47 protein-coding genes (1 of these 47 cut by a window edge) are annotated in these 57,671 nt (G+C 71.6%); 29 read left to right on the forward strand and 18 right to left on the reverse strand.

Features of this window, described 5'->3' with window-relative positions:
- Window positions 1-126: 126 nt before the first annotated feature.
- From ACFWVV_RS18320 to ACFWVV_RS18330, 3 genes are read right to left on the reverse strand one after another with little or no spacing between them, the layout of a single operon-like run.
- On the reverse strand, window positions 127-741 hold the full coding sequence (locus ACFWVV_RS18320; protein ID WP_384346838.1) for a TetR/AcrR family transcriptional regulator: 615 nt from the start codon (window positions 739-741) through the stop codon (window positions 127-129).
- 11 nt (window positions 742-752) lie between these two features.
- A complete protein-coding gene (locus tag ACFWVV_RS18325; RefSeq protein ID WP_384346841.1) occupies window positions 753-2,897 on the reverse strand; it encodes a YhgE/Pip family protein in 2,145 nt (714 codons plus the stop codon).
- On the reverse strand, window positions 2,869-3,771 hold the full coding sequence (locus tag ACFWVV_RS18330; RefSeq protein ID WP_384346844.1) for an ATP-binding cassette domain-containing protein: 903 nt from the start codon (window positions 3,769-3,771) through the stop codon (window positions 2,869-2,871). Before ACFWVV_RS18330 ends, ACFWVV_RS18325 begins: the two co-directional genes overlap by 29 nt.
- A gap of 154 nt (window positions 3,772-3,925) precedes the next feature.
- Between ACFWVV_RS18330 and ACFWVV_RS18335 the strand changes: the two genes are divergently transcribed.
- The 3 genes from ACFWVV_RS18335 to ACFWVV_RS18345 all read left to right on the forward strand — a co-directional run bounded on the left by ACFWVV_RS18335 (window position 3,926) and on the right by ACFWVV_RS18345 (window position 6,167).
- Entirely contained in the window at window positions 3,926-4,459 is a 534-nt protein-coding gene (locus ACFWVV_RS18335) for an SAV_6107 family HEPN domain-containing protein (protein WP_384346847.1), read from the forward strand.
- An 85-nt stretch (window positions 4,460-4,544) separates the two neighbouring features.
- Entirely contained in the window at window positions 4,545-5,318 is a 774-nt protein-coding gene (locus ACFWVV_RS18340) for a class I SAM-dependent methyltransferase (protein ID WP_384346850.1), read from the forward strand.
- Between the two features lie 453 nt (window positions 5,319-5,771).
- Window positions 5,772-6,167: a DUF3040 domain-containing protein gene (locus ACFWVV_RS18345; RefSeq protein ID WP_384346853.1), complete on the forward strand. Its 396-nt coding sequence runs from the start codon at window positions 5,772-5,774 to the stop codon at window positions 6,165-6,167.
- A gap of 286 nt (window positions 6,168-6,453) precedes the next feature.
- Here ACFWVV_RS18345 and ACFWVV_RS18350 read toward each other — a convergent pair whose 3' ends face one another.
- The 4 genes from ACFWVV_RS18350 to ACFWVV_RS18365 form a co-directional block, all read right to left on the reverse strand.
- Entirely contained in the window at window positions 6,454-8,865 is a 2,412-nt protein-coding gene (locus tag ACFWVV_RS18350) for a DUF3488 and DUF4129 domain-containing transglutaminase family protein (RefSeq protein ID WP_384346856.1), read from the reverse strand.
- Window positions 8,862-10,253, reverse strand: coding sequence for a DUF58 domain-containing protein (locus tag ACFWVV_RS18355; RefSeq protein WP_384346860.1), 1,392 nt, complete (start codon window positions 10,251-10,253; stop codon window positions 8,862-8,864). The genes ACFWVV_RS18350 and ACFWVV_RS18355 overlap by 4 nt, the downstream gene beginning before the upstream one ends.
- Complete coding sequence (locus tag ACFWVV_RS18360) at window positions 10,253-11,266, reverse strand: AAA family ATPase (protein ID WP_384346862.1); 1,014 nt, start codon at window positions 11,264-11,266, stop codon at window positions 10,253-10,255. The genes ACFWVV_RS18355 and ACFWVV_RS18360 overlap by 1 nt, the downstream gene beginning before the upstream one ends.
- 217 nt (window positions 11,267-11,483) lie before the next feature.
- Window positions 11,484-12,035 (reverse strand): beta-class carbonic anhydrase, encoded by a 552-nt coding sequence (locus ACFWVV_RS18365; RefSeq protein ID WP_384346865.1) that lies wholly within the window; start codon window positions 12,033-12,035, stop codon window positions 11,484-11,486.
- A 373-nt stretch (window positions 12,036-12,408) separates the two neighbouring features.
- Between ACFWVV_RS18365 and rsmH the strand changes: the two genes are divergently transcribed.
- The 16 genes from rsmH (at window position 12,409) to ACFWVV_RS18445 (ending at window position 30,290) form a co-directional block, all read left to right on the forward strand.
- Entirely contained in the window at window positions 12,409-13,368 is a 960-nt protein-coding gene (gene rsmH, locus ACFWVV_RS18370) for a 16S rRNA (cytosine(1402)-N(4))-methyltransferase RsmH (protein WP_384346868.1), read from the forward strand.
- The gene (locus tag ACFWVV_RS18375) at window positions 13,365-13,934 is read left to right on the forward strand and encodes a septum formation initiator family protein (protein WP_384346871.1); all 570 of its coding nucleotides are present in this window, start codon (window positions 13,365-13,367) and stop codon (window positions 13,932-13,934) included. The genes rsmH and ACFWVV_RS18375 overlap by 4 nt, the downstream gene beginning before the upstream one ends.
- A gap of 4 nt (window positions 13,935-13,938) precedes the next feature.
- Window positions 13,939-15,900: a peptidoglycan D,D-transpeptidase FtsI family protein gene (locus ACFWVV_RS18380; protein WP_384346874.1), complete on the forward strand. Its 1,962-nt coding sequence runs from the start codon at window positions 13,939-13,941 to the stop codon at window positions 15,898-15,900.
- Window positions 15,901-16,085: 185 nt separating this feature from the next.
- Window positions 16,086-17,660: a UDP-N-acetylmuramoyl-L-alanyl-D-glutamate--2,6-diaminopimelate ligase gene (locus tag ACFWVV_RS18385; protein WP_384346877.1), complete on the forward strand. Its 1,575-nt coding sequence runs from the start codon at window positions 16,086-16,088 to the stop codon at window positions 17,658-17,660.
- Between the two features lie 4 nt (window positions 17,661-17,664).
- On the forward strand, window positions 17,665-19,071 hold the full coding sequence (murF, locus tag ACFWVV_RS18390) for a UDP-N-acetylmuramoyl-tripeptide--D-alanyl-D-alanine ligase (protein ID WP_384346880.1): 1,407 nt from the start codon (window positions 17,665-17,667) through the stop codon (window positions 19,069-19,071).
- Window positions 19,068-20,138 (forward strand): phospho-N-acetylmuramoyl-pentapeptide-transferase, encoded by a 1,071-nt coding sequence (gene mraY, locus ACFWVV_RS18395; protein WP_384346883.1) that lies wholly within the window; start codon window positions 19,068-19,070, stop codon window positions 20,136-20,138. Before murF ends, mraY begins: the two co-directional genes overlap by 4 nt.
- Window positions 20,120-21,592, forward strand: a complete 1,473-nt coding sequence (gene murD, locus ACFWVV_RS18400; RefSeq protein WP_384346886.1) for a UDP-N-acetylmuramoyl-L-alanine--D-glutamate ligase — start codon at window positions 20,120-20,122, stop codon at window positions 21,590-21,592. The genes mraY and murD overlap by 19 nt, the downstream gene beginning before the upstream one ends.
- A gap of 70 nt (window positions 21,593-21,662) precedes the next feature.
- Window positions 21,663-22,979: a putative lipid II flippase FtsW gene (gene ftsW, locus ACFWVV_RS18405; RefSeq protein ID WP_384346889.1), complete on the forward strand. Its 1,317-nt coding sequence runs from the start codon at window positions 21,663-21,665 to the stop codon at window positions 22,977-22,979.
- 6 nt (window positions 22,980-22,985) lie between these two features.
- Window positions 22,986-24,080: an undecaprenyldiphospho-muramoylpentapeptide beta-N-acetylglucosaminyltransferase gene (murG, locus tag ACFWVV_RS18410; RefSeq protein WP_384346892.1), complete on the forward strand. Its 1,095-nt coding sequence runs from the start codon at window positions 22,986-22,988 to the stop codon at window positions 24,078-24,080.
- Between the two features lie 30 nt (window positions 24,081-24,110).
- A complete protein-coding gene (locus ACFWVV_RS18415; RefSeq protein ID WP_384346895.1) occupies window positions 24,111-24,914 on the forward strand; it encodes a cell division protein FtsQ/DivIB in 804 nt (267 codons plus the stop codon).
- 276 nt (window positions 24,915-25,190) lie between these two features.
- A complete protein-coding gene (ftsZ, locus tag ACFWVV_RS18420; RefSeq protein ID WP_384346897.1) occupies window positions 25,191-26,408 on the forward strand; it encodes a cell division protein FtsZ in 1,218 nt (405 codons plus the stop codon).
- Between the two features lie 13 nt (window positions 26,409-26,421).
- The gene (gene pgeF / locus ACFWVV_RS18425; RefSeq protein WP_384346900.1) at window positions 26,422-27,156 is read left to right on the forward strand and encodes a peptidoglycan editing factor PgeF; all 735 of its coding nucleotides are present in this window, start codon (window positions 26,422-26,424) and stop codon (window positions 27,154-27,156) included.
- Window positions 27,157-27,159: 3 nt separating this feature from the next.
- Entirely contained in the window at window positions 27,160-27,915 is a 756-nt protein-coding gene (locus ACFWVV_RS18430) for a YggS family pyridoxal phosphate-dependent enzyme (RefSeq protein ID WP_384346903.1), read from the forward strand.
- Between the two features lie 124 nt (window positions 27,916-28,039).
- Complete coding sequence (locus tag ACFWVV_RS18435) at window positions 28,040-28,657, forward strand: cell division protein SepF (RefSeq protein ID WP_384346906.1); 618 nt, start codon at window positions 28,040-28,042, stop codon at window positions 28,655-28,657.
- 81 nt (window positions 28,658-28,738) lie between these two features.
- Entirely contained in the window at window positions 28,739-29,035 is a 297-nt protein-coding gene (locus tag ACFWVV_RS18440; RefSeq protein WP_384346908.1) for a YggT family protein, read from the forward strand.
- A gap of 49 nt (window positions 29,036-29,084) precedes the next feature.
- Window positions 29,085-30,290: a DivIVA domain-containing protein gene (locus ACFWVV_RS18445; RefSeq protein ID WP_384346911.1), complete on the forward strand. Its 1,206-nt coding sequence runs from the start codon at window positions 29,085-29,087 to the stop codon at window positions 30,288-30,290.
- Window positions 30,291-30,577: 287 nt separating this feature from the next.
- On the opposite strand, the gene ileS is transcribed toward ACFWVV_RS18445, so the two are convergent.
- On the reverse strand, window positions 30,578-33,727 hold the full coding sequence (ileS, locus tag ACFWVV_RS18450; protein WP_384346914.1) for an isoleucine--tRNA ligase: 3,150 nt from the start codon (window positions 33,725-33,727) through the stop codon (window positions 30,578-30,580).
- 586 nt (window positions 33,728-34,313) lie between these two features.
- Here ileS and ACFWVV_RS18455 point away from each other — a divergent pair.
- From ACFWVV_RS18455 to ACFWVV_RS18470, 4 genes are all read left to right on the forward strand, one after another.
- Complete coding sequence (locus ACFWVV_RS18455) at window positions 34,314-35,234, forward strand: TraR/DksA family transcriptional regulator (RefSeq protein WP_384346917.1); 921 nt, start codon at window positions 34,314-34,316, stop codon at window positions 35,232-35,234.
- Between the two features lie 245 nt (window positions 35,235-35,479).
- On the forward strand, window positions 35,480-36,169 hold the full coding sequence (gene lspA, locus ACFWVV_RS18460) for a signal peptidase II (RefSeq protein ID WP_384346920.1): 690 nt from the start codon (window positions 35,480-35,482) through the stop codon (window positions 36,167-36,169).
- An 84-nt stretch (window positions 36,170-36,253) separates the two neighbouring features.
- Window positions 36,254-37,195 carry an RluA family pseudouridine synthase gene (locus ACFWVV_RS18465; RefSeq protein WP_384346923.1) on the forward strand — a complete coding sequence of 314 codons (942 nt, stop codon included), beginning with the start codon at window positions 36,254-36,256 and terminating at the stop codon, window positions 37,193-37,195.
- Window positions 37,195-37,662 carry a GNAT family N-acetyltransferase gene (locus ACFWVV_RS18470; RefSeq protein WP_384347187.1) on the forward strand — a complete coding sequence of 156 codons (468 nt, stop codon included), beginning with the start codon at window positions 37,195-37,197 and terminating at the stop codon, window positions 37,660-37,662. Before ACFWVV_RS18465 ends, ACFWVV_RS18470 begins: the two co-directional genes overlap by 1 nt.
- 118 nt (window positions 37,663-37,780) lie before the next feature.
- Here ACFWVV_RS18470 and ACFWVV_RS18475 read toward each other — a convergent pair whose 3' ends face one another.
- Together ACFWVV_RS18475 and ACFWVV_RS18480 are read right to left on the reverse strand one after the other, a co-directional pair.
- Window positions 37,781-39,367: a Na+/H+ antiporter gene (locus ACFWVV_RS18475; protein WP_384346926.1), complete on the reverse strand. Its 1,587-nt coding sequence runs from the start codon at window positions 39,365-39,367 to the stop codon at window positions 37,781-37,783.
- Between the two features lie 121 nt (window positions 39,368-39,488).
- Window positions 39,489-40,691, reverse strand: a complete 1,203-nt coding sequence (locus ACFWVV_RS18480; RefSeq protein WP_384346929.1) for a mechanosensitive ion channel family protein — start codon at window positions 40,689-40,691, stop codon at window positions 39,489-39,491.
- Window positions 40,692-40,713: 22 nt separating this feature from the next.
- Between ACFWVV_RS18480 and ACFWVV_RS18485 the strand changes: the two genes are divergently transcribed.
- Complete coding sequence (locus ACFWVV_RS18485) at window positions 40,714-41,292, forward strand: dienelactone hydrolase family protein (protein ID WP_384346932.1); 579 nt, start codon at window positions 40,714-40,716, stop codon at window positions 41,290-41,292.
- Between the two features lie 55 nt (window positions 41,293-41,347).
- On the opposite strand, the gene ACFWVV_RS18490 is transcribed toward ACFWVV_RS18485, so the two are convergent.
- The 5 genes from ACFWVV_RS18490 to ACFWVV_RS18510 all read right to left on the reverse strand — a co-directional run bounded on the left by ACFWVV_RS18490 (window position 41,348) and on the right by ACFWVV_RS18510 (window position 48,216).
- Window positions 41,348-43,303 (reverse strand): serine/threonine-protein kinase, encoded by a 1,956-nt coding sequence (locus tag ACFWVV_RS18490; protein WP_384346935.1) that lies wholly within the window; start codon window positions 43,301-43,303, stop codon window positions 41,348-41,350.
- A 5-nt stretch (window positions 43,304-43,308) separates the two neighbouring features.
- Complete coding sequence (locus tag ACFWVV_RS18495) at window positions 43,309-44,997, reverse strand: alkaline phosphatase D family protein (protein ID WP_384346937.1); 1,689 nt, start codon at window positions 44,995-44,997, stop codon at window positions 43,309-43,311.
- A gap of 98 nt (window positions 44,998-45,095) precedes the next feature.
- Window positions 45,096-45,908, reverse strand: a complete 813-nt coding sequence (locus ACFWVV_RS18500; protein WP_384346940.1) for a thioredoxin domain-containing protein — start codon at window positions 45,906-45,908, stop codon at window positions 45,096-45,098.
- Between the two features lie 72 nt (window positions 45,909-45,980).
- Window positions 45,981-46,673: a hypothetical protein gene (locus tag ACFWVV_RS18505; RefSeq protein ID WP_384346943.1), complete on the reverse strand. Its 693-nt coding sequence runs from the start codon at window positions 46,671-46,673 to the stop codon at window positions 45,981-45,983.
- A gap of 217 nt (window positions 46,674-46,890) precedes the next feature.
- Window positions 46,891-48,216, reverse strand: a complete 1,326-nt coding sequence (locus ACFWVV_RS18510) for a DUF2252 domain-containing protein (protein ID WP_384347189.1) — start codon at window positions 48,214-48,216, stop codon at window positions 46,891-46,893.
- Between the two features lie 279 nt (window positions 48,217-48,495).
- On the opposite strand from ACFWVV_RS18510, the gene dnaE reads away from it, so the two are divergent.
- On the forward strand, window positions 48,496-52,032 hold the full coding sequence (gene dnaE, locus ACFWVV_RS18515) for a DNA polymerase III subunit alpha (protein ID WP_384346946.1): 3,537 nt from the start codon (window positions 48,496-48,498) through the stop codon (window positions 52,030-52,032).
- A gap of 154 nt (window positions 52,033-52,186) precedes the next feature.
- Here the strand turns inward: dnaE and ACFWVV_RS18520 are convergent, their stop codons facing one another.
- On the reverse strand, window positions 52,187-52,360 hold the full coding sequence (locus ACFWVV_RS18520; protein ID WP_384346948.1) for a hypothetical protein: 174 nt from the start codon (window positions 52,358-52,360) through the stop codon (window positions 52,187-52,189).
- Window positions 52,361-52,658: 298 nt separating this feature from the next.
- Here ACFWVV_RS18520 and ACFWVV_RS18525 point away from each other — a divergent pair, with 298 nt between their 5' ends.
- From ACFWVV_RS18525 to ACFWVV_RS18540, 4 genes are all read left to right on the forward strand, one after another.
- Window positions 52,659-53,972: an NYN domain-containing protein gene (locus ACFWVV_RS18525; RefSeq protein WP_384346951.1), complete on the forward strand. Its 1,314-nt coding sequence runs from the start codon at window positions 52,659-52,661 to the stop codon at window positions 53,970-53,972.
- Window positions 53,973-54,169: 197 nt separating this feature from the next.
- Complete coding sequence (locus ACFWVV_RS18530) at window positions 54,170-55,156, forward strand: ABC transporter ATP-binding protein (RefSeq protein WP_384347191.1); 987 nt, start codon at window positions 54,170-54,172, stop codon at window positions 55,154-55,156.
- A 125-nt stretch (window positions 55,157-55,281) separates the two neighbouring features.
- Window positions 55,282-56,028 carry an ABC transporter permease gene (locus ACFWVV_RS18535; RefSeq protein ID WP_384347194.1) on the forward strand — a complete coding sequence of 249 codons (747 nt, stop codon included), beginning with the start codon at window positions 55,282-55,284 and terminating at the stop codon, window positions 56,026-56,028.
- Between the two features lie 116 nt (window positions 56,029-56,144).
- Complete coding sequence (locus ACFWVV_RS18540; RefSeq protein WP_384346953.1) at window positions 56,145-56,957, forward strand: ABC transporter permease; 813 nt, start codon at window positions 56,145-56,147, stop codon at window positions 56,955-56,957.
- 48 nt (window positions 56,958-57,005) lie between these two features.
- On the opposite strand, the gene ybaK is transcribed toward ACFWVV_RS18540, so the two are convergent.
- Window positions 57,006-57,506 (reverse strand): Cys-tRNA(Pro) deacylase, encoded by a 501-nt coding sequence (ybaK, locus tag ACFWVV_RS18545; RefSeq protein WP_384346956.1) that lies wholly within the window; start codon window positions 57,504-57,506, stop codon window positions 57,006-57,008.
- A 17-nt stretch (window positions 57,507-57,523) separates the two neighbouring features.
- On the reverse strand, window positions 57,524-57,671 hold the end of the coding sequence (locus ACFWVV_RS18550; protein ID WP_384346960.1) for an LON peptidase substrate-binding domain-containing protein. It continues 704 nt past the right edge of the window; only the last 148 of its 852 coding nucleotides appear in the window; the start codon falls outside the window, past its right edge — the gene reads right to left on this strand; it ends in the stop codon at window positions 57,524-57,526.

Below are 57,671 nucleotides of genomic sequence, written 5' to 3' on the forward strand. Positions count from 1 at the left end.
AGAGGGGCACACCCCCGGAACCGTCCCGAGGGGCACACCCCCGGAACCGTCCCGAGGGGCACACCCCCGGAACCGTCCCGAGGGGCACACCCCCGGAACCGTCCCGAGGGGCACACCCCCGGGCGCTCAGCGCGAGTCGCCGCCCACCCGTCCGTGCAGCAGCCGCGACAGCGCCGAATGGACGTCGTCCAGCGAGCGCTCGCTCTGGAACGCCTGCCAGTCCAGCGCCGCCACCAGCACCATCCCGACCAGCGCGGCCGCGGTCAGCGGGATGTCGATCTCCTCGCTCAGCTCGCCGTCGGCGACGCCCTCCGCGAGGACCGTCTCGACGACGGCGACCGCCTGCTGACGCACGACCAGCAGCGTCGACTGCCAGGCCCTGTTGGTGCGCCACAGCTCGGCGACGTACAGCTGGGTGAAGGCCGGATAGCGGTGGATGAACTCCAGGCCCGCCCTGATCATCGCGTCGAGCGACTCGACCTTGGTGCCGCCCCGGACCCGGGTGGCGTCGGCAGCCTCCTGGAGGGAGGCGGTGAGCAGGCCGACGCCGTAGCGCAGCAGCTCTTCGAAGAGCTCGCTCTTGCTCTTGAAGTTGTAGTACACGGTGCCCTTGGCGACGCCGGCCCGCTCGGCGATCTCCTCCACGGTGGTGGAGGAGAAACCCTGCTCCGCGATGAGGGTTACGGCCGCCTCGTAGAGCTTCTGCCGGGTGTTGCGGCGACGCGTGCTGCTGCTGTCCATGGCGTTGATTCTCACAGGCTGAGTTCGGGGTGCAGTCTGTCCAGCGTCCAGACCTGCTTGCGGTGTGCGGACAGTGCGGTGAGCGCGAGCGCCCCCGCGGTGAAGGCGGCCAGCACGACACTGCCCGTCCAGACCGGTTCGAGGCCGCCGCCCGAGATCAGCCGGCGCAGCCCCTCGACGACGTACGTCATGGGCAGGAAGGGATGGATCGCGTTGAAGAACGCCGGCGAGGTCTGCACCGGGTACGTGCCGCCCGCGGACGTCAGCTGGAGCATCAGCACCGCCAGCACCAGGATCCGGCCCGCCGCGCCGAAGCGGGCGTTGAGCCACTGCACGATGGCCGAGAAGCAACCGGTCACCAGAGCCAGGAAGCCCAGCGTCCCGGCGGTGCGGGACATCTCCAGGCCGAGCCCCCAGTGCAGCACCGACATCAGCGCTGCGACCTGGGCGCAGCCGAGGGCCGCCACCGGCAGCCAGCCCGCGAACGCGATCCGCCAGGCGGACGCCCCGGCGGCCAGGGCCCGCCGGTTGAGCGGCTGGATCAGCATGTACGCCACCATCGCGCCGACCCACAGGGACAGCGGGATGAAGTACGGCGCGAAACCGGTGCCGTAGTTGGGTGCCTTGTGCATCGACTGCGAGGCCAGCTTGACCGGGTCGGACATCACGTCGGTGCGCTTGTCGCGGGAGTCCTTGTCGTAGTCCGGGATCTTCCCCACGCCGTCGTGCAGCCCGCCGGCCAGCTTGCCGCTGCCGTCGGCGAGCTTGAACAGGCCGCCGTCCAGGTCGTGGGCACCGGTCTTCAGCTTGCCGACGCCCTGGTCGAGATCGGTGGCGCCGGTACGGGCGGAGCCAAGACCGGAGTGCAGCTTGGCCGCGCCCTGGGAGACCTTCTGGGCACCCGCGTTGAGCGCGTTGACCTTGGCGACGGCCGACTTGAGGTCGCTGTCCAGGTGCGGGGCGCTGCGGACCAGGTCCTGCGACTTCGTCTGGATGTCCTTGAGTCGCGTGTCCAGGACGGCCAGGTCGCTGTTGCTGTCCTGGACCATCGCGTTGACGTCCGCGGAGATCTTCGCGGCGTTCCCGGCGGCCGTCACGCCCTTCTTCAGGGTGGGGCAGACGCGGGCCCTGGCCGCGGCGTCCGCGGCGGCGGTGTCGGCGGTGGCGCCGGCATCGGGCTTGTTCTGACCCTGGCCCTGGCCCTGGCAGAACTCCTGGTTCAGGGCGGTCAGTTCGTCGGCGGCCTTGCGGGAGCCCGCCGCGGCCCCCGGGGCGTGCTTCACCAGGGTGGTCAGATGATCACGGGCCGCCTTCGAGCCGTCCGCGACCAACTGCGCGGACCGGGCGATCGACTTGCCGTCGTTCTGGAGGTACGGACCCATCCGGCCCGCGATGGCGTTGACCTTCTGCGACAGCTCCTTGGTGCCGTCGGCGACCTTCTTGGAACCGGACGCGAGGTCCGCCGCTCCCGTGTCGAGCTTCTTGATCCCGCCCGACAGGTCCCCGCTGCCCTTCTTGGCGTCCTTCAGCCCGTCGGCGAGGTCCTTGGAGCCCTGCTTCGCCTTCCCGATGCCGCCCTTGAGGTCCTGGGCGCCCTTGGCGGCCTTCTCGGTCGCGTCGTGGATGTCGGAGAACGAGATGAAGATCTTGTCGAGGAAGCCGCGCGAGGCGTTCGTGGACGCCGCCCTGCGCACCTCGGAGAACACCGACCGGGAGATCTGTCCGACGATGTAGTTGTTCGAGTCGTTGGTGGCGACCTGGAGGGCGCCGGTCTCCGGGGAATCCCCGGAACTGGAGGCGATCCGCTTGCTGAAGTCGGAGGGCATGGTCAGCGACAGGTAGTACGAGCCGTTCTCAACGCCGTCCTTGGCGTCCTTCGCGCTCACCTCCTGCCAGTCGAAGACCTTGCTGTCGAGCAGCTTGCCGGTGATCTCGTCACCCGCGGTGATCTTCTTGCCCGCGGCGGTCGCGCCCCGGTCCTCGTTGACGAGTGCCACCGGGATCTTGTCGAGCCGCCCGTACGGGTCCCAGAAGGACCACAGGTACAGGGCGCCGTACAGCAACGGCAGCAGCAACAGCGCCACCAGTGCGGCACGCGGCAGCTTGCCCCTGCCGAACCGCTTGAGTTCAAGAGCGGCCAGTTTCGGCGAGCGCATCGGCCGCCCCCTCCTCGGTCGTGTCCTTCTTCAGGTCGTGCTTCGTGTCCTGTGCGGGCTTCGCTTCGTGCTTCGTGTCCTGTGCGGGCTTCACGTCGTGCTCCACGTCCTGTGCGGGCCGCACGTCGTGCTCCACCTCCTGGGCGGGCTCCTCGCGTACGTCGCCCACGCGGACCCGCAGCGCGTCCTCGGGCGGCTCGCTGCACACCGCGAGAACGGTCGTGCCGGAGTCCGCCACCGACCGCAGCAACTCCCACGCCTGCTCGCGCTCGGCATCGGACAGCTTGAGGTCCGCGTCGTCCACGGCCAGCAGCCGCGGCCCGCACATCAGCGCGAGGCCCAGCGACAGCCGCAGTCCCTCCAGCCGCTCCAGATCCCGCACGGACGTCCGCTCACCCTTGGGCAGCGAGGCCAGGTCGAGACCCACTGCCGCCATCGCGGCGTCGATCCGCGCCCGGGCCGCCGCCCGGCGCACGGAGGGCCGTTGCAGCAGGGAGCGCAGCGAACCGTCGAACCGGCGCTGCAACAGGGCGCGTTCGCGCAGGTGCTCGGCCACCGTGTAGGCCGGGTCGAGGTCGTTGACGCCGGCCACCGGGCCCAGCGCGCTGATCCGGCGCACCGCCGCCAGCTTCTTGGGCAGCCGCAGGCCGCCCACTTCGGCATGCCCCTCGGTGGCGCGCATCCTGCCGGTCAGGGCGAGCAGGAGGCAGGTGCGGCCGGACCCCGAAGGGCCCTCGATCGCGACGAACGACCCGGCCGGGGCGGTGAGTTCCACACCCCGGAAGGCCCAGCCGCGCGGGCCCTTGAGACCGAAGTCCACCGCGGTCAACGTGGCCCCCTCGGTCGTTGCTGTCCCCGTGTGCGGGCTGTCCACGCACCCTCCCCACTTTTGAACTGACCGGTCAGTTCAAAAGTATGCCTTGCGGCCCCTTGGGTAAAAGCCCAGCTCAGGGGCAATTGTCAGTGGTGTCCCTCACAGTGGGCACATACGGCCACAGCGCCGTTACCCGACGATCAGGAGGTTCGTCATGACTCGCGCTGGTGTCCACGCAGATGTCCACCCGGTGCAGCGCCGCTCCTCGGCGCCGCCCGCCGCCCTCGACCTGCTCGCCCAGGCCCGCGCCGGCCTGGAGGAGGCCGCCGTCACCGAGGCCGCCAACGAGCGGTACGCCACCGCCCACTTGGCCGCGCTGCGCACCGCCGCAGCCGTGCTCGCCGCCCGCGGTCGCCCCGAATCCACCCCGCGCCGCAGGCAGCGCATACGCAGCGCCTGGGAGGTGTTGCCGGAGACCGCGCCCGAACTGGCCGAGTGGAGCGCCCTGTTCGCCGCCGGGGCCGAGCGCAGGGCCCGTGCCGAAGCGGGGATACGGGGCGCCGCCGGTACCCGGGACGCCGACGACCTGGTGCGCGACGCGGAGATGTTCCTCCGTCTCGTCGAGCGGATGCTCGTGCCGCAGCCCGTACTGCCGAAGGCGCGCGACGAGGACACCGCGGCAGGGCCCGCACGGCCGGGATCCCCGCCGCCGCGGGCCGCCGGTCCCGGCCCCGCGCAGGCGGGATGACCTGGGCGGGGCCGGGGGCCATTAGGCTGGGCGGAGCCTTGTCAGCGGGCCCCCGGCCCGCACCGTTCACCGAGGAGTCAATGCCGTGTCGGAACCGATGCGCCCCCGCGCCTCCCTTCGTACCGCCGTGGTCCGGGAGGTCCTTGAGGACGCCCTCGACCGCCGTGCGCAGGAGACCGGCCGCGACACCCTGGACATCCTCGACACCGGAGGCGGCACCGGGAACTTCGCGGTGCCGGTCGCCGAGCTGGGCCACCGGGTCACCGTGGTCGACCCCAGCCCCAACGCCCTCTTCGCGCTGGAGCGCCGGGCCGCCGAGGCCGGGGTCGCCGACCGGGTCAGCGGAGTGCAGGGCGACGCACTTGGCCTCTTCGACGTGGTCGAGCGCGAGGGGTACGACGCGGTGCTCTGCCACGGCGTCCTGGAGTACGTCGACGACCCGGCCGAGGGACTGCGCAACGTGGTGGCGGCCCTGCGCCCGGCCGGCACCCTCAGCCTGCTCGCGGCAGGAAGCGGCGGCGCCGTCCTCGCCCGCGCCCTGGCCGGCCACTTCAACGAGGCCCGCCAGGCGCTCACCGACCCGGCGGGCCGCTGGGGCGAGGGCGACCCCGTGCCCCGCCGCTTCACCGCCGAGCAGCTGGGCGCGCTGGCGGACGGTGCGGGCGTCGAGGTCGGCGCCGTGCACGGCGTCCGGGTCTTCGCCGACCTGGTGCCCGGCGTCCTGGTCGACACCGAGCCCGGCGCCATGGAGGCACTGCTGAAGCTGGAGGCCGCGGCCGCCGAGCTCGCCGCGTTCCACGCCGTGGCCACCCAGCTGCACGTACTGGGCCGCAAGCGGACTTCCGGCACGGACCGCTAGCGCGCCCTCCGGTACGGACCGGGCTGCGTGCCTTGGGCACGGACCGGCGGCGCGACTCCCGTACGGACCGGTTGCCCGACTCCGGTACGGGCCGGCGGCGGGCCCTTGCCCTGTCCGCCATCCCCCGTGCGCCCCCGCCAGCCGTCCGGAGCAATGGCCCCGGACCGGCACGGGAACGGCTCCACGGCGGCTGATCAGGGGCGGGAGCGGGTAGGTGGGGGGTACGGAGTCCGCCGCAGGCCCCCCGATCAGCCTCCGGGCCCCGTATGATCGGAGTACACCGTCGGCATGACGGGTCGGCCGTTGGGGAATGCACGCTTCAACTGCCAAGCCGGCACGGCGGCCCGGATTGGCGAATTGGCGTAGAGGGCGGGTTTCACGGGGGCGATTCCCTGCCTATTCTGAAAGGGCCGCATCCGGTCGCCCCCCGCGACCGACGAGTAGGAGGACTCCGTGCCGCTCTCGGAGCACGAGCAGCGAATGCTCGAGCAAATGGAGCGAGCGCTGTACGCCGAAGATCCCAAATTCGCGACAGCGCTTGAGGGAAGCGGGCTGCGTACGTACACCCGGCGACGGGTCTACCAGGCGGTCGCAGGCTTCCTTGTGGGTATCGCGCTCCTCATGGCCGGCATGGTCGCCCAGGAAATCTGGGTGAGTGTGGTCGGCTTCCTTGTCATGCTCGGTTGTGCCGTCCTCGCGGTCACCGGATGGCGCAAGGCTCCCAAACCGGGCGAGCAGCCCGTTCCTGGCATGGCGCCCGCGGGCCGCCGACAGCCCAGGCAGCGCCGCTCGGTGATGAACCGGATCGAGCAGCGGTGGCAGCGCCGCCGAGACGAACAGGGCGGCTGACCGGACGGCCGTCGGGCGGGTCGAAGCCCGCCACATACGCATAAGGGGGCGACCACTTTCCGGTGGTCGCCCCCTTGCGTGTACCTCCGCCTTCCTGCTCCCCTCAGCCCCTTCTGGGCGGTGGGGGCCGGGGTGGGGCGGGGCCCAGGTGCTCGGCTCCGCCGGGGGCCGCCCCCTTGCCCGCCCGTCCCGCCCCCGGGGGGCGGCCCCGCCGCCCAAGCGGGCTGGGGAGTGGGGGGGGCGAGGCGGCCCCGCCGCCCAACGGGGCGTGAATGAGCAAGCAGCCCTATCGGCGGGCCAGTCGGCGGGCCGCTCCCGTCGACCAGCGACCCCACACCTCGCTCCACCGTCCCACCAGCGCGGACGCCCGCGCGGAAACCGCCCACATCACCCGCACGGCCGAGCGCGGCAGCAGCAGTGCCCGCAGCTTGGCCCGGCGGCCTGCCGCGTCCCGCAGTCCGGCCCGTACCCGGTGGACGTCGTCCACCAGGCCACCGTTCGCCTGCGGAACCCGGGCGTACAGCACCTGCTCCACCGCCCCGGCCGCCCGGTGCACCGCCTCGGACGACGGCTCGTCCAGCGCACCGAGCCTGACCATCCGGGCGGCCGCTCCGCGCGGCGTCTGCGACTCGTCGGGCCGGATGCCCAGGTCCCACGCCGAGTCGGTGATCTCCCGCCAGGCCGCGAGGGTGCGCTCCGCCGTGTCCGCGGGCGTCCGCCCGCCCGAGCCCAGCCGCCGTGCCCGCACCCGGGTCCGCCACAGCAGCGGCAGCAGCGGCACGGCCAGGAGAAGCAGCACGCCCGCCGCGATGCCCAGGACGAGCCCGGCCGGTGTACCGGGGTCGGCCGGAACGGCCGCGACGCCCTGCTCGTCCCGGCCGCAGTCGCCGAGCCTGCGGTCGGCGGCCGCGCAGCTGTCCGACGGCTTCGGGGCCGCGGACGGCGCCGCCGACGCACCGGTGGTCGGCCCGGCGGAGCCGCCCGGCTCCTCCGAGGGTGCGTCCTGCTGGGTGTACTGGGGAGCGGTGCCCCGGGTCGGGGTCGGCTCGAAGCGGGTCCAGCCCAGCCCCTCGAAGTACAGCTCGGGCCAGGCGTGCGCGTCGCGCAGCCCGACCGACATCGAGCCGTCCGGCTTCGCGGTGCCCGGGGTGAAGCCCACGGCGACCCGTGCCGGGATGCCCAGAGTGCGGGCCATCGCCGCCATCGAGAAGGAGAAATGGACGCAGAAGCCCTCCTTCTGCTGGAGGAAACGAGCGATGGCCTCCGAGCCGGTGCCCGACCTCACCTCGGTGTCGTACGTGAAACCGCCCTCGGAGGCGAACCAGTCCTGGAGCGCGACCGCCCGCTCGTAGTCGTTCGACGCGTCCTTGGTGACCTGGAGCGCGGTCCGCTTCACCACCGGCGGCAGGTTCCCCGGCACCCGGGTGTACTCCTTGCGCAGAGCGGCCGGTGCGGGAGGCGCCGCGGCCAGCTGTGCCTTCGTCGGCGCCACGGCCAGGCTGAGGACGTCGTAGCCCACTCCCTTGGTGGTCTGTCCCCGGTCGCCGACCAGGGTGCGGCCCTCCGGCTCGAACCGCCAGCGCCCGTTGATCTCGACCCGGGTCGCGGGGAAGGGCAGCGGCAGCCAGTTCTGCTCGTACGAACCGGCCGCCTGGATCCTGGTCCTGACCTCGGTGACGGGTACCTCGCGGCTCAGCCCGGCCGGTGCGGGGAGCGGGTCGGGGATGTTACCGATCTTGCGCTCGGACGACTTCCACGCGGTGCCGTCGAACTGGTCCAGGGCCACGATCCGCAGATACATGTCCTGCACCTGCTGTGCCGAGGTGCGGTAGCGCAGCACCTCGCGGTCGACCGGCTGGTTGAGGCTCTCCTGGAGCGAGACCAGGGGGTTCACCGCGGAGATGGTGCCGCCCGAACCGTTGCCGCGCCCGGGTCCGCTGCCGCCGAGCAGACCACCGTTCAGGGTGGGCAGCAGGGCCGGGACCAGCAGGGCGACGCCCAGCGTGAGTGCCCCGATGCGCCGGCCGGTGCGGACCGGGGCGAGCGGTGCGCTCCCGCCGGTCTCCAGCCCGGTCGCGCTCTGCCGCGTCCGGCCCGGCGCCGAACCGCCGAACACCCGGCCCCACTGCGAGAGCCGGTCGCGCCCCTCCGCCAGCAGGAGCAGCAGATAACCGGCGGCCGCCAACAGGAAGAACAGCCAGCTCGCGCCGCCCCCGGACAGGCCCGCGGCCACCGAGTACAGGGCGAGCAGCGGCAGCCCGGCCGGGGCCGCGCTGCGGAAGGTCACCGCGAGGGCGTCCACCGCGATGCCGATCGCGAGGACCCCGCCGACCAGCATCAGCCGGATGCCCTCGGACGCGGGTGCCGGGATCGCGTACCGGTTGACGTCGGCGGCCCCGGAGTTCAGCAGCCTGCTGAACTCCTCGACCGCCTCGGGCCCCGGCAGCACCCCGAGCAGCGCGCGGCCGCCGGCGAACATCAGGGTCAGCAGCATCATGGACACGACCAGCTGCAAGGTGACCGTGAGCGTCCTGGCCAGGGGCACCCGGCGGGCCAGCGCCCCGACCCCGGCCTGCACGGAGACCAGGAGGGCGGCCTGGAGGAACCAGCCGCTCCCCGTCACCAGCGGAATCAGCGCCGCCGCCGCCAGCAGCGTGGCGGCCAGCGCGCAGAGCGTCATCCGACCGCGCCCGCTCATGACCAGCCCCCCGAAATCCCCGACATCCCCGAAGTTCCCGTCTTCATGCTCCTGGTGTCCGCGCCGGCGGCGCGCTGCGCCTCCGCCTGCCGCCACAGATCGGGCAGCGGCCTGCCGGGCGGTACGCAGACCGCCGTCCAGCCGGCGTCGCGCAGCGCCCGCAGCCGCTCCTCGGCCCGCTCGCGCACCGCCACCGCGGCGGCCGGTTCGCAGGTCCACACCTCGCTGTCCGCGACGAACGCGACCGCCGCGCCGGTGCGCCCGCGCATCTGTGCCGCGACCGCCGCCTGGGTGCCGTCGAGGTCGCCGAAGAAGGCGACCAGCAGGCCCTCGTTGCCGCCCCGCAGGACGTCGTACGACGGCGAGAGACCGCCGCCCTCGGAGTGCCCGACCACCGCCAGGGTGTCCATCATCAGCCCGGCCGAGTCCGCCGACTCCTGGGTGGAGCCGGTGAATCCGCCCGCCCCGTCGCCCGGTACCGAGTTGCCGGTGTCGGTCAGCAGCCGTACCGAGAAGCCCCGTTCGAGCATGTGCACCAGCACGGACGCCGCCCCCGAGACCGCCCATTCGAAGGCCGAGTCGGGCCCGGCCCCCGCGTAGGCCTCCCGCCGGGTGTCGAGCAGCACCGTGCAGCGGGCCCGCTGCGGCTGCTCCTCACGGCGCACCATCAGCTCGCCGTAGCGGGCAGTGGAGCGCCAGTGCACCCGGCGCAGGTCGTCGCCGTGCCGGTAACCGCGCGGAATGATGTCGTCCTCGCCGGCCAGCGCGAGCGACCGCAGGCGGCCGTCGCCGTATCCGTTGGCCTCGCCCGTCAGGCGCACCGGAGGCAGTGCCTCCACGCGGGGGATCACCGTCAGGGTGTCGTACGCGCTGAACGAGCGGCTCAGCTCGCACATCCCGAACGGGTCGGTCAGCCGCAGCTGGAGCGGCCCCAGCGGGTACTTCCCGCGCAGGTCGGAGCGCACCCGGTAGGACACCTCGCGGCGGCCGCCCGCCTCCACCCTGTCCAGTACGAAGCGGGGGCGCGGCCCCAGCACGTAGGGCACCCGGTCCTGGAGCATCAGGAGCCCGGTGGGCAGCCGCGAGACGTTGTCCATCCGCAGGTGCACCCTGGCCTCGGAGCCCGCGGGCACCCGTGAGGGGGTCAGCCGGCGGCTGCCTGCGACCCGGTAGCGGGTGCGGTAGAGCACGATCACGCACATCAGCGGCAGCACCGCGAGCAGCACTCCCACCCGCAGCAGATCGCCCTGCCCCAGGACGTACGCGCAGACCGCGGCCGCGAGCCCGGCGGCCAGGAACGACCTGCCGCGCGTGGTCAGACCGGCCAGTGCGGCCCGCACCCCGCCCTCCTTGCTCCCGGGCTCGGCCTCGGGCCCCCCGGCCGGCATCACAGCGGCCGGACGCCGGGCGAACCCTGGTACGGCGGGGCCGGGGTGTTCCCGGTCGGCACCGGGGTCCGCTGGAGGATCTCCAGCACCACCTGCTCGGCGGTCCGCCGGTTGAGCTGGGCCTGCGCGGTGGGCAGCAGCCGGTGCGCGAGCACCGCCACCGCCAGTGCCTGTACGTCGTCGGGCAGCGCGTAGTCCCGGCCGCTGAGCGCGGCGGAGGACTTGGCGGCCCGCAGCAGGTGCAGGGTCGCGCGCGGGGAGGCGCCCAGGCGCAGGTCGGGGTGGTTGCGGGTGGCCCCGACCAGTTCGACGGCGTACCGCCGCACGGCGTCGGCGACGTGCACCGTGCGCACGGCGTCGATCAGCTTGACGATGTCGTGGGCGTGCGCCACCGGCTGGAGGTCGTCCAGCGGGGAGATCCCGCCGTGCACGTCGAGCATCTGGAGCTCCGCCTCGGGCGACGGGTAGCCGATCGAGACGCGCGCCATGAAACGGTCGCGCTGGGCCTCGGGCAGCGGGTAGGTGCCCTCCATCTCGACCGGGTTCTGGGTGGCCACCACCATGAACGGATTGGGCAGCTCGTAGGTCTGCCCGTCGATGGTGACCTGCCGCTCCTCCATGGACTCCAGGAGGGCGGACTGCGTCTTGGGCGAGGCGCGGTTGATCTCGTCGCCGATCACGATCTGCGCGAAGATCGCGCCCGGCTTGAACTCGAAGTCGCGCCGCTGCTGGTCGTAGATCGACACACCGGTGATGTCGGAGGGCAGCAGGTCGGGCGTGAACTGGATGCGCCGCACCGAACAGTCGATGGATCTTGCCAGGGCCTTCGCGAGCATCGTCTTGCCGACGCCCGGCACGTCCTCGATGAGCAGGTGCCCCTCGGCGAGGAGCACGGTCAGCGAAAGCCGTACGACCTCCGGCTTGCCCTCGATCACAGCCTCCACCGACCCGCGGACCCGCTCCGCTGTGGTGGTCAGATCTGCAAGGCTCGCTCGATCGTCATAGGTCGTCACCCCGGCCCTCCTCGGCCCTTTCGGGCCGGCGTCACGACGACGCGAGCGGCCCACCCCTCAACACGGGACGCATCCGGCCGGAAGGTTCCCGGCCGGATGTCTCCCCCGCATTCTTGTTGCCGTTGCCGCTTCGTGTCACTCGCCTGCGGGCAAGTGAATGCGAAATGCCGGAGTTGGTGCTTTTTTGCCCCAGGTCGACACGGTCGGACCGGCTTGGTCAGGCGGGGTCGATCTCCCGCAGCAGACCGGACGTCACGTCGAAGACGAACCCGCGCACGTCCTCGGTGTGCAGCAGGAAGGGCGAGGTACGCACCCGCTGCATCGACTGCCTGACGTCCTGGTCCACGTCCCGGAACGCCTCGACGGCCCAGGAGGGGCGCTGCCCGACCTCGTCCTCGATCTCGTGCCGGAAGTCCTCGGTGAGGGACTCCAGACCGCAGTTGCTGTGGTGGATGAGGATGACGCTGCGGGTGCCCAGCGCCCGCTGGCTGATGGTGAGCGAGCGGATCACGTCGTCGGTCACCACGCCGCCCGCGTTGCGGATGGTGTGGCAGTCGCCGAGCGACAGGCCGAGCGCGTCGTGCAGGTCGAGGCGTGCGTCCATGCAGGCGACGACGGCGACCTGGAGCACCGGCCGGGCGTCCATGCCGGGGTCGGTGAATCCGGCGGCGTACCGCTGGTTGGCCTCGACGAGCCGGTTGATGACCGTGGCCTCGCCGGAGAGGTCCTGGCCCTCGGGGCCTTCGGGAAGGGATACGGAAGTCGACATGACTACGACCGTACTGGTCGGGCCCCGGCCGGTCCTGCTGTGGAAGGGGACAAAGAAGGTCAACGAGTGTTGTTGTGAGCTACTCCACAGGCGTGCGACGGAGGTGCGCGGCTTGCCTCGTACGGGTGAAAAGCCGCCCCGGGGGTCTGTCGCGGGCACGGCACGCGGTGCCCTGCCCGTTGATTGACCGCGAAGGCCGGTGGACTAAAGTGGCGCGAATCCAGTAGTTCCCCCCGCGCGCGGCAGTTACGTACGGCCCGGCCTCCGCCCGCTCGTCGGTCGGCCCCTGCGGCCGGCTCCCCTTCCCGAGCGGGTGGGGACCGGGCCGTACGTACGTCGCAACGACCCGCGCGCACCTGCTTCGAGAGGGCGCATGAGCCAGACCCGACACGTCCCGGTGATGCTCCAGCGATGCCTGGACATGTTGGCCCCGGCCATCTCCGAGCCGGGGGCGGTCGTCGTCGACTGCACCCTGGGGCTCGGCGGTCACAGCGAGGCCCTGCTCACCCAGTTCCCCGGCGTACGCCTGATCGGCCTGGACCGCGACAAGGAGGCCCTGCGGCTCTCCGGCGAGCGGCTCGCCCCCTTCGGCGACCGGGCCACCCTGGTGCACGCCGTCTACGACGAGCTGCCCGAGGTGCTCCGGCGGCTCGGCGTGCCGCGCGTCCAGGGCGTCCTGTTCGACCTCGGGGTCTCCTCCATGCAGCTCGACGAGGCCGACCGCGGCTTCGCGTACGCCCAGGACGCCCCGCTCGACATGCGCATGGACCAGAGCGCCGGCGTCAGCGCCGCCGACGTCCTCAACACCTACGCTCCGGGCGAACTGGTGCGCATTCTGCGCCAGTACGGCGAGGAGAAGCAGGCCAAGCGGATCGTCTCGGCGATCGTGCGCGAGCGCGAGAAGGAACCCTTCAGCAACAGCGCCCGCCTGGTCGAGCTGATCCGTGACGCGCTCCCGCAGGCCGCCAAGCGCACCGGCGGCAACCCCTCCAAGCGGACCTTCCAGGCACTGCGCATCGAGGTCAACGGCGAACTCGACAGCGTGGAGGCCGCCATCCCGGCCGCGGTCCGGGCCGTCTCCGTCGGCGGCCGGGTCGTCGTCATGTCGTACCAGTCGCTGGAGGACCGCATCGTCAAGCAGGTCTTCGCGGCGGGCGCGGCCAACACCGCACCGCCGGGACTGCCGGTGGTCCCCGAGCGCTACCAGCCGCGCCTCAAGCTGCTGACCCGCGGCGCCGAACTGCCCACCGAGGAAGAGGTCGCCGAGAACCGCCGGGCCGCACCCGCCCGGCTGCGCGGCGCCCAGCGCATCCGGGAGGACGAAGCCGAGTGACGAAGCCGGCGGAGCAGGTGCGGGGGAGGGCGGCACGGCTGTCCCAGTTGTTGCCGCCTGGCCCGGGCCAGGCGGCCCGCACCCCCTTCGTGCTGCTGGTGGTGGTGCTCCTGGGCGGCGGGCTGATCTGCCTGCTGATGCTGAACTCGGCGCTCAACGAGGGCTCGTTCCGGCTGAACGACCTCAAGAAGCAGACCACCGAGCTCACCGACGAGGAGCAGCAGCTCCAGCGCGACGTCGACGACCGCTCCGCCCCCGGAGCCCTGGAGCGCAGGGCCCGCGAGCTCGGCATGGTCCCCGGCGGCTCACCGGCCTTCCTCGACCCCGACGGCACGGTCCGCGGCACCCCCACGGAAGCCACCGCGCCGCCGGAGCCCGCCCCCGGCCCCGTACAGCAGCAGGCCCCCGCCGCACCACCGGCTCCGCTCAGCGCCTCCACTCCCGCACCACCGGCCCCGCTCGCCGCCGCCACCCCCGCGGGCTCCCCGGCTCCGCGCACCACCGCCACTCCTCCGCCCGCGCAGCCGTCCACGACGTCTGGGCCCCCGACGACCTCCGGCAGGTGACGCAGTGCCCCCGAAGGCTGTGCCCCCGAACCCTCCGCGCCGACGGGTCCCGGCCCCCGGCCGCCCGGCCGCCCGCAGACCCGCACCGGCCGCCCGCAGGCCGGCGGCCCGCCCCGCCAAGGCCAGGCAGCTGCGGCTCGGCAGCCCCAGGCCCCGGCTGCGGCTGGTCGGCCTGGCGATGACGCTGGTGATGCTGGCCTTCGTCGTACGGCTGTTCCAGGTGCAGGCCGTGGACGCGGCCACCTACACCGACAAGGCCGAGGCGCAGCGGCAGACCAAGCGCACCCTGACCGCCGAGCGCGGCGAGATCACCGACCGCAGCGGCATCGCGCTCGCCGCGAGCGTGGACGCGCACGACATCACCGCCGACCCGTTCCTCTACACCCGCGAGCAGAGCAAGCTGGCCGACGCGCCGCAGCAGGCCGCCGCCGTGCTGGCCCCGATTCTCGGCAGGCCCCCGGCCGAGATCGCCAAGAAGCTCGCCACCCCCCGCACGCGGTACGTGGTCCTCGCCCGCCGGCAGACCCCGCAGGTCTGGAAGCAGATCAAGGACCTCAAGAGCGTGTACGGCGACCGGGCAGCCGCCGCGAACAGGAAGAAGCCGGACTCCGCCGCCAACCTCCTCGGCGGCATCCTCCAGGAGCCCAGCAGCACCCGCGTCTACCCCAACGGCGACCTGGCCGCCGGAATACTGGGTTACGTCAACGCCGCGGGACGCGGCGCCGGCGGCCTGGAGGTCCAGCTGGACGAGCAACTCGCGGGCAAGGACGGCGAGATCACCTACGCCCAGGCGAACGGCCGCCGGGTGCCCACCGCGGGGGCCAACGAGACCCCCGCCGTGCCCGGCTCCGACATCGAACTGACCATCGACCGCGACATCCAGTGGGCCGCCCAGAACGCCATCGCGGAGCAGGTGCGGAAGTCCGGGGCGGACCGCGGGTACGTGATAGTGCAGGACACCCGCACCGGCGAGGTACTGGCGATGGCCAACGCCCCCGGGTTCGACCCCAACGACCTCTCCTCGGCGGACTCCGCCGCCCTGGGTAACGCGGCCCTCCAGGACGCCTACGAACCCGGCTCCACCTCGAAGATCATGTCGATGGCGGCCGTGCTGGAGCAAAAGGCGGCCACTCCCGCCACCCACGTCGTGGTGCCCAACAGGCTCAAGCGCGGCGACCGCCTCTTCAAGGACGACATCGACCACCCGACCTGGTACCTCACCCTCAACGGGGTCCTCGCCAAGTCCTCCAACATCGGCACCATCCTGGCCACCGGCGAGCTCGGCGACACCCAGGCCGAGGCCAACCGGGTGCTGCACTCCTACCTGACGAAGTTCGGCATCGGGCGCCGCAGCGGACTGGGCTTCCCCGGCGAAACGCCCGGCATCCTCGCGGCGCCGGACAAGTGGTCGACCTCGCAGCAGTTCACCATCCCCTTCGGCCAGGGCCTCTCGCTGAACGCGATGCAGGCGGCCTCCGTGTACTCCACGATCGCCAACGGGGGAGTGCGGATCGAGCCGACCCTGGTCCGCGGCACCAAGGGCCCCGACGGGCGCTTCACCCCGGCGCCCGCGCCGAAGAAGACCCGGGTGGTCAGCGACCGCACCGCCAAGACCCTCGCCCAGATGCTGGAGTCCGTCGTCGACGACGAGGAGGGCACCGGCACCAAGGCCCGCATCCCCGGTTACCGGGTCGGCGGCAAGACCGGCACGTCCAACCGGGTGGACCCCGAAACGGGCCGCTACAAGGGCTACACGGCCTCCTTCGCCGGGTTCGCGCCCGCCGACGCACCGCGGATCACCGTCTACTGCGCCATCCAGAACCCCACGAAGGGCAGCTACTTCGGCGGCCAGATCTGCGGCCCGATCTACAAGCAGGTCATGGAGTTCGCCCTGAAGACCCGGCAGGTCGCGCCCACCGGCGGCAAGCCCCCGCACCTCCCCGTCACCTTCACCCCGGGCGGCTGACCCGGACGTCCCCGCCTGTACGCCCGCACACCCTCCCCGCGCGCCGGAAACCCGCCGCGGCCGCGGCAACCCTCCGTACGAACCGGAAACCCTCAGTGACCACCCTTCCCCACGACTTTCGAAAACGGGTTGCACGGGCCCCCTGCTTTCGCCCCGAACCCGCTCCGCCGGGTACGCTCACCGCCGTGCCACACGCTGATCAGTCCCAAACCACCCAGAAGGACGCCCCGGTGAACTACCCCGGAGCGCCCAGACCGGACCGGGTCCGCCCGACGACCCTCGGGGAGCTGGCCGAACGGCTGGGCATCGAGTCCCCAGGACCTGGAGAGACCACCGGAATCACCCACGACTCCCGCGCGGTCCGCCCCGGCGACATCTACGCCGCCCTCCCGGGAGCCCGCCTGCACGGCGCGGACTTCGTCGCCCAGGCCGCCGAACTCGGCGCCGCCGCGGTCCTCACCGACCCGACGGGCGCCGCGCGCGCCGCCGCGACCGGGCTGCCCGTGCTCGTCGTCGAGAACCCCCGCGCCCACATGGGCCAGCTCGCCGCCGACATCTACGGCAACCCCGGCCTGGACCTGCTCCAGATCGGCATCACCGGAACCTCCGGCAAGACCACCACCGCATACCTGGTGGAGGGCGGCCTGAAGGCGGCGGGAGACCTGCCCGGTCTGATCGGCACGGTCGAGATGCGGATCGGTGACGAGCGCATCAAGTCGGAGCGGACCACCCCCGAGGCCACCGACCTCCAGGCCCTGTTCGCCGTGATGCGCGAACGCGGCGTCAAGTCGGTCGCCATGGAAGTCTCCAGCCACGCCCTGGTGCTCGGCCGGGTCGACGCCTGCGTCTTCGACGTCGCCGTCTTCAACAACCTGAGCCCCGAACACATGGAGTTCCACTCCGACATGGAGGACTACTTCCGGGCGAAGGCGCAGCTCTTCACCCCGGAGCGGTCCCGGCTCGGCGTGCTCAACTTCGACGACGAGTACGGGCGCCGGCTGGTCACCGAGGCGGGCGTGCCCGTCATCACGTTCTCCGCCGAGGGCCACCCCGACGCCGACTGGCGCGCCGACAAGGTCGAGGTCGGGCCGCAGTCCAGCACCTTCACGGTCCTGGGCCCCCAGGGTGAGCACATCCGTGCGACCGCCCCGCTGCCCGGCCCCTTCAACGTCGCCAACACGCTCGCCGCGATCGTCACCCTGGCCGCCGCCGGGTACGACCCGCAGACCGCCGCCGACGGCATCGCCGCCGTCCCCGGCGTACCGGGCCGCCTGGAGCGCGTCGACGCGGGCCAGGACTTCCTCGCCGTCGTCGACTACGCCCACAAGACGGACGCCGTGGAATCGGTGCTGCGCGCCCTGCGCAAGGTCACCGAGGGCGAGCTGCACATCGTGCTGGGCTGCGGCGGCGACCGCGACCAGCAGAAGCGGGCCCCGATGGGCGCGGCGGCCGCCAGGCTCGCCGACACCGCCGTACTGACCTCGGACAACCCCCGCTCCGAGGACCCCCTCGCCATCCTCGCGACCATGCTCGCCGGGGCCGCCGATGTGCCCGCCCACGAACGCGGCGACGTCGCCGTCTTCGAGGACCGGGCCGCCGCCATCGCCGAGGCCGTCGCCCGCGCGAAGCGCGGCGACACCGTCCTCGTGGCGGGCAAGGGCCACGAACAGGGCCAGGACATCGCCGGAGTGGTGCGCCCCTTCGACGACCGCAAGGTGCTGCGCGACGCCATCGAGCGCCGCCTGCACGAGATGGGATGAAGCAGTGATCACCCTCTCCCTCGCCGAGATCGCCGACCTCGTCAGCGGGCAGACCCACGACATACCGGACACGAGCCTCACCGTCGCCGGGCCCGTCGTCATCGACTCCCGGCAGGTCGGTCCCGGCAGCCTCTTCGCCGCGTACGCCGGTGCGCGCATCGACGGCCACGACTTCGCGCAGCGCGCGGTCGACGCGGGCGCCGTGGCCGTCCTGGCCACCCGTCCCGTCGGCGTGCCCGCGATCGTCGTCCCCGACGTGACCGAGGCGCTCGGCGCACTCGCCCGCGCCGTCGTCGGACGCCTGGGCACCGATGTCGTCGCCCTCACCGGCTCCGCGGGCAAGACCTCCACCAAGGACCTGATCGCCCAGCTCCTCCAGCGCAAGGCCCCCACCGTCTACACGGAGGGCAGCCTCAACAACGAGATCGGCCTGCCGCTCACCGCGCTGCGGACCGCCGAGGACACCCGGCACCTGGTCCTGGAGATGGGCGCCCGCGGCGTCGGGCACATCCGGTACCTGACCGAGCTCGTCCCGCCGCGCATCGGCCTCGTCCTCAACGTCGGGACCGCGCACGTCGGTGAGTTCGGCAGCCGCGAGAAGATCGCCCAGGCCAAGGGCGAGCTGGTCGAGTCGCTGCCGGCCGACGGCGTCGCCGTACTCAACGCGGACGACGGCTTCGTACGGGAGATGGCCTCGCGCACCAAGGCGCGCGTGCTGTACTTCGGCGAGTCGGACACTGCGGACGTAACTGCCGAGAACGTCCGGCTGACCGAGCAGGGACAGCCCGCCTTCACGCTCCACACACCCTCCGGGTGCAGTGACGTGACCATGCGGCTGTACGGTGAGCACCACGTGTCGAACGCGCTCGCCGCGGCCGCCGTCGCCCATGAGCTGGGCATGTCCGTCGACGAGATCGCCGTGGCGCTCTCCGAGGCGGGCACCCTCTCCCGCTGGCGCATGGAGGTCACCGAGCGTCCCGACGGCGTGACGGTTGTCAACGACGCCTACAACGCGAACCCCGAATCCATGCGAGCCGCCCTGCGCGCGCTCGCGTCCATGGGCAAGGGGCGGCGGACCTGGGCGGTGCTCGGCCACATGGCCGAGCTGGGGGACACCTCACTCGTCGAGCACGACGCGGTCGGACGGCTCGCCGTCCGGCTCAACGTCAGCAAGCTGGTTGCGGTCGGGGGCAGGGAAGCGTCCTGGCTGCAACTGGGCGCCTATAACGAGGGTTCGTGGGGTGAGGAGTCGGTGCACGTGTCCGACACGCAGGCGGCGATCGACCTGTTGCGCAAGGAACTGCGCCCGGGGGACGTCGTGCTGGTGAAGGCATCCAGGTCGGTCGGCCTCGAAGCGGTCGCCCAGGCGCTGCTCGAACCCGGCACCGAGGGTGAGGTCGCCGGCGCATGAGCCAGATCCTCTTCGCAGGGGCCATCGGCCTCTTCCTGACGCTCATCGGCACACCGCTGCTGATCAAGCTGCTCGCCCGCAAGGGCTACGGCCAGTTCATCCGTGACGACGGCCCCCGCGGCCACCACGGCAAGCGCGGTACGCCCACCATGGGCGGCATCGCCTTCATCCTGGCAACGCTCATCGCGTACGGCCTGACGAAGGTGCTCACCTCCAGCGAGCCCTCGCTCTCCGGTGTGCTGGTGCTGTTCCTGATGGCGGGCATGGGCCTGGTCGGCTTCCTCGACGACTACATCAAGATCGTCAAGCAGCGTTCGCTGGGCCTGCGCGCCAAGGCGAAGATGCTCGGCCAGCTGATCGTCGGCATCGCCTTCGCGGTGCTCTCGCTCAACTTCGCGGACAGCCGCGGCCAGACCCCCGCCTCCGACCGGCTCTCCTTCGTCACCGACTTCGGCTGGTCGATCACACCCGTGCTGTTCGTGGTGTGGGCGCTGTTCATGATCCTCGCCATGTCGAACGGCGTGAACCTCACCGACGGCCTCGACGGACTCGCCACCGGCGCCTCCGTGATGGTCTTCGGCGCGTACACCTTCATCGGCCTGTGGCAGTTCCAGGAGGCGTGCGCCAACGCCACCAGCCTCACCAACCCCAACGCCTGCTTCGAAGTGCGCGACCCGCTCGACCTCGCGGTCGTGGCCTCCGCGCTGATGGGCTCCTGCTTCGGGTTCCTGTGGTGGAACACCTCGCCCGCCAAGATCTTCATGGGCGACACCGGTTCCCTGGCGCTGGGCGGCGCGCTCGCCGGTCTGGCGATCTGCTCCCGCACCCAGCTCCTGATGGCCATCCTCGGCGGACTCTTCGTCCTCATCACCATGTCGGTGGTCATCCAGGTCGGCTCGTTCAAGCTGACCCGCAAGCGGGTCTTCCGGATGGCCCCGCTCCAGCACCACTTCGAACTCAAGGGATGGTCCGAAGTCCTCGTGGTGGTCCGGTTCTGGATCATCCAGGGCATGTGCGTGATCGTCGGCCTCGGACTCTTCTACGCAGGATGGGCAGCGGGCAAGTGACCTCGCAGACCGACCGGACCAGCTGGGACGGCAAGCACATCACCGTCACCGGCCTCGGGGTGAGCGGCATCAGCGCCGCCCGCGCCCTGGCCGGCCTCGGCGCCCGCATCACCGTCGTCGACGGCGGCGACAGCGCCACGCACCGGACCCGCGCCGCGGAGCTCCGGAGCGAAGGCATCGCCGTACGTCTCGCCGACGCGGACACCCTGCCCGAGGGCACCGAACTGGTCGTCACCTCGCCCGGCTGGAAGCCCGCCGGCCCCCTGTTCGAGGCGGCGGCGAGGGCGGGCGTGGACGTGGTCGGCGACGTCGAGATCGCCTGGCGGCTGCGCGGCCCCGACGCCGCGCCGTGGCTGGCGATCACCGGCACCAACGGCAAGACCACCACCACCCAGATGCTCGCGTCGATCCTGACCGCCGCCGGTCTGCGCACCGCGGCCGTCGGCAACATCGGCACCCCGATCATCGACGTGGTCCTCCAGCAGGGGGCGTACGACGTCCTGGCCGTCGAGCTCTCCAGCTACCAGCTGCACTGGGCCCCGTCCCTGCGCACCCACTCCGCCGCCGTGCTCAACCTGGCGCCGGACCACCTCGACTGGCACGGCACCATGGACGCCTACGCCGCCGACAAGGGCCGCATCTATGAGGGCAACCAGGTCGCCTGCGTCTACAACGCCGCCGACCCGGCCACCGAGCACCTGGTGCGCGAGGCCGACGTAGAGGAGGGCTGCCGGGCCATCGGCTTCACCCTCGGCACCCCCGGCCCCTCGCAGCTCGGCATCGTCGACGGCATCCTCGTCGACCGCGCCTTCGTGACGAACCGGCAGAAGAACGCCCAGGAGCTCGCCGAGGTCTCCGACGTGCGCCCGGCCGCCCCGCACAACCTCGCCAACGCCCTCGCGGCCGCCGCCCTGGCCCGTGCGTACGGCGTCAAGCCCGCGGCCGTACGGGAGGGGCTGCGCGCCTTCCGCCCCGACGCACACCGCATCGAACACGTCGCCGACGTCGCCGACGTCGCCTACATCGACGACTCCAAGGCCACCAACACGCACGCCGCCGAGGCCTCGCTGGCCGCGTACGAGCCCATCGTGTGGATCGCCGGCGGCCTCGCCAAGGGCGCCACCTTCGACGAGCTGGTGGAGAAGTCGGCCAAGCGCCTGCGCGGCGCCGTCCTGATCGGCGCCGACCGTGCGCTGATCCGCGAAGCCCTCGCGCGACACGCCCCCGAGGTGCCGGTGGTCGACCTCGACCGGACCGACACTGGGGCACTGGAGGCGGCGGTCCGCGAAGCGGCGGCACTCGCCCGGCCGGGGGACACGGTGCTGCTGGCCCCGGCCTGCGCCTCGATGGACATGTTCGCCAATTACAACAAGCGCGGCGAGGCCTTCGCCGACGCCGTACGCGCACTGGCGGCGGACGAGCCCGCCGCCGACGGGCCGACGGCCGGCCGGTAGGCTCCCACCCCCCGGCCGCCGGGCCCAGGCCCGCTCATCGGCGCACGAGTTGTTGGAGGGGACCTGCGAGATGCCGGCCACGGCAAGAGACAAGCCACGGGTGCGTGCCGCCGCCCCGCGCGGGCAGGCGGCGCCCCGCCGCCCGCGCGGCCCCGGCAGCCCGCGCAAGCTCTACGAGCAGCTCCACAGGGCCTGGGACCGCCCCCTGACGGCGTACTACGTCATCGTCGGCAGCGCCCTGCTGATCACCGGCCTCGGCCTGGTGATGGTCTACTCCGCGTCGATGATCACGGCACTCCGCTACGACCTGCCCGGCTCGTACTTCTTCCGCAAGCAGCTCCTGGCGGCCGTCATCGGCGGCGTCCTGCTGCTGGTCGCCTCCCGGGTGCCGGTCAAACTCCACCGTGCGCTCTCCTACCCGATGCTCGCCGCCACCATCTTCCTGATGGCACTCGTGCAGGTCCCCGGGATAGGGCACGAGGTCAACGGCAACCAGAACTGGATCTCCGTCGGCGGCCCCTTCCAGCTCCAGCCCAGCGAGTTCGGCAAGCTGGCGCTGATCCTGTGGGGCGCCGACCTGCTCGCCCGCAAGCAGGACAAGCACCTGCTGGCCCAGTGGAAGCACATGCTGGTGCCGCTCGTCCCGGTGACCTTCATCCTGCTCGGGCTGATCATGCTCGGTGGTGACATGGGCACCGCGATGATCCTGACCGCGATCCTGTTCGGCCTGCTGTGGCTGGCCGGCGCCCCCACCCGGCTGTTCGCGGGCGTGCTCGGTTTCGCCGGTCTCCTCGGCTTCGTACTGATCAAGACGAGTGACAACCGGATGGCCCGCCTCGACTGCATCCTCAGCACCGAGATGGGCCCGGACGGCCAGTGCCAGCAAGCCGTGCACGGAATCTACGCCCTGGCATCCGGCGGCTGGTTCGGATCCGGCCTCGGTGCGAGTGTGGAAAAATGGGGCCAACTCCCGGAACCCCACAACGACTTCATCTTCGCCATTACCGGCGAGGAACTGGGTCTGGCCGGGACGCTGTCGGTACTCGCCCTGTTCGCGGCCCTAGGCTATGCGGGTATCCGCGTGGCCGGACGCACGGAGGACCCCTTCGTGAGGTACGCAGCGGGAGGTGTGACCACCTGGATCATGGCGCAGGCCATGGTCAACATCGGTGCGGTGCTCGGCCTGTTGCCGATCGCCGGTGTCCCGCTCCCGCTGTTCTCGTACGGGGGCTCCGCCCTGCTGCCGACCATGTTCGCCGTAGGGTTGCTGATCGCCTTCGCGCGAGAGGACCCGGCGGCGCGGGGCGCACTGGCCATGAGGCGGCCCGGGACGAGATGGAAAACGATGAGACGGCGCGTCACCAAGCGTCCGTCCGGAGAGCGGTGAATTTCGGTGCATGTCGTACTCGCCGGTGGGGGGACCGCCGGCCACATCGAGCCCGCGCTCGCCCTCGCGGACGCCCTGCGCAGGCAGGACCCCACCGTGGGGATCACGGCCCTCGGCACGGAGCGCGGTCTGGAGACCAGACTGGTCCCCGAGCGCGGCTACGAACTCGGCCTCATCCCGGCCGTACCGCTGCCCCGCAAGCCCACCCCCGAACTGATCACCGTCCCCGGGCGGCTGCGCGGCACGATCAAGGCCGCCGAGCAGATCCTGGAGCGCACCAAGGCGGACTGCGTCGTCGGCTTCGGCGGCTACGTGGCGCTGCCCGGTTACCTGGCGGCCAAGCGCCTCGGGGTGCCGATCATCGTCCACGAGGCCAACGCCAGGCCAGGACTCGCCAACAAGATCGGCTCGCGGTACGCGGCGGCCGTCGCGGTCTCCACGCCCGACAGCAAGCTGCGGGGCGCCCGCTACATCGGCATCCCGCTGCGCCGCACCATCGCCACCCTCGACCGGGCGGCCGTACGCCCCGAGGCGCGCGCGGCGTTCGGGCTCGACCCCAACCTGCCGACGCTGCTGGTCTCCGGCGGCTCGCAGGGCGCCCGGCGGCTCAACGAGGTGGTCCAGCAGGCCGCCCCGTACCTCCAGCGCGCCGGAATCCAGATCCTGCACGCGGTCGGCCCCAAGAACGAGATGCCGCGCGTGGACAACATGCCCGGTATGCCGCCCTATATCCCGGTACCGTACGTGGACCGGATGGACCTGGCGTACGCCGCGGCCGACATGATGCTCTGCCGCGCGGGCGCCATGACCGTCGCCGAACTCTCCGCCGTCGGGCTCCCGGCCGCCTACGTCCCGCTGCCCATCGGCAACGGCGAACAGCGGCTCAACGCCCAGCCGGTGGTCAACGCGGGCGGCGGACTGCTGGTGGACGACGCGGCCCTGACCCCCGAGTGGGTCCAGAGCAACGTCCTGCCGGTCCTCTCCGACCCGCACCGGCTGTACGAGATGTCGCGCGCGGCGTCGGAGTTCGGCCGCAGGGACGCCGACGAACTCCTCGTCGGCATGGTCTACCAGGCGATTGCCGCACGCCGGGCCGGCTGACCGGCCCCCCACCCAGGAGGCGACACGCACGTGGCCGGACCGACGACCCGCGAACGCGGGACCAGAACGCCCAGCGGTCCGGCCACACCCCGGGCGCCCCGTCCGGGGCGCCGGGGCGGTTTCCCTCGAATTCCGGTCGGCCGTCCGGTCGTTCTCCTCCTCGCACTCGCGGTTCTGCTCGCGGGAGGCGGGGTCTGGGCGCTGTACGGCTCCCCCTGGCTGCGAGTGGAGAAGGTCAGGGCCACCGGCACCCGGGTGCTGACGCCCGAAGCGGTCCTGGCGGCGGCCGACGTCCCGACCGGAGTTCCGATGATCTCCGTCGATTCCGGTGCCATAGAGGACCGGTTGCGCAAGGAATTGCCCCGTATCGACACGATCGACGTGGTCCGTTCCTGGCCGCACGGAATCGGACTGAAAGTGACCGAGCGAAAGCCGGTCCTGCTCATCGGCAAGGGTGCGGACTTCGTCGAAGTGGACCGCCGGGGTGTGCGGTTCGCCACGGTGAGAAAGGCTCCCGTCGGGGTACCCCGGCTGGAAATGGCCGCGCAGCGCTCGCCGAGCCTGCGCCGCTTCGGTGAACAGCGGCTGCTCGACGCGGCGGTGCGTGTCACCGGTGAACTCGACCCGGCCGTGGCCCGTAACCTGACGACAGTGAAAGTGACTTCGTTCGACTCGATCACACTGGAACTGACCCGTGACCGGAGCGTCTTCTGGGGCAGTGGTGAGGACAACGCGGGCAAGTCCAGGGCACTGCTCGCCCTGATGAAGGCCGTGCCGGACGCGGGGCACTTCGATGTGAGCGCCCCCAGCGCTCCTGCGGCCAGGGCGAGTTGACGGGCCCTCGGACAGGTCGGGCCCCTGGTTGGTCAGGGATATGGGTGATCACATAGGGTGAAAAGAAAAACGGGAGGTTCGGCGTGTTCGTTGAACGCGCACCACTTGTCGACTTAGTGTCCTGTTCGGAAGAGTCCAAGGAACAGACACACTGGTAACCCTAAACTTCAGCGTTAGGGTTCGGGTCGGCGTATCGGACCGTCCCACATCGGCATCAGTCGTCGCGGCGCTGCAAACTCCGTGGCGGCACGTAAATCGAGGCGAGAGGCCTTCGACGTGGCAGCACCGCAGAACTACCTCGCAGTCATCAAGGTCATCGGTGTCGGCGGCGGTGGTGTCAATGCCATCAACCGGATGATCGAGGTCGGTCTCAAGGGCGTCGAGTTCATCGCCATCAACACCGATGCGCAAGCGCTGTTGATGAGCGACGCCGACGTCAAGCTGGACGTCGGCCGTGAACTCACCCGGGGCCTCGGCGCCGGCGCCAACCCCGACGTCGGCCGGAAGGCGGCAGAGGATCACCGCGAGGAGATCGAGGAGGTCCTCAAGGGGGCCGACATGGTCTTCGTGACGGCAGGCGAGGGTGGCGGCACCGGAACCGGTGGCGCCCCCGTGGTCGCCAACATCGCCCGTTCGCTGGGCGCCCTGACGATCGGCGTGGTCACCCGCCCGTTCACCTTCGAGGGCCGGCGGCGCGCGAACCAGGCGGAGGACGGCATTGCCCAGCTCCGCGAAGAGGTCGACACCCTCATCGTCATTCCCAACGACCGGCTCCTGTCGATCTCCGACCGTCAGGTTTCGGTTCTCGACGCCTTCAAGTCGGCCGACCAGGTCCTGCTCTCGGGTGTCCAGGGCATCACCGACCTGATCACCACCCCGGGCCTGATCAACCTCGACTTCGCCGACGTCAAGTCGGTCATGTCCGAGGCCGGTTCGGCGCTCATGGGCATCGGCTCGGCGCGCGGCGACGACCGCGCGGTGGCGGCGGCGGAAATGGCGATCTCCTCGCCGCTTCTGGAAGCCTCCATCGACGGCGCCCGCGGCGTACTGCTCTCCATCTCCGGTGGCTCCGACCTCGGTCTCTTCGAGATCAACGAGGCCGCCCAGCTGGTCAGCGAGGCGGCCCACCCGGAAGCCAACATCATCTTCGGCGCCGTCATCGACGACGCCCTGGGGGACGAGGTACGGGTCACCGTCATCGCCGCCGGATTCGACGGCGGCCAGCCGCCGGCCCGGCGCGAGAACGTGCTCGGCGCCGGAGCGGGCAAGCGCGAGGAGAGCCCGGCCCCGGCCGCGCGCCCGGCGCCCGAGCCCGTGCGGCCTGCCACCATCGGCTCGGTACCTGTGCGCGAGGAGGCCCCGGCCCCCGTCGAGCAGAGCGCGCCGGTGAACGAGGCGCCCGCCCCGCAGGCTGCCCCGCACGTCCCGCCGGCCCGCCCTTCGTACGCGGACAGCGCGGCCGAGGAGCTGGACGTCCCGGACTTCCTGAAGTAGCCGGACGCGTTAAGTGATAGAGCGGTACGACGACGAGAGCGGCGCGCACTTCGCCTTCACCGACAGGTGGGGCGGGGTGAGCGCCGTTCCGTACGAGCAGCTCAATCTCGGCGGTGCGGTGGGCGACGACCCCGCGGCCGTACGGGAGAACCGCCGGCTGGCCGCCGGGTCCCTGGGACTCGACGCGACGCGGGTGGTCTGGATGAACCAGGTGCACGGCCGGGACGTCGCGGTGGTCGACGGGCCCTGGCCCGAAGGAGCCGGGATTCCCGCCGTCGACGCGGTGGTGACCGCCCGTCGGGGCCTGCCCCTCGCGGTGCTCACCGCAGACTGCACTCCCGTACTGCTGGCCGATCCGGTGGCCGGAGTGGTCGCGGCGGCCCACGCGGGGCGGCCGGGGATGCTGGCCGGGGTGGTGTCCGCGGCGGTCGGGGCGATGGTCTCGCTCGGCGCGCTGCCCTCCCGCACCACGGCCTGGACCGGGCCCGCCGTGTGCGGGCGCTGTTACGAGGTGCCCGAGCGGATGCGCGCGGAGGCCGCCGCGATCGAACCGGCCTGCTGGGCCGAGACCTCCTGGGGCACCCCGGCGGTCGACGTCACGGCCGGAGTGCACGCCCAGCTGGCGGCGCTCGGGGTGCGCGCCCGGTCGCAGTCGCCGGTGTGCACGCGCGAGTCGGGCGACCACTTCTCCTACCGGCGGGACCGCACCACGGGGCGGCTCGCCGGATATGTCTGGTTGGACGGGTAGGACATGACGGACCGTACGGAAGGCGCCGGCCCCTCGGGAGCTCCGGCGCGCAAGGACGAACTCGCGGCGAACCTGGCACGGGTGGAGGAACGTATCTCCTCCGCCTGTGCGGCGGTCGGGCGCACGCGGGACGAAGTGACCCTGATCGTGGTCACCAAGACCTACCCGGCGAGCGACGTACGGCTGCTCGCCGGGCTGGGGGTGCGTCACGTCGCGGAGAACCGCGACCAGGACGCGGCCCCCAAGGCGGCCCAGTCCGCCGATCTCCCGCTGACCTGGCACTTCGTCGGACAGCTGCAGACCAACAAGGTCCGTTCCGTGGTCGGTTACGCGGACGTGGTGCAGTCCGTGGACCGGCTGAAGCTGGTGAACTCCCTGTCCTCGGCCGCCGTACGGGCGGAACGCGAGGTCGGCTGCCTGCTCCAGGTCGCCCTGGACGCCGAGTCCGGCGAAAGGGGTGAAAGGGGCGGCGTCTCCCCCGAGGGGGTCGAGGAGCTGGCCGCCGCCGTGGCCGGGGCGCCGGGGCTGCGGCTGGACGGGCTGATGACCGTCGCACCGCTCACCGGTCCGTACGCCGGGCGGCAACGGGCCGCCTTCGAGCGGATGATGGAAATCTCGTCCCGCCTGCGCACCGCACATCCGGCTGCCACCATGGTGTCGGCGGGAATGAGCGCGGACCTGGACGAGGCAGTGGCGGCCGGAGCGACACATGTACGCGTCGGCACTGCGGTACTCGGTGTCCGTCCTCGCCTCGGGTAACGTCGCGAAGCAAGTCGGACCACAGCAGAAAATATGGTCATCCCCACTATTCAGTGGGCAGGCCCAGTGGATCGCGGGCACTTGGTGACGAGGCCGATCCACCACAGAGCGGAGGACTCAGGAAATGGCCGGCGCTATGCGCAAGATGGCGGTCTACCTCGGCCTCGTGGAGGACGATGGATACGACGGCCGGGGCTTCGACCCCGACGACGACTTCGAACCCGAGCCCGAACCGGACCGTGACCGTGACCGCCACCGCCACCAGCCCCCGCACCAGGTGGAGCGGGAGCAGGACGAACCGGTACGAGTGACGCAGCCGCCTGCCCCTCGCGAACCCGTTCAGCTTCCGGCGGAAAGCGGACGACCCGCACGAATCGCCCCCGTGGCGTCCATCACACCTGAACGTCCGAGCCTGGAGAAGAACGCACCGGTGATCATGCCCAAGGTCGTGTCCGAGCGGGAGCCGTACCGCATCACCACGTTGCACCCCCGGACCTACAACGAGGCCCGTACCATCGGGGAACACTTCCGCGAGGGCACTCCGGTGATCATGAATCTCACGGAGATGGACGACACGGACGCGAAGCGACTTGTCGACTTTGCCGCAGGACTTGTCTTCGGGCTGCATGGCAGCATTGAGCGAGTGACGCAGAAGGTGTTCCTGTTGTCGCCTGCTAACGTCGATGTCACGGCGGAGGACAAGGCCCGTATCGCAGAGGGCGGTTTCTTCAACCAGAGCTGACAGAGCCGAGAGCAGGACAACCGAAACAACCGGCCGTGAGGCCGAACTGAGGCGAGAGCCAGGGGAGAGGGACGCACGGGAATGGGCATCGCACTGGACGTGATCTACATCGCGCTGATGTGCTTCCTGGTCGTGCTGATTTTCCGGCTCGTCATGGACTACGTCTTTCAGTTCGCGCGTTCATGGCAACCCGGCAAGGCGATGGTGGTCGTTCTGGAGGCCACCTACACTGTCACCGATCCACCGCTCAAGCTTCTGCGGCGGTTCATTCCGCCGCTGCGTCTCGGGGGCGTGGCACTCGACCTGTCCTTCTTCGTTCTGATGATCATCGTCTACATCCTGATCGCTGTGGTGAACAACATCGGGCGAGGAATGTGAGCGATACGGTCTTGCCGACTGCCGACGACTACGTAGAGGTGAAGAAGAGATGCCGCTGACCCCCGAGGACGTGCGGAACAAGCAGTTCACGACCGTCCGCCTCCGAGAAGGCTACGACGAGGACGAGGTTGACGCCTTCCTCGACGAGGTCGAGTCCGAGCTGACCCGTCTGCTCCGCGAGAACGAGGACCTGCGCGCCAAGCTGGCCGCAGCGACCCGTGCCGCCGCGCAGAACCAGCAGCAGCAGGGCATGCGCAAGCCGGAGCCGCAGGACAACCGGCCCGGTGGCCCGGGTGCGCCCGTCCCCGCGGCCATATCCGGACCGCCTCAGCAGCAGCAGCCGCCCCAGCAGCAGCAGATGCAGCAGCAGGGTGGACCGCTCCAGCTCCCGGCCGGCCCCGGCGGCCACGGCCCCGGCCCGCAGCAGCAGGGCCAGCACGGTCCCGGTCCGATGGGCCAGGGCCCCATGCAGGGTCAGCACGGTCCCGGCCAGATGGGCCAGGGTCCGATGGGTCAGGGCCCGATGGGTCAGGGTCCGATGCAGGGCGGCATGGGCCAGGGCCCGATGGGCGGCCCCATGCAGCAGCCGATGCAGCAGCAGCAGCCCCCGCAGCAGATGCAGGCGCCCGGTGGCGACAGCGCCGCCCGAGTGCTCTCGCTGGCGCAGCAGACCGCGGACCAGGCGATCGCGGAGGCCCGTTCCGAGGCCAACAAGATTGTCGGCGAGGCCCGTTCGCGTGCCGAGGGCCTGGAGCGGGACGCCCGTGCCAAGGCCGACGCCCTGGAGCGGGACGCGCAGGAGAAGCACCGCGTCGCGATGGGCTCGCTGGAGTCCGCCCGCGCCACGCTGGAGCGCAAGGTCGAGGACCTGCGCGGCTTCGAGCGCGAGTACCGCACGCGTCTGAAGTCCTACCTGGAGTCGCAGCTGCGTCAGCTGGAGACCCAGGCCGACGACTCGCTCGCTCCGCCGCGGACCCCGGCGACGGCTTCGCTGCCGCCGGCCCCGCAGATGAGCAACTCGATGGCTCCGGCCGGTGCGGGTTCGATGGGGCACTCCATGGGAGGCAACCCGTCGATGGGCGGGCCGTCCTCCATGGGTGGCGGTCAGAACGGTGCTCCGTCGTACGGCGGTCAGCAGCAGATGGCTCCGGCCATGACGCAGCCGATGGCGCCGGTGCGGCCGCAGGCGCCGCAGCCGATGCAGCAGGCGCCTTCGCCGATGCGTGGGTTCCTGATCGACGAGGACGACAACTGAGGCGGTTGGTGCGCGTGATGAGCGCGTAGCCGTCGGCAGGCTGGGGGTGGGCCCCGGGACCTATGTGGTCCCGGGGCCCGCCCTTTTGTGTGTGGGGCGTTGTCCGGGGCGGGGGCGTAGGGGGGCGGGGGTGCGGTGTTCGGCTCCGCCGGGGGCCGCCCCCTTGCCCGCCCGTTCCGCCCCCGGGGGGCGGCCCCGCCGCCCGAGGGGGCGGGGGGTGGGGCGTGTGCGGTGGGGACAAGGAGGGGCCCGGAAGCAGTTGGTGCTTCCGGGCCCCTCCCTGGAGATCAGACCTTGCGGAGGTGGAAGGTCAGGGAGAGGGGCTCGTCGGTGAAGGCTTCGCCGAAGGAGGAGTCCGGGGCGCCTTCCGCGTAGTCCGTGGCCAGGACCTCGTCCGCGATGAGTCCGGCGTGGGCCGCGAGGGCCTCCGCCGTCTCCGGGGACGAAGCCGTCCAGCGGACCGCGATGCGGTCGGCCACGTCGAGACCGGAGTTCTTGCGGGCCTCCTGGATCAGCCGGATCGCGTCGCGCGCCAGGCCCGCCGTGCGCAGCTCCGGGGTGATCTCCAGGTCGAGGGCGACCGTCGCGCCGGAGTCCGAGGCGACCGACCAGCCCTCGCGGGGAGTCTCGGTGATGATCACCTCGTCCGGGGTGAGGGTGATGGTCTCGCCGTTGACGACCAGCGGGGCCTCACCGGAGCGCAGGGCCAGGGAGAGGGCCGCGGCATCCGCGGCGGCGACCGCCTTCGCGACGTCCTGGACACCCTTGCCGAACCGCTTGCCCAGGGCACGGAAGTTCGCCTTGGCGGTCGTGTCCACCAGCGAGCCGCCCACCTCGGAGAGGGAGGCCAGGGAGGAGACGTTCAGTTCCTCGGTGATCTGGGCCTGGAGCTCGGGGGACAGGGCCGAGAAGCCCGTCGCCGCGACCAGCGCGCGGGAGAGCGGCTGGCGGGTCTTGACGCCCGACTCCGCGCGGGTGGCGCGGCCCAGCTCGACCAGGCGGCGTACCAGCGCCATCTGGGTGGAGAGGGCCGGGTCGATGGCGGCGAGGTCGGCCTTCGGCCAGGTGGACAGGTGGACGGACTCGGGGGCGTCCGGGGCGACGGGCACCACCATGTCCTGCCAGACCCGCTCCGTGATGAAGGGGGTCAGCGGGGCCATCAGGCGGGTGACCGTCTCGACGACGTCGTGCAGCGTGCGCAGCGCGGCCTTGTCGCCCTGCCAGAAGCGGCGGCGGGAGCGGCGTACGTACCAGTTGGAGAGGTCGTCGACGAAGGCGGACAGGAGCTTGCCGGCCTTCTGGGTGTCGTATGCCTCCAGGGCGACGGTGACCTGGTCGACGAGGGCGTTCAGCTCGGAGAGCAGCCAGCGGTCGAGGACGGTGCGCTCCGCGGGCGCCGGGTCGGCGGCGGAGGGCGCCCAGTTCGACGTACGGGCGTACAGCGCCTGGAAGGCGACCGTGTTCCAGTACGTCAGGAGGGTCTTGCGGACGACCTCCTGGATGGTGTTGTGGCCGACACGGCGGGCCGCCCAGGGGGAGCCGCCGGCCGCCATGAACCAGCGCACCGCGTCCGCGCCGTGCTGGTCCATCAGCGGGATGGGCTGGAGGATGTTGCCCAGGTGCTTGGACATCTTCCGGCCGTCCTCGGCGAGGATGTGGCCGAGGCAGACGACGTTCTCGTAACTCGACTTGTCGAAGACGAGCGTGCCGACGGCCATCAGCGTGTAGAACCAGCCGCGCGTCTGGTCGATGGCCTCCGAGATGAACTGCGCCGGGTAGCGCTTCTCGAAGATCTCCTTGTTCTTGTACGGGTAGCCCCACTGCGCGAACGGCATCGAACCCGAGTCGTACCAGGCGTCGATGACCTCGGGCACGCGCGTGGCCGTGAGCGAGCAGCCCTCGTGGGTGCAGCTGAAGGTGACGTCGTCGATGTAGGGGCGGTGCGGGTCCAGGGCGGACTGGTCCTGCCCGGACAGCTCGGTCAGCTCGGCGCGGGAGCCGACGCAGGTGAGGTGGTTGTCCTCGCAGCGCCAGATGGGGAGCGGGGTGCCCCAGTAGCGGTTGCGGGAGAGCGCCCAGTCGATGTTGTTGTTCAGCCAGTCGCCGAAGCGGCCGTGCTTGACCGTGTCCGGGAACCAGTTGGTCTTCTCGTTCTCTTCGAGGAGACGGTCCTTGACGGCGGTGGTGCGGACGTACCAGGACGGCTGCGCGTAGTAGAGCAGCGCGGTGTGGCAGCGCCAGCAGTGCGGATAGCTGTGCTCGTAGGGGACGTGGCGGAACAGCAGGCCGCGTGCGTCCAGGTCGGCGGTGAGCTGCTCGTCTGCCTTCTTGAAGAAGACGCCGCCGACGAGGGGGACGTCCTCCTCGAAGGTGCCGTCGGGGCGGACCGGGTTCACGACCGGGAGGCCGTACGACTTGCAGACCACGAGGTCGTCGGCGCCGAAGGCGGGGGACTGGTGGACGAGACCGGTGCCGTCCTCGGTGGTGACGTAGTCGGCGTTGACGATGTAGTGGGCTTCAGCGGGGAACTCCACGAGCTCGAAGGGGCGCTGGTAGGTCCAGCGCTCCATCTCGGCCCCGGCGAAGGACTCGCCGGTCACCTCCCAGCCCTCGCCGAGCGCCTTCTCGAGCAGCGGCTCGGCGACGACGAGCTTCTCCTCGCCGTTGGTGGCGACGACGTAGCGGACCGTCGGGTGGGCGGCGACGGCCGTGTTGGAGACCAGGGTCCAGGGGGTCGTCGTCCAGACCAGCAGTGCGGCCTCGCCCGCGAGGGGGCCGCCGGTGAGCGGGAAGCGGACGAAGACGGACGGGTCGACGACGGTCTCGTACCCCTGGGCCAGCTCGTGGTCGGAGAGACCGGTGCCGCAGCGGGGGCACCAGGGCGCGACGCGGTAGTCCTGGGTGAGCAGGCCCTTGTTGAAGATCTCCTTCAGGGACCACCAGACGGACTCCACGTACTCGGGGTCCATCGTGCGGTACGCGTCGTCCAGGTCGACCCAGTAGCCCATGCGCTGGGTCAGCTCGGCGAAGGCGTCGGTGTGCCGGGTGACGGACTCGCGGCACTTGTCGTTGAACGCGGCGATGCCGTAGTTCTCGATGTCCTGCTTGCCGCTGAAGCCGAGTTCCTTCTCGACCGCCAGCTCGACGGGCAGGCCGTGGCAGTCCCAGCCGGCCTTGCGGCCGACGTGGTAGCCCTGCATCGTGCGGAAGCGGGGGAAGACGTCCTTGAAGACGCGGGCCTCGATGTGGTGGGCGCCGGGCATGCCGTTGGCGGTCGGCGGGCCCTCGTAGAAGACCCACTCGGGGCGGCCCTCGGACATGTCGAGGGTCTTCGCGAAGACCTTGGCCTTGTCCCAGAACTCCAGGACTGCGTGTTCCAGGGCGGGCAGGTCGACCTGTGCGGGTACCGGGTTGTACTGCGGCTTCGGCGATGTCATCGGGCGCTCTTCCTCCGGCGGACGTCAATGCTTCCGTCGGAGGGACGAGAACCGTGCGGCTCCCGCGGTACCACCCTCCTTGGCCCGGACGGCGTACGTCCGTGGCCCCCTCATTGGGGTCGCGCAGCCGGGTCTAGTCACCCGCCGCGGTCTGCGGGGGCTTTCTTCCGGCGGCTCCGGGGTGATGCTTCACGCCGTGCTCGCCCCCGGGCTCTCACCGTCCCCGGATCGCTCATCGCTGCGTGCGGCGCTACTCGGCCCCATCGATGCCTTTCGCTCCGGCCAGTGTACGGGGCGGGGGGTACGGCGGCAGACCGGTTTTCGGGGGCGGGCGCGGGGGCGGGCCGGGGACCGGGCGGCGGGCGGGGAGTGACCCGAATGGCCACACGGCGGCCGGTGGGCCGCTGCCACGCGCGCGTGGGGCGATTACCCGGCGGAGAGCTGGGCACAACGGATGCAGGTCCGTCTCGATACGGCGTGGGGAGGGAAGAACCGGTGGTGCGTCCCGTTGCCGCGGTGCTGGAGTCGATTTATCGTCCCAGCACGATTCGCGTGCAAGATCACAATATGTGAAGGGGCCGCGGCCATGGTGGCTGACAAGACCGCCGGAACGAAGAGAACGGCGTCGACGAGATCCACCGGAACGGCGGCCGGGAAGCAGTCCGCCGAGGACGAGCAGGGCGCGGCCCCGGCGAAGAAGGTGGCCAAGAAGGCGGTGAAGACCGCGGGGACGAAGGCTGCCGGAGCCAAGGCCGCCGAGAAGAAGGCAGCCGGGGCCAAGGCCACGGAGGAGGCGGCCGGGGCCAAGGCGGCGGAAAAGGCTGCCGGGGCCAAGGCGGCGGAGAAGAAGGCCGTCGCGAAGAAGGCGGCTCCGGCAGCGAAGAAGACACCGGCGAAGAAGGCGGCGGCCGGCAGGGCCGCGGCAGCGAAGACGGCTCCCGAGGCTCCTGCCGCGGGTGCCGGTAAGCAGGCCGCACCCGCGGCCGAGGGGGCGGCCGAGGCCGCGGAGACGGGAGCCGAGACGGTGGTTGCGAAGAAGAGTCCGGGCGGTGCCACGACGGCCAGGAAGAAGGCGGTGCCGGCCGCTCGTGCGACGGCCGCGGTGGTGCCGGGCGAGCTCGCCGTGCGGCCGGGGGAGGACCCGTGGACCCCGGACGAGGTCGCCGAGGCGCGGGCCGAGCTGGACAGCGAGATCCTGCGGCTGCGTGCCGAGATCGCCTCCTTCGAGGAGGCGCTCTCCGGGCTGATGCGGGACTCCGGGAGCGGCGCCGGCGACGACGACGCGGACACCGGCAGCAAGAACATCACCCGCGAGCACGAGATGTCCCTGGCCGCCAACGCCCGCGAAATGCTGGAGCAGACCGAGCGGGCCCGCGACCGGCTCGACTCCTGGACGTACGGCATCTGCGAGAACTGCGGCAACCCGATCGGCAAGGCCAGGATGCAGGCCTTCCCGCGCGCCACCCTCTGCGTGGAGTGCAAGCAGAAACAGGAGCGGCGCTACTGAGGCCCGTGCCCCTGCCGCACGCCGGCCCCCGAGCCGTGTGGCGCGTGTGACGTGTCGCCCGGGACGCGTGTGGTGCGCGGCTCGGGTGGGTGTGAGGGGCGTGGCTCGGCTTCTCGGGGCGTGCGCCCCGGGTGTGCGGCGGGCTTTGTGAGCCCCCGGGTCCGTACGTGTGTGCCGTACCCTCGTGCTCACTGTGACTTCCCCGGGGAAGCCGCGGCAGTCAGGTACGAGGGCGAGGGACTTACGTGGCAGAGGTGGAGCGCATCATCGGTACGCCAGAGGTGGAGGGGGCCGGGCCGGAGCGGTCCTCGCAGGACGAGGACGCTGCGGGAACGGCTGCCGCGGAGACCACCGGGACCACCGGGGACACCCCTGCGCAGACCCCCGCGGAAGGCGCGGGCGAGGACGCGGAGAAGGCCGCCGGGGCGGCCGGGACCGCCGCACGGGGCAAGCGGAAGCTGGCGGTCCTGTTCGTCATCGCGCTGATCGCCTACGCGCTCGACCTCGGCACCAAGCTGCTCGTGGTGGCCGAGCTGGAGCCCAGCGGCGAGACGATCAACGTCATCGGTGAGCTGCTGCAGTTCCGGGCGATCCGCAATCCGGGCGCCGCCTTCGGCTTCGGCGAGGCGTTCACGATCATCTTCACGATCATCGCGGCCTCGGTGATCGTGGTGATCGCCCGTCTCGCGCGCAAGCTGTACAGCATGCCGTGGGCCATCGCGCTCGGGCTGCTGCTCGGCGGTGCGCTGGGCAACCTCACCGACCGGATCTTCCGTACGCCGGGATTCCTGGAGGGCGCGGTCGTCGACTTCATCGCCCCCGCCAACTTCGCGGTCTTCAACCTGGCCGACTCGGCGATCGTCTGCGGCGGCATCCTGATCGTGATTCTGTCCTTCAAGGGGCTGGACCCGGACGGAACCGTGCACAAGGACTGAGTCCGCGGGGCCCGGCGCGGCTGCCCAGGGTCCGGGAGGGGCGTGCGGTAAGGGCTTGTCGGTGCGGTCCTGCATACTCGACGGGTGAGTACGATTCCCGAGATCCGCACCCTGCCCGTTCCCGATGGCCTTGAGGGCGAGCGCGTCGACGCCGCCATTTCCCGGATGTTCGGGTTTTCCCGGACCAAGGCGGCCGAGCTCGCCGCTGCCGGAAAGGTCCAGGTCGACGGCTCGGTGGTCGGGAAGTCCGAACGCGTGCACGGCGGGGCCTGGCTGGAGGTCGAGATGCCCGCGCCGCCCACCCCCGTACAGATCGTCGCCGAGCCCGTCGAGGGCATGGAGATCATCCACGACGACGACGACGTCCTGGTGATCGTGAAGCCGGTCGGCGTGGCCGCGCACCCCAGCCCCGGCTGGACGGGCACCACCGTCATCGGCGGTCTCGCCGCCGCGGGCTACCGGATCTCCACCTCCGGTGCCGCCGAGCGTCAGGGCATCGTGCACCGGCTCGACGTCGGTACGTCCGGGCTGATGGTCGTCGCCAAGTCGGAGCGCGCGTACACCTCGCTCAAGCAGCAGTTCCGCGAGCGGACCGTCGACAAGCGCTACCACGCCCTGGTCCAGGGCCACCCCGACCCGATGAGCGGCACCATCGACGCACCCGTCGGCCGGCACCCGAACCACGACTACAAGTGGGCCGTCGTCGCCGAGGGAAAGCCCTCGGTCACGCACTACGACCTCATCGAGGCGTTCCGGGCGGCCAGCCTCCTCGACATCAAGCTGGAGACCGGGCGCACGCACCAGATCCGGGTGCACATGTCGGCCCACCGCCACCCGTGCGTGGGCGACGTGACGTACGGCGCCGACCCGACGATGGCCAAGCGGCTGGGGCTGACCCGGCAGTGGCTGCACGCGATGCGGCTCGGGTTCACCCACCCGGGCAGCGGCGACTGGGTCGAGTTCGAGAGCCCGTACCCGGACGACCTGCAGCAGGCGCTGGACGTGATCCGGGCGGAGAGCGAGTGATCCAGGGCCCGTACACGGTGCGGGTGGCCGCCGGGCCCCAGGACCTGGACGCGTGCTTCGCGGTGCGCAAGGAGGTCTTCGTGGCCGAGCAGGAAGTGCCCGAGGACATCGAGTACGACAGTTACGACCGCACCGCGGTGCACGTCCTGGCGCTCTCCGGGGACGGCACCGCGCTGGGCACGGGCCGGCTGCTGCACGGGGCCGACGCCCTGGGGAAGACCGGCGCGGGCCCGGACGTCGGCTCGCTGGGCCGGCTCGCGGTGAGCGCGGCGGCCCGGGGGCTCGGGGTCGGCACGGCACTGGTACGCGGCATCGAGGACGCGGCACGGGAGCGGGGGCTGACGGCGATCGACCTGCACGCACAGACGCACGCGCTGGGCTTCTACGAACGGCTGGGGTACGAGGTGTACGGGCCGGTCTTCCTGGACGCGGGGATCGAACACAGGGCGATGCGCCGGGCGCTCTGACGGGGCACCCGGGGCCGGACCGGCCCCGCTGTGCGCGGCCCGCCCAGTAGAGGCGCGCTCCCCGTACACCTCCGTCGCATCCGGCCGCCGGTCGCGCCCCCCGTACACCTCCGCACCCTCACCTCAGACTCCGCAGATCCAGCTGGTGCAGCACCCGGTCCACCACCTCCGGGTCCACCCCGGGCTCGTTCCGCGCGGCCAGCACCTCGTGCCGGGCCGCCGACATCATTTCCCGCTGGATCCGCAGCACCGCCTTCACCCGCCCGGCCCGTGACGCGTACGCCTCGCGCCGTTCCTCGTCGACGATGCCGGGGCTGATCCGCGCCCCGAGGTCGAAAGCCCCCCGCTGCAACCGCTCGGACACCTCGTCCGGCAGCTCCTCGACCTCCTCGATCTCCTTCAGCCGCCGCCGCGCCGCCTTCGCGGCCCGCACCGCCAGGGTGTGCTCCAGCTCGCGCTCGGCGTCCGAGTCCGCCCGCACCCCCAGCTTCCGTACCAGCCAGGGCAGCGTCAGCCCCTGCACCACCAGCGTCGCCATGATCACGCAGAAGGCGATGAAGACGATCTCGTCGCGTGCCGGGAAGTCCGCCCCGGAGTCCGTCGTGAGCGGGATGGCCAGCACCAGCGCGACCGAGGCCACTCCGCGCATCCCCGACCACCACATGACGACCGTCTCGCGCCAGCTCACCGGGATGTCCTCGTTCACGTCGCGGCGCTTGTGCAGCCGCTTGGCGAGCCAGGTCGCGGGCAGCAGCCACAGCAGCCGTACGCCGACGACCACACCGGTCACCGCCGCGCCCCAGCCCAGCATCTCGCCGAACCGGCCGTCGGCGAGCCCGAAGACGTAGTGCAGTTCGAGCCCGATGAGCCCGAAGGCGACACCGGTGACCAGCATGTCCACGACCTGCCAGAAGGTCTGCCCGGCCAGCCGGCCCATCACGTCGTCGGCGTCGACGGCGTGCGAGGCGAGGTAGAGCGCCGAGGTCAGCACCGCCAGCACCCCCGACCCCATGAACTCCTCGGCCAGTACGTAACTGATGAACGGCACCAGCAGCGTCAGCCCGATCTGGAGCGTGGCGTCCCCGAGGTATCCCATGAGCTTGTTGCTGAGCCAGCCCAGGCCCCCGCCGACCAGCACGGCGACCACGGCCGAGAGCACCAGCTCACCCATCGCGGCGGGCCAGGAGAAGGTTCCGCTCACGGCCGCGCCGATCGCCACGTGGTAGAGCACGATCGCGGTGACGTCGTTGAACAGGCCCTCGCCCTCCAGGATCGACACCAGCCGCCGCGGCAGCCCCAGCGAGCCCGCGACGGCGGTCGCCGCGACCGGGTCGGGCGGTGCGACGAGCGCCCCGAGCGCCACGGCGGCGGCGATCGGCAGTCCGGGGACGACGGCGTTGGCGACGGCGGCGACAGCGGCCGTCGTGACGAAGACGAGCGCGACCGCGAGCAGCAGGATCGGCCGGAAGTTGGCGGTGAACTGCCGCCAGGAAGTGCGCTGCACGGCCGCGTACAGGAGCGGTGGCAGTACCAGCGGAAGAATGAACTCCGGTGGGATGTCCGGATTGGGCACGAAGGGGATGAGGGCGAGCACCACCCCGGCCAGGGTCATCAGCACCGGCGCGGGCAGCCCCAGCCGCTCACCGAGCGGCACCGAGACCACTGCCCCGAGCAGCAGCACGAACAAGAGGGCCAATTGATCCACGGGGTGCCTTCCGGGCGTTCAGCAACAAAACCCCACCTTGCCACAAACCCCCCAAACCACCCCGGCCCAGGGGGCGGGGTGGTGTCAGGGCGAGCGGGCGCAGTGGCGACGGGACGAGGGGTCAGCCGCGGCCGGTCCTGTGGGCGCTGGCAGCGACCCGGCGGTGGTGGGCGGCCGGGGGCGGGGCGTCGTCGTCGGTGCGGATGTCCGCGTTGTTGGTGTGCAGTTCCTCCGGGCGGGGGGCGCGGCCGGAGGAACCGGCGCCCGAGGGCCACTGGCCACCCGGCGGCGGTATCGCCTCGGCGGCGCTGACCTTCGGCAGGGCGTACGGGTGTTCCGCGCAGAGCCAGCCGATCAGCTGCTCGCGGACCGCGCACCGTACCGTCCATATGTCGTCGGCGTCCTTCGCGGTCACCACCACCCGCACTTCCATGGTGCTGGGCGAGGTGTCCGTCACCGCCAGGCTCCAGTCCCGGCCGTCCCAGGTGGGGGTGGCCGCCAGGATCTCGCGGAGCTTGTCGCGCATCGCCGCGACCGGCGCGTGGTGGTCCAGCTGGAGGTAGACCGTGCCGGTCATCTGGGCGCCGCCGCGCGACCAGTTCTCGAACGGCTTGCTGGTGAAGTACGAGACGGGCATGGTGATGCGGCGCTCGTCCCAGGTGCGTACGGCCAGGAAGGTCAGCGTGACCTCCTCGACCACGCCCCACTCGCCGTCCACGACCACCGTGTCCCCCAGCCGCACCATGTCGCCGAAGGCGATCTGGAAGCCGGCGAAGAGGTTGCCGAGCGTCGACTGGGCGGCGACACCGGCGACGATGCCGATGATTCCGGCCGAGGCCAGCATCGACTTCCCGATGGCCTGCATGTTGGGGAAGGTCATGAGCATGGCGGAAATGGCGACCACGGCGACGACGGCGGTCACGATCCGCATGATGAGCGTGACCTGGGTGCGGACCCGGCGTACCCGGGCGGCGTCGCGCGACTGGGAGGCGTACCGCGCGTACGACGCCTCGACGACGGTCGCGGCGACCCGCACGATCAGCCACGCGGTCGCGGCGATCAGGACGAGCGAGAGGCTCTGGCCGATGCCCTTCTCGTGGTCCTTGACGATTTTCAGTTCGGTCTGGTCGTACGCGCCCCGCAGGAACGCGGTGAGCAGGACGACCATGAGGGGTGGCCGGCAACGGCGCAACAGGCCCCACAGCGGGGTCTCGTGGTGACGGGCATCGGCCCGGCGCAGCACGACGTCGACTGCCCAGCCGACGAACAGCGTGAGCACGACCGAGCCACCCAGGACTGTCAACGGGCGCAGTACGTTCTCCATGACTCCGAAACCAAATGGCAGGATGAGCGGAATGGACATCATTCTTTTCCACTCCGTCTACGGTCTGCGCCCGGCTGTGCAGGCCGCTGCGACACGGCTGCGTGCTTCCGGGCACCAGGTGCACGTGCCCGACCTCTTCGAGGGGCAAACGGCCGGGAGTGCGCAGGAGGGCCGGGAGCTCATCGAGAGGATCGGCCGCGACGAGCTGCTGCGGCGGGCCGTGGCGGCCGCCGCACCCCACTCCGACAAGGGTCTGGTCTACGCCGGATTCTCCTGGGGCGGCTCCGTCGCGCAGATCCTCGCGGTCGGCGACGACAAGGCCCGCGGGCTGCTCCTGCTGCACGGCACCTCGGACATCGCCGAGGACGCGGCCGTCGACGACCTGCCCGTACAGCTGCACGTCGCGTCCCCGGACCCCTTCGAGTCCGACGACTGGCTGAACAGCTGGTACCTCCAGATGCAGCGCATCGGCGCCGACGTGGAGATCTACCGCTACCCGGGCGCCGGACACCTCTACACCGACCCGGACCTGCCCGACCACGACGAGAAGGCCGCCGAACAGACCTGGCGGATCGCGGTGGGATTCCTGGCGACGCTCTGAGTTCCCGGCAGGCGCCCGCCGCAGGCTGCTGTCTCCCGGCCCGGACGGTACGCCGTCACGGGCGGGTGCAGCGTCCCTTCGGTGCCCGTGCGGGCGGGCTGCACAGGTAGACGCGGTCGGACGCCTCGTCGCTGAGCCAGCGGCCGACGCACTCGTTCGCGGTCAGGCGGCCGCGCAGGGCGCAGTTCGCGAGGGCGGCGCGGCCGCTGCGGTACGGGCCCGGCGCGTAGATCACCCAGTAGCCGGCGCGCAGGGACGCGTAGTCGTCGCTGCGCAGCACGGCCGCTTCCGGCACCTGGCGGCGGACCGCAGCCAGCCTGGCGTCGACGGCCGCCCGGCTGGAGGTCACCGGCTCGGAGTGCAGCTGGGCGATCCAGTGGCCGGCCGGACCCGGCGGCGCGGGCGGCGGCACCGGCCGCACCGGGGTCGCCGACGCGGACGGGACGCCGGTGGTTGCGGACACGGAACCGCTCGGTGGCGCGGAGGCCTGCCGGGAGCCCGGGACGGTGGGCCGCGGGCCACCGGACGCTACGGAGCCACTGCCCGACGCACCGGGCACTGCGGGTGCGTCCCCCTGGGCCGCCGGGGCGGCGGAGCCGGTCGCGGAGCTGCCGGGCCCGGTGCCGTCCTCTCCGGTGAAGAGGTACACGCCGACGCCCAGCAGGGCCAGCGCGACGGCACAGGCGGCGACGGCCGACGCGGTCCGCCGGCTGCGCGCCGCAGCGGCGGGCTGGTCCGGCGCGGTGCGCGGCCGCGGCCCCACGGTCGCCAGCGCGTACGGCGGCGGACTCTGACCGGCCCCCCATGGCGGGGACGGCGGGGACGGCGGGACGGGAGGCTGGGCGGGGCCCTCGCCATAGGGCCGGGGCTGGGCGGGGCCCTCGCCGTACGGCCCTGGAGGCGGGGGCAGGGGCGAGTCCAGCCGGGTCGGCAGGGGCAGGGGCAGCGGCGGCGTCGGGGCCGAGGGCTCCGGACCGTGGCCCGCCTCCGCCGCCGCGAGCAAGGCGTCCAGCCGGGCCGCGTCCGGGCGGGCCGCCGGGTCCCTGACCAGGAGCTGGGCCAGGACTCCGCCCAGCGGCCCGGCCAGGCGTGGCGGTGGCACCGGGTCGTCCAGTACGGCGGCCAGGGTGGCCAGGGTGCTGTCCCGGCGCATCGGGCTGAGCCCTTCCACGGCGACGTACAACAGCATGCCGAGCGACCAGAGGTCGGCGGCCGGGGCGTCCGGTGCGCCCCTGATGCGCTCCGGGGCGATGTACTCCGGCGAGCCGATGAACTCGCCGGTCATGGTCAAGGGGGAGGCACCGACGAGGGAGGCGATGCCGAAGTCGGTGAGGACGGCGGTGGTGGCGGGGGAGTCCGCGGGGGCGTCCGTGCCGGTCGTGTCGGGGCGCAGCATGACGTTCGCGGGTTTCACGTCGCGGTGGTGGATCCCGGCCGCGTGCGCGGCGCGCAGCCCGGCCAGCACCTGGCGGCCGGTCCTGGCGGCCTCCCGGTAGCCCAGCGGGCCCTGGTCGAGCCGCTGTTGCAGGGACTGGCCGGGGAGCAGCTCCATCACCAGCCAGGGACTCGGACCGCCGGCCGGGGACCCAGCCCCGCCGGAGCCGTCCGGATCGCCGGGGCCCTCGGCGAACCCGGAACCGCCGCCGTCCACGATGTGATGGATCGTCACCACGTTCGGGTGGCTGATCCGGGCCAGCGCACGGGCCTCGCGCAGCACGCGCGCGTGCAGCTTGCGCGAGGCCGTCGGGTCCGCGGCGGACAGGGCCGGGTCGGGCGGGCGCATCTCCTTGAGTGCCACCTCGCGGTGCAGTGCCAGGTCGCGGGCCCGCCAGACGGTGCCCATGCCGCCGCTGCCGAGCCGTTCCAGCAGCTCGAAGCGTCCGTCGACGACCCGGCGCGCGCCCGCGCCGGACCCTGTGCCGCCGGTGTGTGCGTCGCTGCCGCCGGTGTGTGCGTCGCCCTCGCCGTGCGCGTGGTCCCGTCCGCTGCCCTGTCCGTCGCCCCCGTACATGCGGATCAGCGTACGGGCTGGTGCACCCGCTCCACCCGCTGCGTACCCGAACGTGTGCGGTAGGAACGGCTCCACGAACTGCTTGCGTCCTGGCGGGTCTTGTCGGACACCTTGTAGTAGTCCATCTGTGCGTGCTCGGCGGTGACGTCGAGGACGCCGTACCCGTGGGCGTCCATGTCGAGCCACCTCACGTGCCGGTTGGCGGCCCTGACGGCCGTCGCGGCGGCCAGCGACAGGGTGTACGGGGCGACGTGCAGCATGTCGTCCAGGTTGTCGGAGGTCACCGAGGTGATCACGAACTCGACGCCCGCGGAGCCGGAGGAGGGGTACGTCGCGGCCTTCACCGGGACGTCGTTGGCCCAGGACATGTGGATGTCGCCGGTGAGGAAGACGGTGTTCGCGATGCCGCTGCCGGTCAGGTGGGCGATCAGTTCCCTGCGGTCGTCGGTGTAGCCGTCCCACTGGTCGGTGTTGACCGCGATGCCCCCCTTGGGGAGCCCGACCAGTTCGGCGACCGGCTCCAGCAGGTGTGCGGGCAGCGAGCCGAAGGCGACCGGCGAGATCATCACCGAGGTGCCGACCAGCTTCCAGGACGCGTCGGAGGCGGCGAGACCGGCCTTGAGCCAGTCCAGTTGGGCCCGGCCGGTGAGCGTGCGGTCCGGGTCGTCGACCTTGCCGCTGCCGACCGCCGCCTGCTCGCCGCGGAAGGAGCGCAGGTCGAGCAGGTGAAGATCGGCCAGCCTGCCCCAGCGCAGCCGGCGGTAGACGGTGCCCTCGGTGGAGGCGCGGACCGGCATCCACTCGAAGTAGGCCTGCTTGGCGGCGGCCACCCGGGCCGCCCAGTCGCCCTCGGCGCCGGGCGTGTGGTTCTCCGCCCCGCCCGACCAGGCGTCGTTGGCGAACTCGTGGTCGTCCCAGATCGCGACGACGGGGTGTCTGTGGTGCAGCGCCTGCAGGTCCGGGTCGGTCTTGTACGTGCCGTGCCGGGTGCGGTAGTCGGCGAGCGAGACGATCTCGTGCTTCGGCTCGTGCTGCCGTACGGCGTACTTGGCCGCGGGGTAGCTGCCGGTCCCGTATTCGTAGAGGTAGTCGCCCAGGTGCAGGACCGCGTCCAGATCGCCGCGGGCGGCCAGGTGGCGGTAGGCGGAGAAGTAGCCGGCCTCCCAGTTGGCGCAGGACACCACGCCGAGGCGCACCCCCTCGGTGGCGGCGTCGGAGGCCGGGGTGGTGCGGGTGCGGGCGACGGGGGAGTGGACGGAACCGCAGGAGAACCGGAAGTAATAACCGGTCTCCTGGCGCAAGCCCCTTACATCGACCTTCACGGTGTGGTCGGTGGCCGCGCTCGCGGTCACCGCTCCCCGGGCGACGACGCGGGTGAAGTCCTTGTCCTCCGCGACCTCCCAGGAGACCGCGGTGTCGGGGCCGAGCCCGGAGCCGGGCGTGGCCCCGGGTATCGGGGTGAGGCGGGTCCAGAGCAGGACACCGTCGGGAAGCGGGTCGCCGGAGGCGACGCCGTGCAGGAACGCGGGGGCCTCGGCCGCCGCCCCCGGAAGAGCTGCGGCGGCGGGGGACGCGGCGCCGCCCACCAGGACGGGGACGGCGGCGGTGGCGGCGACGGCCTTGAGGGCCGTGCGGCGGGACGGGATCCGGATCGCTTCGGGGACACCCGTGGCAGGAGTGGTTCGACTGGTCACGGATGATCACATTACTGATCAGTAGCCGCCGGGGTGGGTGAACGTACGAATGTTCACCCACCCGTTGACCGGGCGTGCGCCCCTGCTTTGAGGGGGTGTCAGCCCTTGAGGGCCTTCTCCAGTGCGGCCTGGAAGTCCGCGGGCGCCATGGGGGCGGCGTCGGTGCCCTCCTTGACGACCACCTTGCCGTCCATCTTCAGGGTCGGGGTGCCCTTGATGCCGCTGGCGTCGAACTTCTCGGACATCTTCAGCGCCCACGCGTCGTACGTGCCGGCCTTGACCGCGTCCTGGAACTTCTTGTTGCCCTTGAGGGCCGGGATCTGGTCGCCGATCTTGATGAGGTAGTTGTCGTCGGCGAACTTGTCGACGCTCTCCTCGGGGTGGTTGGCCTGCGAGTACAGCGCGCCCTTGTACGCCAGGAAGGCCTCGGGGCTGACGTTCAGCGCGGCACCCAGGGCGCTCGTGGCGTTCTTGGAGCCCACGCCGCTCGCCATGTTGTCGATGAAGGTGGCACCGACGTACTGCACCTTGTACTTGCCGGCGTCGACGTCCTTCTTGATCTGCTCGCCGTTGGCCTGTTCGAAGGCGGCGCAGCTGGGGCAGCGCGGGTCCTCGTACAGCTCCAGGGTCTTCTTCGCCCCGGCCTTGCCGACGACGACGGTGGTGCCGTTCTCGCCGGAGCTGTTGGCGGGCTTGGTCACCGGTGCTTCCTTGGCCGCTTCCCAGGCCTTCGGCTTGTTGGCCTGGATGACCCCGTAGCCGACGCCGCCGGCTATCGCCAGGACGGCGACGACCGACCCGGCGACGACGAGCTGCCGCTTCGTCCTGTCCTTCTTCGCCTGCTTCTCGCGCTCGATGCGCAGCCGCTCGCGGGCCGCCTGCTTGTTCGCCTGGTTGTTGCGTGCGCTCATGATCGTGCCAACTCCGTGGGTACTGGTCTGCCGTGTGGGGAGTGCCTGGCCGGGGTGGGTGCGACCCGGGGCTCAGGCGGCGAGGACGAGCCCGGCGGCAGGCGGCCCGCGCCGGCCCACGGAGTGCACGAGCAGCCGGGAGCGGGGCACCGCGGCCGCGTACCGCAGGGCAGGCCGGTGCCCGGCGGCCCGTACGGTGCGCAGGCCCGCCATCGAGGCCACCGCGAGCAGCAGCGGCCGGAAGGCGGACAGGGCCGTCGCCCGCAGCAGCCCCGCCAGTGCCGCCTCGCCGTGCCGCAGCCAGCCGGCGGCCAGCAGCCCGACCGCCGTGTGCGCCCCGAGCAGCAGCCAGGGCAGGGCGGGGTCGGGCGTGGCCAGGAGCGTGCCGAGGTGGTCGTTCGGCAGGGTGTGGACGAAGGGTGCGCCGACCGGGGCCCCGCCGCACAGCACCTCCACCCCGAAGGAGCGGAGCGCACCGGCGACGGGCCCGCCGGAGGGCCCGTAACAGACGTGCTGTCCGGTGGTGAAGAGGGTGTCCGCCGCCAGTTCGAGGGGCACCAGCAGGGCGGCGATCGGTGCGAAGCCGCGCTCGCGCCCGGCCAGCGCGTACGCGAGGGCGAACACGGCGGCGCCGAGGGCGGCGACCGTGACCGGCGGCAGCGGAACTCCGGACAGCAGCACGTGCGAACCCACGGACAGCGTCACGACGAGTGCCGTGAAGAGTGCTGCCCGCAGGGTTCTCAGCGGAGTCCTGGATATGCCCATCGGCGTCGAGTTTGCCATGCGGCGGGGTAAGCGGTCCCTAAGGGCCGGGAAACGGTATGGAGCTGTGAGTTCTGCCCCGGCTGTGAGTTCTGCCCCGGCTGTGAGTTCTGCCCCGGCAGGGGGTTCTGCCCCGCAGGGAGTTCTGCCCCGGGACGCAGGCCCCCCGCGGCGGGTCCGCTCCCGCGCGCGCCGGCCGGATCCCCGTCGTGCGGCCGTTTCAGATCCCCGGGATGCGGCCGTTGCGGAACAGGTCGACGAAGATCTGGTGGTCCTGGCGGGCCCGGGCGCCGTAGCTGTGGGCGAAGTCGACCAGGAGTTCCGCGAAGCCTTCCTCGTCGGCGGCGATCGCCGCGTCGATGGCCCGCTCGGTGGAGAACGGGACCAGTGAGTGCCCGCTCTCGTCGTCGGCGGCCGCGTGCATGGTGGCCGTCGCCCGCCCGAGGTCGGCGATCACCGCCGCGAACTCGTCCGGCTCGTCGATGTCGGACCAGTCAAGGTCCACCGCGTACGGCGACACCTCGGCGACGAGCTGCCCCTGCCCGTCCAGCTCGGTCCAGCCGAGCCACGGGTCCGCGTTCACCTGCAGCGCGCGCTGCGAGATGACCGTGCGGTGGCCCTCGTGCTGGAAGTAGTCGCGGACGGCGGCATCCGTGATGTGCCGGGAGACCGCGGGGGTCTGGCCCTGCTTCATGTAGATGATCACGTCGTTCTCGAGGGCGTCGCTGTTGCCCTCCAGGAGGATGTTGTACGACGGCAGCCCCGCCGAGCCGATGCCGATGCCGCGGCGGCCGACGACGTCCTTCACCCGGTAGGAGTCCGGGCGGGTCAGCGAGGACTCCGGAAGGGTCTCCAGATAACCGTCGAACGCGGCCAGCACCTTGTAGCGGGTGGCCGCGTCCAGGTCGATCGACCCGCCGCCGGAGGCGAAACGCCGCTCGAAGTCGCGGATCTCGGTCATCGAGTCGAGCAGCCCGAAGCGGGTCAGCGAGCGGGCGACGCGCAGCGCGCCGAGCAGCGGGCCCTCGGCCGTGTCGAGTGTGAAGGGCGGCACCTCGTCGTTCTTGGCGCCGGTGGCGAGCTGGTGGACGCGCTCGCGGTAGGCGCCCGCGTACACCCGGACCAGGTCGCCGATCTGGTCGTCGCCGAGCGCCTTCTGGTAGCCGATGAGGGCGATCGACGCGGCGAAGCGCTTGAGGTCCCAGGTGAAGGGGCCGACGTACGCCTCGTCGAAGTCGTTGACGTTGAAGATCAGGCGGCCCTCGGCGTCCATGTACGTGCCGAAGTTCTCGGCGTGCAGGTCGCCGTGGATCCACACCCGGGAGGTCCGGTCGTCCAGGTACGGCCCGCCGTTCTGCTCGCGTTCCTGGTCGGCGTAGAACAGGGAGGCGGCGCCCCGGTAGAACGCGAAAGCGGACGCGGCCATCTTGCGGAACTTGACCCGGAAAGCGGCCGGGTCGGCGGCGAGCAGCTGCCCGAAAGCGGTGTCGAACACGGCGAGAATCTGCTCGCCGCGCTGGGCGGCTTCTGTCTGCGGAACCGACATCGCCGGGGCCTCCTGGTGCATGACGTACATGTCGCGTACTGGGCAAATGGGGCAGGTTCGGGTCAGGCCTGCGACCTGTCCAACGCACGACCGTACCCCTGAGTGCCCGGCAGCCGGAGCGTCTCGCGGGACCGGAGTGATGTCAGTGCCCCGAAGTAGACTTCGAGGCTGTCCGGCTCATCCGCCGGACCCGCCCGTGCGGCCCGCCGTCCCGGCCCGCCCGTCCGGGCCGTCCGCCCCGTCCGCCCGTACCCGACCGCAGCACCGGAGGCCTCCGCCGTGACCAAGCCGCCCTTTACGCACCTCCACGTCCACACCCAGTACTCGCTGCTGGACGGTGCCGCGCGGCTGAAGGACATGTTCGAGGCGGCCAACCAGATGGGGATGTCGCACATCGCGATGTCCGACCACGGCAACCTGCACGGCGCGTACGACTTCTTCCACACGGCGCAGAAGGCCGGCGTCACCCCGATCATCGGCATCGAGGCGTACGTCGCCCCGGAGTCGCGGCGCAACAAGCGGCGCATCCAGTGGGGCCAGCCGCACCAGAAGCGCGACGACGTGTCCGGTTCCGGCGGTTACACGCACAAGACGATCTGGGCGGCGAACAGCACCGGCCTGCACAACCTCTTCCGGCTGTCCTCCGACGCGTACGCCGAGGGCTGGCTGACCAAGTGGCCCCGGATGGACAGGGAGACGATCTCCAAGTGGTCCGAGGGTCTGATCGCCTCCACAGGATGCCCCTCCGGTGAGGTGCAGACGCGGCTGCGGCTCGGCCAGTTCGACGAGGCGGTGCAGGCGGCCTCCGACTACAAGGACATCTTCGGCGAGGGCAGGTACTTCCTGGAGCTGATGGACCACGGCATCGAGATCGAGCGCCGGGTCCGCGACGGCCTCCTGGAGATCGGCAAGAAGCTGGGCATCCCTCCGCTGGTCACCAACGACTCGCACTACACCTACGCCCACGAGGCGACCGCGCACGACGCCCTGCTGTGCATCCAGACCGGCAAGAACCTCTCCGACCCGGACCGCTTCCGCTTCGACGGCACCGGCTACTACCTGAAGTCGACCGAGGAGATGTACGCCATCGACTCCTCGGACGCCTGGCAGGAGGGCTGCGCCAACACCCTGCTGGTCGCGGAGCAGATCGACACCACCGGCATGTTCGAGAAGCGCGACCTGATGCCGAAGTTCGACATCCCCGAGGGCTTCACCGAGGTCACCTGGTTCCAGGAGGAGGTCCGCCGCGGCATGGAGCGCCGCTACCCGGCAGGCGTCCCCGCGGACCGCCAGAAGCAGGCCGAGTACGAGATGGACACCATCATCTCCATGGGCTTCCCCGGCTACTTCCTGGTCGTGGCCGACTTCATCATGTGGGCCAAGAAGCAGGGCATCGCGGTGGGCCCCGGCCGCGGCTCGGCGGCCGGCTCGATCGTCGCGTACGCCATGGGCATCACCGACCTCGACCCGATCACCCACGGCCTGATCTTCGAGCGGTTCCTCAACCCCGAGCGCATCTCCATGCCCGACGTCGACATCGACTTCGACGAGCGCAGGCGCGTCGAGGTGATCCGGTACGTGACGGAGAAGTACGGCTCCGACAAGGTCGCCATGATCGGCACCTACGGAAAGATCAAGGCGAAGAACGCCATCAAGGACTCCGCCCGCGTCCTCGGCTACCCGTACGCCATGGGCGACCGGCTCACCAAGGCCATGCCCGCCGACGTCCTGGGCAAGGGCATCGACCTCTCCGGCATCACCGACCCCACGCACCCGCGCTACGGCGAGGCGGGCGAGATCCGCGGGATGTACGAGAACGAACCGGACGTGAAGAAGGTCATCGACACCGCCAAGGGCGTCGAGGGCCTGGTCCGCCAGATGGGCGTGCACGCGGCCGGCGTCATCATGTCCAGCGAGCCGATCGTCGACCACGCCCCGCTGTGGACGCGGCACACCGACGGCGTCACCATCACGCAGTGGGACTACCCGCAGTGCGAGTCGCTCGGCCTGCTCAAGATGGACTTCCTGGGCCTCAGGAACCTCACCATCATGGACGACGCCGTCAAAATGGTGCGGGCCAACAAGGGCATCGACCTGGAGATGCTCTCCCTGCCGCTCGACGACCCGAAGACCTTCGAACTGCTCTGCCGCGGAGACACGCTCGGTGTCTTCCAGTTCGACGGCGGCCCGATGCGCTCGCTGCTCCGCCAGATGCAGCCCGACAACTTCGAGGACATTTCCGCCGTCTCGGCCCTCTACCGGCCGGGCCCGATGGGCATGAACTCGCACACCAACTACGCGGAGCGCAAGAACGGCCGCCAGGAGATCACGCCGATCCACCCGGAGCTCGAAGAGCCCCTGAAGGAGACGCTCGGCCTCACCTACGGCCTCATCGTGTACCAGGAGCAGGTGCAGAAGGCCGCCCAGATCATCGCCGGGTACTCGCTCGGCGAGGCCGACATCCTGCGCCGGGTGATGGGCAAGAAGAAGCCCGAGGAACTGGCGAAGAACTTCGTCCTCTTCCAGGAGGGCGCGAAGAAGAACGGCTACTCCGACGCGGCCATCCAGGCGCTGTGGGACGTGCTGGTGCCGTTCGCCGGATACGCGTTCAACAAGGCGCACTCCTCCGCGTACGGCCTGGTCACCTACTGGACCGCGTACCTCAAGGCGAACTACCCGGCCGAGTACATGGCCGCCCTGCTGACCTCGGTGAAGGACGACAAGGACAAGTCGGCCGTCTACCTCAACGAGTGCCGCCGCATGGGCATCAAGGTGCTTCCCCCCAACGTCAACGAGTCCGAGTCCAACTTCGCCGCCCAGGGCGACGACGTGATCCTCTTCGGCCTCACCGCCATCCGCAACGTCGGGCAGAACGTCGTCGACTCGATCATCCGGATGCGCAAGGCGAAGGGGAAGTACAGCTCCTTCCCCGACTTCCTGGACAAGGTCGAGGCCGTCGTCTGCAACAAGCGCACCGTCGAATCCCTCATCAAGGCCGGCGCGTTCGACGAGATGGGCCACACCCGCAAGGGCCTCGTCGCCCACCACGAGCCGATGATCGACAACGTGGTGCAGGTGAAGAGGAAGGAGGCCGAAGGCCAGTTCGACCTCTTCGGCGGCGGCGAGGAGGACAGCAGCGAGCCCGGCTTCGGGCTCGACGTGGAGTTCTCCGACATCGAGTGGGAGAAGTCGTACCTGCTCGCGCAGGAGCGCGAGATGCTCGGCCTGTACGTGTCCGACCACCCGCTCTTCGGCCTGGAGCACGTCCTCTCCGACAAGGCGGACGCGGCGATCGCCCAGCTCATGGGCGGAGAGCACGCCGACGGCGCGGTCATCACGGTCGGCGGCATCATCTCCGGCCTCCAGCGCAAGATGACCAAGCAGGGCAACGCCTGGGCGATCGCCACGGTCGAGGACCTGGCGGGCTCCATCGAGTGCATGTTCTTCCCCGCCACCTACCAGCTGGTGTCCACCCAGCTCGTCGAGGACACGGTCGTCTTCGTCAAGGGCCGCCTGGACAAGCGCGAGGACGTGCCGCGGCTGGTGGCCATGGAGCTCCAGGTCCCCGACCTGTCGAACGCCGGGACCAACGCCCCCGTCGTGCTGACCATCCCGACCGTCAAGGTCACCCCGCCGATGATCAGCAAGCTGGGCGAGATCCTCTCCCACCACAGGGGCAACACCGAGGTCCGCATCAAGCTGCTCGGAGCCCGCAAGACGACCGTGCTGCGGCTCGACCGGCACCGGGTGACCGCCGACCCGGCCCTCTTCGGTGACCTGAAGGTGCTGCTCGGCCCGAGCTGCCTGGCGGGCTGACCGGGCACCGCAGCCGGGCCGTACGAAAGGCGGCACCGCGCTCAGCACAAGAAGAGGCACCGCGGCTCAGCACAAGAAAAGGCACCGCGCTCGGCACAAGAAAAGGCGCGCCCCCTGTGCACGGGGGGCGCGCCTCCTACTTTTCAGCAGTCAATCAGTTGTGCCCAAAACGGCGCTGGTGCTTGCGGGCCACATCGGCAGGGCTGCCCTGCGCCGGGGACTGCGTCTGCGTTTCCGCCTGGAAGGAACTGGCCTTCTCGGCCTGCTGCGAAGCACGGTCCTGCGGCGAGGCCTGCTTGTTCTTGTCGCGGTTCTTGTTCTTGGCCATGGAATGCCTCCTGAAAGGTCTCGGTGCCAGGGCCGGGACCAGACAAACACAGCAGAACATTCCGCGCATTTTGGATCATTGCCGTACGTAATCGGGCGTACGGGGACGCCATCGGGAGTAACTTCCGCAGGAACTTCGCTCCCCGCCACTCCGATGATCGAGTTCCGGCCGTTAAGCCCCCCGAGGTCGGGCAGACTCGAAGGAAACCCGTATGCCTGCCGACCCTTAGTCCTGTGGCTTCCGGTGATTCGACGCATGTCGAAGTACCGCGCGCCATTTCCGAGGTTCCAGAAAGAGGGTGGAACGCGTGGACCGCTGCGTCGTCCTGGTGGACGCCGGCTACTTGCTGGGCGCCGCCGCGAGTCTGCTGGCCGGGGAGCCGGCCCGCTCGCGCATCACCGTCGATCACGCCGCCCTCATCCAGGGCCTGCGCGAACGCGCCGAGGCCGATGCGCAGCAGCCGCTGCTGCGCATCTACTGGTTCGACGGCGCCCCCGACCGGGTTCCCCAGCCCGAACACCGCAGGCTGCGCGTGATGTCCCGGGTCACCGTCCGGCTCGGCGCCCTGACCCGCAGCGACGGCCGCTGGGCACAGAAGGGCGTGGACGCGGCCATGCACGCGGAACTCACGGAGCTGGCCAGAAATCGCGCCTGCTCCGATATTGTGCTGGTCACCGGGGACGGTGATCTGCTACCCGGGCTGATGTCCGCCAAGGAGCACGGCGTCGCCGTCCACCTCTGGGCCGTGCAGGCCGCCGACGGCGACTACAACCAGTCGGAGGACCTGGTCGCGGAGGCCGACGAGCGCCGGGTCCTGGACCGGGCGTGGATCACCCGGGCGGTACGGGCCAAGGAGTACGGCGGGATCTGTGCCCCGCCGCCGGCGCCCCGCCCCGAGATCGCCGCCATCCTCTCGGCGCCGCTGCCCGAATCCGCGCTGGCCGCCCAGGCCGAGGCACGGGCCAGGGCCGAGGCGCAGGCGCGCGTCGAGGTCCGCGAGACCGCTGCCTCCCGCAACGGCAGCGCCGCGGCCGCCCCCCAGGCCCCCGCCCGCAACGGCTCCGAGGCGCCGGCCGCCGGTCCGGCCAGGGGTGTGCCCACGCCCAAGGACCTGGCCGGGCTGCGCGGCCCCGGCACCCATCCCGCCGCGCACCCGCAGCATCCGCAGACCCCGCAGCAGGCCAACGCCACGCTGCGCTGGTCCTCCGACAAGGGCTGGGCGGAGCGCCCCGGCGGCTCCTCGCTGGGCGAACCGCCGGAGACGGCCTCGCTGCCCACCCTCGCCCAGCTCACCAGCGCCGAGCAGCGCTGGGCGGACCGCGAGGAGGACATCACCACCGTCGGCGGCGACCCCTTCGAGGTGGGCCAGGTCTTCGCCCGCCGCTGGATGGAACGCCTGCCGGAGCCAGGACACACCCAGAAACTGTCGACCATGTACCCGCGCATCCCGCACCGCATCGACGGGGAGCTGCTGCGCTACGCGGCCCGGTTCGGGCTGCTCGCCCACAAGGACGACCAGATCGACGAGCACGACCGGTACGCGATCCGGGCGGGGTTCTGGCGGGAGATCGACGTACGGGCGGCGGCCGAGCACGTCGCCGTCGCCGAATAGGCGCGCCCGGCCGGGCCGCTGCCGCCGCGGAGCCCCGCCCGGCCCCGCGGCGTGCGACGAAGAGCCGCGCCCGAAGGGGCGCCGCCACCCCCGGGGGCGATTTGGGACTTTGGTACCGCGTAGGCTCGTGGCTCGTGAGCAAGGGCGTAGCAGGGGTGACAGCGGGGCCGGGCGGGCAGCCGCGCGAGCGGGACGCTGTGTGCGTGGTGCACGACCTGGTCAAGGTCTATCCCGCGGCGCGGGCCCGGCGCGGAGCGCCCGCCGTGCCCGAGGTCCGGGCCAGCGACGGCATCTCGCTGACGGTGCGCCGCGGCGAGATCTTCGGGCTGCTCGGACCCAACGGAGCGGGCAAGACCACCCTCGTACGACAGCTGACGGGCCTCATGCGGCCGGACTCGGGCCGGGTCGACGTCCTGGGCCACGACCTCGTGCGCCACCCCGAACGGGCCGCCAGGCTGCTCGCCTACCTCGGCCAGGAGAGCACCGCGCTCGACGAGCTGACCGTGTCGCTGGCCGTGGAGACCACCGGCCGGCTGCGCGGGCTGAGCGCCAGGGACGCACGCGCCGAGCGCGACGACGTACTCGCAGAACTCGGGCTGACCCCGCTCGCGGGCAAGCCCCTGAAGAAGCTCTCCGGCGGGCAGCGGCGGCTGGCGTGCTTCGCGACCGTACTGGTCGGGGAGCGTCCGGTCCTGGTGCTGGACGAGCCGACCACCGGCATGGACCCGGTCGCCAGGCGCGCGGTCTGGGCGGCCGTCGACCGCCGCCGTGCCGAGCGCGGCGCGACGGTGCTGCTGGTCACCCACAACGTCATCGAGGCCGAGACGGTCCTGGACCGGGTCGCGGTGCTGGAGCGCGGGCGGGTCATCGCCTGCGACACCCCCTCCGGGCTCAAGGCCCAGGTCGGCGAGGACGTACGGGTGGAACTGGTGTGGCGGGAGCGGGCTCCGCTGGAGGTGCCCGAAGTGGCCGCCCTGCGCGGCCTCGGAGACGGCAAGGTGCAGGAATCGGGGCGCCGCTGGGTGCTCAGGCTGGCGCCGGACGAGGCACGGGCCGCGGTCGCCGCGGTCACCGGAGGTGCGGCCTTCGCCTCCCTCGACGACTTCACGCTGGCCACGCCGAGCCTGGAGGACGTCTACCTCGCGCTCGGCGGCGGGCGAACGGAAGGGCTGGTCAAGGCGTGAGTACGGTGTCGGGCGTCGAGACGGGCGGAAGGGCTGCGGGCGTGCGGCGGGCCACGGGAAAGGCGGCGGGGGAAACCTGCGGGGCCGGGGACTTTGGTGCTGCCGGGGAGCCGGGAGCGGCCGAGCTGGCGCCGCGGGCGCGGTTCCTGCCGTCGCTCGCCGCCGTCTACCGGGCCCAGCTCTCCCGGGCGCGGGTGGCGCGCATCCCGCTGCTCTTCGTGGCGACCTTCCAGTCCGTCGGGATCATGATCCTGATGCGCGGGGTCGTCGACGGCGGCGGCGAGGCGCGTGCCGTGGTGGCCGGATCGAGCGTGCTGGTCGTCGCCTTCGTCGCGCTGAACCTGCTGGCCCAGTACTTCGGCCAGCTGCGGGCCAGTGGCGGGCTCGACCACTACGCGACACTGCCGGTGCCGCCGGCGGCCGTGGTGCTGGGGGCGGCCGGCGCGTACGCCTCCTTCACCGTGCCCGGCACGCTCGTCACGGCGGGCATCGGCTGCGTGCTCTTCGGGCTGCCGGCCGGCCACCTGTGGGTACTGGTGGCGGTGATCCCGCTGGCGGGGGCGGCGCTCGCCGGACTCGGGGCGGCGCTCGGACTTCTCGCTCCGAGGCCCGAACTGGCCACACTGCTCGGCCAGCTGGGCATGTCGGCGGCGCTGCTGCTCGGGGTGCTGCCCGCCGAGCGGATGCCCGCACCGATCTCGTACGCCCGCGATCTGCTGCCGTCGACGTACGGGGTGGAAGCCTTCGCCCGAACCTTCGACGCGCGTCCCGACTGGGCGGCGGTCGGCGTGGACCTCGCCGTGTGCGCGGCGGTCGGCGTGGTGTCCCTGGCGGTGGCCACCTGGGCCTACCGCCGGGCGGCGGTGCGCTGAAGCCCGGCGTGCTCCGGAGGGGGGCGTCCGCCGGGCGGCGGTGCGCTGAAGCCCGGGGTGCTTCCGAGAGGGCGTCCGGTGAGGCGGGTACCGGGGGTGCCTGGCACGATGTCAGGGTGACCGCACCTCTGACACCGCCTCACCAGCCCTCGCCCCACGACCCCTGGCAGACGCCTGCCGCAGCCGGGGCGACGTACGACGTGACCTCCTCCGGTGACGGGACCGATCCCGCGGAGCCCGGCCTGCCGACCGAGATCCGGCGGGCCGTGGTGGTGATGGTGGTCATGGCGGTGGCCGGGCTGCTGCTGGGGCTCCTGTGGGCGTGGCTGGCGCCGAAGGTGCCGCTGGTGTCCACGGACAAGGCCGTCTTCCTCCAGGACACCGAGGGGGAGGCGGCGGCCGGGGCGGACGGCACGTTCGTCCTGCTCAGTGTGGCCTTCGGCGTGCTCAGTGCGGTGACCGTCTTCTGGCTGTACCGCAGGGGCGGGATCCCGCTGGTGATCGCGCTGCTGGTGGGCGGGCTGATGGGGGCCTGGCTGGGGTGGCTGACCGGGGAGTGGTTCGGCCCCTCGGCCGACGTGGTCGCCCGGGCGAAGACGGTGGGGGTCGGGGAGGCCTTCGAGGCGCCGTTGAAGCTGGGGGCGAAGGGGGTGCTGCTGGCTTGGCCGTTCGTGGCGGTGCTGGTGCACTTGGGGCTCACGGCGATGTGGGGGGTGCGGGATCCGGAGCCGGAGTGGGGGTACGAGGGGGTTTACGGCGGGCCCGGGTTGGCTCAGGGAGTGGGCCATGCCCCGGGCCCGGTTGACGATGCGGCGCAGTCCCCGGGGGCCGTGCGGGATGCGGCCCAGGCCCATCGTCTGGTCAAGGGGCCCGTGGAGGATTCGGCCCCGGAGCCGGGTTCCGGGTGGGAGGCCGGGCCTCCGCGATAGGTGCGTCGCGGTTGTTCGCGCAGTTCCCCGCGCCCCTGGCGGGGTGGGCTACGGGCGGGCGATGGGGGCGAGGGTGGCGTCGGTGAGGGTGGTGAGGTCGGTGGGGGTGAGTTCGACTTCCAGGCCGCGGCGGCCCGCCGAGACGCAGACCGTGGGGTGGTGGAGCGCCGAGTCGTCCAGCACCGTGCGGAGTTTCTTGCGCTGGCCCAGCGGGGAGATGCCGCCGCGGACGTAGCCCGTGGTGCGCTCGGCCGCCGCGGGGTCCGCCATCGTCGCGCGCTTGCCGCCCACCGCCGAGGCGAGCGCCTTGAGGTCCAGGGAGCCGGCCACCGGCACCACCGCCACCGTGAGCGTGCCGTCGACGTCCGCGACCAGGGTCTTGAAAACCCGGTCCGGGGTGACGCCGAGGGCCTCGGCGGCCTCCTCGCCGTAGGAGGCGGCGGCCGGGTCGTGTGTGTACGCGTGCAGCGTGTACGCCGTGCCCGCCGCCGTCAGGGCCACTGTCGCGGGGGTGCCGCCGGCCGCCTGAGACTTGCTCTTCTTCGCCAACGTGCGCGGCCCTTCGGTCAGTTGGGGCAGGTGGGGGCCCGGGTGAGGGCTTCCGCCGGGATGGAGGGGAGGTGGCGGATCAGCGCCGTCTCGCTGCGCAGGATGGTCAGTTCCTCGCGGAGCCTGGTGGCGGTGTCCGGGGCCTGGAGCAGGCGCTGTCTGGTC

Source organism: Streptomyces sp. NPDC058663 (genome assembly GCF_042716745.1).
Taxonomy (GTDB): Bacteria; Actinomycetota; Actinomycetes; order Streptomycetales; family Streptomycetaceae; genus Streptomyces.

Bases quoted from the DNA above. Each gene is read 5' to 3' on its own strand.
- ACFWVV_RS18320 (WP_384346838.1), bottom strand. From the start codon at position 741: ATGGACAGCAGCAGCACGCGTCGCCGCAACACCCGGCAGAAGCTCTAC.
- ACFWVV_RS18325 (WP_384346841.1), bottom strand. From the start codon at position 2,897: ATGCGCTCGCCGAAACTGGCCGCTCTTGAACTCAAGCGGTTCGGCAGG.
- ACFWVV_RS18335 (WP_384346847.1), top strand. From the start codon at position 3,926: ATGACTCGCGCTGGTGTCCACGCAGATGTCCACCCGGTGCAGCGCCGC.
- ACFWVV_RS18350 (WP_384346856.1), bottom strand. From the start codon at position 8,865: ATGAGCGGGCGCGGTCGGATGACGCTCTGCGCGCTGGCCGCCACGCTG.
- ACFWVV_RS18355 (WP_384346860.1), bottom strand. From the start codon at position 10,253: ATGCCGGCCGGGGGGCCCGAGGCCGAGCCCGGGAGCAAGGAGGGCGGG.
- ACFWVV_RS18365 (WP_384346865.1), bottom strand. From the start codon at position 12,035: ATGTCGACTTCCGTATCCCTTCCCGAAGGCCCCGAGGGCCAGGACCTC.
- rsmH (WP_384346868.1), top strand. From the start codon at position 12,409: ATGAGCCAGACCCGACACGTCCCGGTGATGCTCCAGCGATGCCTGGAC.
- mraY (WP_384346883.1), top strand. From the start codon at position 19,068: ATGAGCCAGATCCTCTTCGCAGGGGCCATCGGCCTCTTCCTGACGCTC.
- murD (WP_384346886.1), top strand. From the start codon at position 20,120: ATGGGCAGCGGGCAAGTGACCTCGCAGACCGACCGGACCAGCTGGGAC.
- ftsW (WP_384346889.1), top strand. From the start codon at position 21,663: ATGCCGGCCACGGCAAGAGACAAGCCACGGGTGCGTGCCGCCGCCCCG.
- ACFWVV_RS18430 (WP_384346903.1), top strand. From the start codon at position 27,160: ATGACGGACCGTACGGAAGGCGCCGGCCCCTCGGGAGCTCCGGCGCGC.
- ACFWVV_RS18435 (WP_384346906.1), top strand. From the start codon at position 28,040: ATGGCCGGCGCTATGCGCAAGATGGCGGTCTACCTCGGCCTCGTGGAG.
- ACFWVV_RS18440 (WP_384346908.1), top strand. From the start codon at position 28,739: ATGGGCATCGCACTGGACGTGATCTACATCGCGCTGATGTGCTTCCTG.
- ACFWVV_RS18445 (WP_384346911.1), top strand. From the start codon at position 29,085: ATGCCGCTGACCCCCGAGGACGTGCGGAACAAGCAGTTCACGACCGTC.
- ileS (WP_384346914.1), bottom strand. From the start codon at position 33,727: ATGACATCGCCGAAGCCGCAGTACAACCCGGTACCCGCACAGGTCGAC.
- ACFWVV_RS18455 (WP_384346917.1), top strand. From the start codon at position 34,314: ATGGTGGCTGACAAGACCGCCGGAACGAAGAGAACGGCGTCGACGAGA.
- ACFWVV_RS18480 (WP_384346929.1), bottom strand. From the start codon at position 40,691: ATGGAGAACGTACTGCGCCCGTTGACAGTCCTGGGTGGCTCGGTCGTG.
- ACFWVV_RS18485 (WP_384346932.1), top strand. From the start codon at position 40,714: ATGAGCGGAATGGACATCATTCTTTTCCACTCCGTCTACGGTCTGCGC.
- ACFWVV_RS18490 (WP_384346935.1), bottom strand. From the start codon at position 43,303: ATGTACGGGGGCGACGGACAGGGCAGCGGACGGGACCACGCGCACGGC.
- ACFWVV_RS18500 (WP_384346940.1), bottom strand. From the start codon at position 45,908: ATGAGCGCACGCAACAACCAGGCGAACAAGCAGGCGGCCCGCGAGCGG.
- ACFWVV_RS18505 (WP_384346943.1), bottom strand. From the start codon at position 46,673: ATGGGCATATCCAGGACTCCGCTGAGAACCCTGCGGGCAGCACTCTTC.
- ACFWVV_RS18510 (WP_384347189.1), bottom strand. From the start codon at position 48,216: ATGTCGGTTCCGCAGACAGAAGCCGCCCAGCGCGGCGAGCAGATTCTC.
- ACFWVV_RS18520 (WP_384346948.1), bottom strand. From the start codon at position 52,360: ATGGCCAAGAACAAGAACCGCGACAAGAACAAGCAGGCCTCGCCGCAG.